The sequence below is a fragment of the Streptococcus toyakuensis genome (assembly GCF_024346585.1).
GTDB classification, from domain to species: domain Bacteria; phylum Bacillota; class Bacilli; order Lactobacillales; family Streptococcaceae; genus Streptococcus; species Streptococcus toyakuensis.
Genome location: NZ_AP024523.1, coordinates 654,741 through 712,411 on the forward strand (window position 1 = coordinate 654,741; position 57,671 = coordinate 712,411).

Genomic DNA, 57,671 nt, shown 5'->3' on the forward strand with positions numbered 1-57,671 from the left:
GGTGAATAAGTCTGAAAAAATTATTCTGGAATAAAAACTACATCTTGTTTTTCTATTCCAGAATGGTGGATAGAGAATGGATATTTAACAATACAAAATAGAGCCGAAAGCAGTGGTGAAAATCATTGCTTTCAATCGCTTTCTTTGTACTTTAGTGTTTAAATATGATATACTAAAGCTATGGAATTTATTAGAAAGGAATTTCACAACTTATATATGGAATTGTGCATAAAAATCTATAGAAATCTTATCTTGAAAATAGATAGATAAATCTGTAGAAGCCTATCCATATCGCAAACATAGGCTAGTAGACCTAGGCAGGGTCTACTTTGGAAAATATAGAATAGTGAGGAAAAATAAACATTATGAGACAAACAAATGTTAGAGGAAGCTTGTCCCTCCGTGGTTTTAGAAAATTGAGAACTGGTGCAATTGTTGCGACAGGTGTGATTCTACTGGGTCTGGGCTTTTTAGCTCCAACTGTGTCAGCCAGTGAACAAGATGGCGTCTGGGTAGCCAGAACAGTTGAGGAAGTGAAAGCTGACCTTCAAAAAGAAGGTGATTTATTTAAGTATGTCATTAAGTGGGGAGATACATTAAGTGTTATCAGCGAAGCAAGCAATATCCCTGTAGATGTACTCCAAGAAATGAATCAAGCTTCAGGCAAGAATTTATTCTTACCGCACAATGAATTGTACTTTACTGAAGCTGAAACGGTTTCAGATACAGTCACAAAACACAAGATTGTCATCAAAGAAAGCGGTGCAAGTGGCGAAGTTCGTACTTATGAAGTCTTGCTCAAGAAAGACCAAGAAACAAAAGCTGTTACCTTTGAATTAACAGATGTCACTGAGAAAGTTGAAAAAATGACTGTGAACTATAGCCCAGTCTATCAGCCTGTATCAGCACCAGTAGCGCCGAAAGCGGAAGAGCCAGTGACACCAGCAGAAGCAGGAACTTCAGAAGCAGGAACAACAGCAGAAGCAGGAACTTCAGAAGCAGGAACAACAGCAGAAGCAGGAACAACAGCAGAAGCAGGAACTTCAGAAGCAGGAACAACAGCAGAAGCAGGAACAACAGCAGAAGCAGAAACTTCAGAAGCAGGAACAACAGCAGAAGCAGGAACTTCAGAAGCAGGAACAACAGCAGAAGCAGGAACTTCAGAAGCAGGAACAACAGCAGAAGCAGGAACTTCAGAAGTAGGAACAACAGCAGAAGCAGAAACTTCAGAAGCAGAAACTTCAGAAGCAGGAACTTCAGAAGCAGAAACTTCAGAAGCAGGAACAACAGCAGAAGCAGGAACTTCAGAAGCAGGAACAACAGCAGAAGCAGGAACTTCAGAAGCAGGAACTTCAGAAGCAGGAACTTCAGAAGTAGGAACAACAGCAGAAGCAGGAACTTCAGAAGTAGGAACAACAGCAGAAGCAGAAACTTCAGAAGCAGAAACTTCAGAAGCAGGAACTTCAGAAGCAGGAACAACAGCAGAAGCAGAAACTTCAGAAGCAGGAACAACAGCAGAAGCAGGAACAACAGCAGAAGCAGGAACAACAGCAGAAGCAGAAACTTCAGAAGCAGGAACAACAGCAGAAGCAGGAACAACAGCAGAAGCAGAAACTTCAGAAGCAGGAACAACAGCAGAAGCAGGAACAACAGCAGAAGCAGGAACAACAGCAGAAGCAGGAACAACAGCAGAAGCAGGAACTTCAGAAGCAGAAACTTCAGAAGCAGGAACAACAGCAGAAGCAGGAACAACAGCAGAAGCAGGAACTTCAGAAGCAGGAACAACAGCAGAAGCAGGAACTTCAGAAGCAGGAACAACAGCAGAAGCAGGAACTTCAGAAGCAGGAACAACAGCAGAAGCAGGAACTTCAGAAGTAGGAACAACAGCAGAAGCAGAAACTTCAGAAGCAGAAACTTCAGAAGCAGGAACTTCAGAAGCAGAAACTTCAGAAGCAGGAACAACAGCAGAAGCAGGAACTTCAGAAGCAGGAACAACAGCAGAAGCAGGAACTTCAGAAGCAGGAACTTCAGAAGCAGGAACTTCAGAAGTAGGAACAACAGCAGAAGCAGGAACTTCAGAAGTAGGAACAACAGCAGAAGCAGAAACTTCAGAAGCAGAAACTTCAGAAGCAGGAACTTCAGAAGCAGGAACAACAGCAGAAGCAGAAACTTCAGAAGCAGGAACAACAGCAGAAGCAGGAACAACAGCAGAAGCAGGAACAACAGCAGAAGCAGAAACTTCAGAAGCAGGAACAACAGCAGAAGCAGGAACAACAGCAGAAGCAGAAACTTCAGAAGCAGGAACAACAGCAGAAGCAGGAACAACAGCAGAAGCAGGAACAACAGCAGAAGCAGGAACAACAGCAGAAGCAGGAACTTCAGAAGCAGAAACTTCAGAAGCAGGAACAACAGCAGAAGCAGGAACAACAGCAGAAGCAGGAACTTCAGAAGCAGGAACAACAGCAGAAGCAGGAAATTTGGAAGCTTTAGATTCGCATAAAGAGAATAAACTTTCGGAAATTAAGGGTAGTTCCTTATCAGCTGAAGATAAGAAAGCTGCTATAGAAAAAGTAAATAAATTTACCGAAAAAGCAATAAAAGAGTTAGAGAAAGCAAGTAGTTCTGAAGAACAAGCGAAAGTTGTCGATAAATATGAAGAAGATTTAAGAACTATTGATGTACCAAATGTTGAATATCCAAAAACTGATTTTAACAGACCTGTTGAAAGTCATACTGGAGGTACAACTATAGATGCAAACAGTACAGTTCCTAATAGCGCACTAACTTCTAGCAATCCATCTTCTCAGCCATCTTCATCACAAACACAACCTGCGGCAACGTCAGACAGTTCTGCAACTAGTAACTCAGGTTTCCGAAGTGCAGGAACTTACCAACCTCGAGTAACTCGTCGTCGTAGAAGTATTGAGGAACCTCAAAACACAGTCTCTATTTATTATAATTTTGATGGTATGAAAGATATTCCAGGATTCTTCGGTGACCCTGGTGAAAAAAATGATATTGAGATTCCAAAAGATGCTTCTGGGGAAAAAGTCAAATCACTGATTAAAGAAAAAATAGATGCCAAAAAATCAGAATTAGCTAAAAGAGGATATCAATTTTCGGAAGATATATTCGTTGAGTATACTCATCAAGATGCAACTCATTATGACTACGTAGTCACTTTCACTAAGCAAGCTACAGGAACTACAGGTTTTAGAATTGCACCAAAAGTTCAAGTAAGAGCTAAAAAAGTTGTAAAAAGAGATTTGTCTAATAAAACTAAATACATAAATGTCTACTATAATTTAACATCTCTTAAAGATATAGCTGGAGCATTAGGAGAATTAGGTGGCGAAAATGTGCTTACTTTCTCTGGAGAGACATCTAAAGAGGAATTAAAACGAGTTGTTGAAGAAAAAACAAAAGCCCAAATCGAGAAACTTAAAAAACAAGGCTTTACAGTTACGTCAAAAACAGACTTAGATCAAATCATTGAAGGTGGAGATAGCTATGACTATGTTGTAGAATTCACAAAAGAAGCCAAAACGCAACCAGTAGGAACTACAGGCTTTAGAAAAGCTCCATTAGTTCAAAGAAGGGCTAAGAGATCAACAGAAGCAAAAGAAACTGTGAATGTTAACATTTACTTCAACCTAAAAACTCTCCCAGGTATAGCTGGTGCATTGGATGTAGATGGAGAGACTACTATCAAACTTCCAAAAAATGCTAGTGAAGAAGAAGTAAAAGAAGCAATCAAAGCTAAAATTGCTAAGGTGGAAAATCGTGGATATAAAGTAAATGATTTCTACTTTGGGGCGAAAACAGAAAAAGGCTATGATTATGTTGTAGAGTTTACAAAATAAGCTAAGACACAATCAGTAAGGACTACAGCCTTAAAAAAAGTCCTACTAGTTCAAAAACCAAATAACTTTCATTCCACAGGGAGTGAAATGCAAGCAGAGAGAGCGATAGGCTCTCTTTGTTTTATCTAGTGGTCAGTTGCTTACAGACAAAAGGCCAGTAAGAGGCTATAATAAAAGTAGAGTAGGTAGTTATTCTAAGAAAAATAAAAAATAGAGAGCAGTTAAAGTATGAAAATTTTAATTGTAGAAGATGAAGAGATGATCCGTGAGGGGGTCAGTGATTATTTGACGGATTGTGGTTATGAAACCATTGAGGCAGCGGACGGTCAGGAAGCTCTCGAGCAATTTTCTAGCTATGAGGTAGCCTTGGTTTTACTGGATATCCAGATGCCCAAGCTCAACGGCCTAGAAGTCCTAGCTGAGATTCGTAAAACCAGCCAAGTCCCTGTCTTGATGTTAACAGCCTTTCAGGATGAGGAATACAAGATGAGTGCCTTTGCTTCGCTAGCAGATGGCTATCTGGAAAAGCCCTTCTCCCTCTCCCTCTTAAAAGTGAGGGTAGATGCGATTTTCAAGCGCTACTATGATACGGGGCGAATCTTCTCCTATAAGGATACCAAAGTGGATTTTGAAAGCTACAGTGCAAGCCTAGCAGGTGAGGAAGTAGCCATCAATGCTAAAGAGTTGGAAATTCTTGATTATTTGGTGAAAAATGAAGGACGGGCCTTGACTCGATCTCAGATAATCGATGCGGTCTGGAAAGCGACAGATGAGGTTCCCTTTGACCGTGTCATTGATGTCTATATCAAGGAATTGCGGAAAAAGCTAGATTTGGACTGCATCCTCACTGTGCGCAATGTTGGTTATAAATTGGAGCGAAAATGAAACGAACAGGTTTATTTACAAAGATATTTATCTACACCTTCTCGATTTTTAGTGTTCTGGTTATTTGCCTTCATTTAGCCATTTATTTTCTCTTTCCCTCGACTTATCTGAGCCATCGTCAGGAAACCATTGGCCAGAAAGCGACAGCTATTGCCCAGTCCCTAGAAGGTAAGGATAGGCAGAGCATCGAGCAAGTATTAGACTTGTATTCCCAGACTAGTGATATCAAGGGGGCCGTTAAGGGCGAGATGACCGAGGACAAGTTGGAGGTTAAGGACAGTCTTCCTTTGGATACAGACCGCCAAACCACCTCCCTCTTTATTGAGGAGCGCGAGGTGAAAACACAAGACGGTGGAAGCATGACTCTCCAGTTTCTGGCCTCCATGGATTTGCAAAAGGAAGCAGAGCAGATTAGTCTTCAATTTCTGCCCTATACCCTTTTGGCATCCTTTCTGATTTCCCTCTTGGTGGCCTATATCTATGCTCGGACTATCGTTGCTCCGATTTTGGAAATCAAGCGGGTGACTCGTAGAATGATGGAACTGGATGCTCAAGTACGATTGCGCGTGGATTCTAGGGACGAGATTGGTGATCTCAAGGAACAAATCAACAGCCTCTACCAGCATCTCTTGACTGTCATTGCGGACTTGCATGACAAGAATGAAGCTATTCTCCAGCTGGAAAAGATGAAGGTCGAATTTCTACGAGGGGCTTCTCATGAACTGAAAACACCGCTGGCTAGTTTAAAAATCCTGATCGAAAACATGAAAGAAAATGTCGGTCGTTATAAGGATAGAGACCACTATCTGGGAGTAGCCTTAGGAATTGTGGATGAGCTCAATCACCACGTTCTCCAGATACTTTCTCTCTCTTCTGTGCAGGAATTACGAGATGATAGGAAAACAATAGATCTCCTCCAGATGACGCAGACTCTAGTCAAAGATTATGTCTTGCTAGCCAAGGAGAGAGAACTTCAGATTGACAATAGTTTGAACCACCAGCAGGCTTATCTAAATCCATCTGTGATGAAGTTAATCCTATCTAATCTCATCAGCAATGCTATCAAGCATTCTGTTCCAGGTGGCTTGGTTCGCATTGGCGAAAGAGAAGGGGAACTTTTTATCGAGAATAGCTGTAGTCCTGAAGAACAAGAAAGACTGGCTCAGTCTTTTTCTGACAATGCTAGTCGCAAGGCTAAGGGGTCGGGGATGGGGCTCTTTGTTGTTAAAAGTTTATTAGAACATGAAAAATTACCTTACCGGTTCGAAATGCAAGAGAACCGCTTAACCTTCTTCATAGCTTTTCCAAAAGTTGCCCAAGACTAGGCAGAGAAAGGGTTTACATAGATGAAGCTAGAAGAAATTCAATCGAAACTGCGGGAAAAACTAGATTTTTTTGTCAAAAAGTGATAAAATGAACAATGTAAATGGGATGACCCATAAAAATATACAGGAGGCCTGATAAAATGGCAATCGTTTCAGCAGAAAAATTTGTCCAAGCAGCTCGTGACAACGGTTATGCAGTTGGTGGATTTAACACAAACAACCTTGAGTGGACTCAAGCTATCTTGCGCGCAGCAGAAGCTAAAAAAGCTCCAGTTTTGATCCAAACTTCAATGGGTGCTGCTAAATACATGGGTGGTTACAAAGTTGCTCGCAACTTGATCGCTAACCTTGTTGAATCAATGGGTATCACTGTACCAGTAGCTATCCACCTTGACCACGGTCACTACGAAGATGCACTTGAGTGTATCCGAGTTGGTTATACTTCAGTTATGTTTGATGGTTCACACCTTCCAGTTGAAGAAAACCTTGACAAAGCTCGTAAAGTTGTAGAATTTGCTCATGCAAATGGTGTATCAGTAGAAGCTGAAGTTGGTACTATCGGTGGTGAAGAAGACGGAATCATCGGTGATGGTGAATTGGCTCCAATCGAAGACGCTAAAGCAATGGTTGAAACAGGTATCGACTTCTTGGCAGCTGGTATCGGTAACATCCACGGTCCTTACCCAGAAAACTGGAAAGGTCTTCACCTTGATCACTTGCAAAAATTGACTGAAGCTGTTCCAGGATTCCCAATCGTATTGCATGGTGGTTCAGGTATTCCTGATGAGCAAATCCAAGAAGCTATCAAACTTGGTGTTGCGAAAGTTAACGTTAACACAGAATGCCAAATCGCATTCGCTAACGCAACTCGTAAATTTGCTCGTGACTACGAAGCAAACGAAGCAGAATACGACAAGAAAAAACTCTTCGACCCACGTAAATTCTTGGCTGACGGTGTAAAAGCTATCCAAGCATCAGTTGAAGAACGTATCGACGTATTCGGTTCAGAAGGTAAAGCTTAATCTAGCTGAACAATACAGATAAAACCTGCCCATTGGGTGGGTTTTTTGGCGTTTTAAGGAAACAATAAAACCATAATTTTTGATTAAAAGTATTATTTTAAGAGAAAAATTTTCAATTCCATAAACTTTAGGCAAACGCTTGCATTCTGGTTTTTATTGGACTATAATAGGTTGGTATAAAACCTTCTGTAGTAATAAAATGTAGAAGGTGTAGAAAGTAAGGATTTAGAATGTTTGTAGTCAAAAACACAATGTTGCTATTCCTTGCGCTAGGGAGAGATTTATGGCAATGATAGAAGTGGAACATCTTCATAAAAATTTTGTGAAGACAGTAAAAGAACCGGGGTTAAAGGGGGCTTTGCGCTCCTTTATTCATCCTGAAAAGCAGACCTTTGAAGCGGTCAAGGATTTGACCTTTGAGGTTCCAAAAGGACAAATTTTAGGCTTTATTGGGGCCAATGGTGCTGGGAAGTCGACAACCATTAAAATGCTGACAGGAATTTTGAAACCGACATCTGGTTTTTGTCGGATTAACGGCAAAATTCCGCAAGACAATCGCCAAGATTATGTCAAGGATATTGGAGTTGTCTTTGGACAACGTACCCAGCTATGGTGGGATTTGGCTCTGCAAGAGACCTACACGGTGTTAAAAGAGATTTACGATGTGCCGGATTCGCTCTTCCACAAGCGCATGGATTTTTTAAATGAAGTCTTGGATTTGAAGGACTTTATCAAGGATCCCGTGCGGACTCTTTCACTAGGGCAGCGCATGCGGGCGGACATTGCAGCTTCCTTGCTTCACAATCCCAAGGTTCTCTTTTTAGATGAGCCGACCATTGGTTTGGATGTTTCGGTCAAGGATAACATTCGTCGGGCCATTACCCAAATCAATCAGGAAGAAGAAACAACCATTCTTTTGACGACTCACGATCTGAGTGATATTGAGCAGCTCTGTAATCGGATTTTCATGATTGACAAGGGGCAGGAGATTTTTGATGGAACGGTGAGTCAGCTCAAGGAGACCTTTGGCAAGATGAAGACTCTATCCTTTGAATTGGTGCCAGGGCAAAGTCATCTCGCTTCTCACTATGAAGGCTTGCCTGATATGATTATTGATAGACAGGGGAATAGCCTCAACATTGAATTCGATAGTTCTCGCTACCAATCAGCTGATATTATTAAGCAAACCCTGTCTGATTTTGAAATCCGCGATTTGAAGATGGTGGATACGGATATCGAGGACATTATCCGTCGCTTCTACCGAAAGGAGCTCTAAGATGGTCAAATTGTGGAGACGTTATAAACCCTTTATCAATGCAGGTGTTCAGGAATTGATCACCTATCGAGTCAACTTTATTCTTTATCGGATTGGGGATGTCATGGGGGCTTTTGTGGCCTTTTATCTCTGGAAGGCAGTCTTTGATTCCTCCCAGGAGTCTTTGATTCAGGGCTTTAGTATGGCAGATATCACCCTCTACATCATCATGAGTTTTGTGACAAATCTTCTGACTAGGTCAGATTCGTCCTTTATGATCGGGGAGGAGGTCAAGGATGGTTCCATTATCATGCGATTGTTGAGACCAGTGCATTTTGCGGCCTCTTACCTTTTCACCGAGCTTGGATCCAAGTGGTTGATTTTTATCAGCGTTGGCCTTCCATTTTTAAGTGTCATTGTTTTAATGAAAATCATATCTGGTCAAGGCATTGTAGAGGTGTTGGGTTTAACTGTCCTTTATCTCTTTAGCTTAACGCTAGCTTACCTAATCAACTTTTTCTTTAATATCTGCTTTGGATTTTCTGCCTTTGTGTTTAAAAATCTATGGGGTTCCAATCTACTTAAGACTTCCATAGTGGCTTTTATGTCTGGAAGTTTGATTCCCTTGGCTTTCTTTCCAAAGGTTGTTGCAGATATTCTGTCCTTCTTGCCTTTCTCATCTTTGATCTACACTCCGGTCATGATCATTGTTGGGAAATACGATGCTAATCAGATGCTTCAGGCACTCCTTTTGCAGTTCTTCTGGCTCTTAGTGATGGTGGGCTTGTCTCAGTTGATTTGGAAACGAGTCCAGTCATTCATTACCATTCAGGGAGGTTAGTATGAAAAAATATCAACGCATGCATCTGATTTTTATCAGACAGTACATCAAACAAATTATGGAATACAAGGTGGATTTTGTAGTTGGTGTTCTGGGAGTTTTTTTAACTCAAGGTTTAAATCTCTTGTTTCTCAATGTCATCTTTCAACACATACCATCCCTAGAAGGTTGGACTTTTCAAGAGATTGCTTTTATCTATGGATTTTCCTTGATTCCCAAGGGGCTGGACCATCTCTTTTTTGATAATCTCTGGGCTCTGGGACAGCGTTTGGTGAGAAAAGGGGAGTTTGACAAGTATCTGACTCGTCCTATCAATCCTCTCTTTCACATCCTAGTTGAGACCTTTCAGATTGATGCCTTGGGCGAACTTTTGGTTGGTGGAATTTTATTGGGAACAACCATGAGCAGCATTGCTTGGACTCTTCCAAAATTCCTGCTTTTCCTAGTTTGTATTCCTTTTGCGACCTTGATTTATACTTCTCTTAAAATCGCGACAGCTAGTATCGCTTTTTGGACCAAACAGTCAGGCGCCATGATTTACATCTTCTATATGTTCAATGATTTTGCCAAGTACCCGATTTCGATTTACAATTCTCTTCTTCGGTGGTTAATCAGTTTTATTGTACCTTTTGCCTTTACGGCCTACTATCCTGCCAGCTATTTCTTGCAGGACAAGGGTGTAATCTTTAACATCGGAGGTTTGATGTTGATTTCCCTCGCTTTCTTTGCTATTTCCTTGAAACTATGGGACAGGGGCTTGGATTCTTACGAAAGTGCTGGGTCCTAAGATGAAGAAACTCAAAGCCTTGTCTCAAGACAGGCTTTTTCTAATAGAGATGAAAATTCCTTGACATCTATTCTCAGAGTGCTATACTGTAAGTGTAATAGCCGATTTAGCTCAGTTGGTAGAGCAAGGCACTCGTAAAGCCTAGGTCACAGGTTCGATCCCTGCAATCGGCAAAGTGAAGAAGTCTCATCAGGCTTCTTTTTCTTTTTAAAGAAAATCAGACCACTTAGACTGATATAGAGACCAGATAGGCAAAAGAACTTGTTCTTGAGAAACTCCTCTGCTATAATGATTGTTGTAAGGGACGTGAGTATTCATACTCTTCGAAAATCTCTTCAAACAAAGTCAGCTTCACCTTGCCGTTTATATGTGACTGACTTCGTCAGTCTTATCTGCAACCTCAAAACAGTGTTTTGAGCAGCCTACGGCTAGTTTCCTAGTTTGCTTTTTGATTTTCATTGAGTATTAGTTGCTAGAGCAAGGCACTCGTAAAGCCTAGGTCACAGGTGAACATATGACTGAAGATTTGAAAAAATAGATATGTATAAATAACCGTTAAGCCTTATTCTTAGCGGTTATTTATATTGTTTAATAGCGCTGATATTTCATCAATGATGTTTGACTTTGTGATTTTGGTAGTGGTTCAATTTGATTGCTACTATTTTTGATGGTATGAATGTGCTTATAATGTATCCCCGTTAAGTACGAAACTTTTGCATCATTTATTAACATGCGTTAAAAATAAAATTAACCAGCCTTAATTTTTCTTGACTTAAATTTTTAAAATGATATACTATTTTTATGGAGAGCTAACAATTATATATAAATGTACTACCCTATTTCCTAGATAATACTTAGTAAAACTTTTTATAACAAAGGCTAGCAAAGTTAAAGTTTTCTATCTATTGGAAGTTAAATAAATATGTAAGGAATTAAAATGAAAAAAAGTACAGTATTGTCATTAACCACAGCTGCAGTTATTTTAGCAGCCTATGCCCCTAATGAGGTAGTCTTAGCAGACACATCTAGCTCTGAAGATGCTTTAACTATCTCTGATACAGAAAAAGTAGTAGTAGATAAGGAAGCAGAAAATAAAGAAAAACATGAAAATATTCATAATGATATAGAAACTTCCAAGGATACTGAAGAGAAGAAAACAACGGTTATTGAGGAAAAAGAAGTTGTTAGTAAAGAATCTGTGATAGATAACAAAACTAGCAATGAAGAAGCAACAATCAAAGAAGATTCCAATCAATCCAAAGAAGATAAAGCGGACTCGTCTGCAAGTAAAGACCCAGAAAGTCCCAAAAAAGAGGATAAACTTGTCTATATTGCTGAATTTAAAGATAAAGAATCTGGAGAAAAAGCAATCAAGGAATTATCCAATCTTAAGGATACAAACGTTTTATATACCTATAATACGATTTTTAATGGTGTTTCAATAGAAACAACTCCAGATAATCTGGATAAAATTAAACTAATAGAAGGTATTTCATCGGTTGAACGGTCACAAAAACTCCAACCCATGATGAATCATGCCCGAAAGGAAATTGGAGTTGAGGAGGCTATCGATTACCTAAAGGCCATTAATGCTCAATTTGGGAAAAACTTTGATGGTAGAGGTATGGTCATTTCAAATATCGATACCGGGACAGATTATAGGCATAAGGCCATGAGGATTGATGATGATGCTAAAGACTCAATGAGATTTAAAAAAGAAGACTTAAAAGGTACTGATAAAAATTTCTGGTTGAGTGATAAGATTCCTCATGCTTTCAATTATTATAATGGTGGTAAAATAACTGTAGAAAAAGCTGATGATGGAAGTGATTATTTTGATCCACATGGAATGCATATTGCAGGGATTCTTGCGGGAAATGATACTGAAAAAGACATCAAGAACTTTAATGGAATAGATGGAATTGCTCCTAATGCACAGATATTCTCTTATAAAATGTACTCTGACGCAGGATCTGGCTTCGCAGGAGATGAAACAATGTTTCATGCTATTGAAGATTCGATCAAACACAATGTCGATGTTGTTTCGGTATCATCTGGCTTTACAGGAACAGGTCTTGTAGGTGAGAAATATTGGCAAGCTATTAGAGCATTAAGAAAAGCAGGCATTCCAATGGTTGTAGCTACGGGTAACTATGCGACTTCTGCTTCAAGTTCTTCTTGGGATTTAGTGGCAAATAATCATCTGAAAATGACCGACACTGGAAATGTAACGCGAACAGCAGCACATGAAGATGCGATAGCGGTTGCATCTGCTAAAAATCAAACAGTTGAGTTTGATAAAGTTAAGATTGGAGGAAAAAGTTTTAAATACAGAAATATAGGAGCCTTTTTCGATAAGAATAAAATCACAACAAATGAAGATGGTTCAAAAGCTCCTGATAAATTGAAATTTGTATATATAGGCAAAGGCCAAGACCAAGATTTGATAGGTTTGGATCTTAAGGGCAAAATTGCAGTAATGGATAGAATTTATACAAAGGATTTAAAAAATGCTTTTAAAAAAGCTACGGATAAGGGCGCACGCGCCATTATGGTTGTAAATACTGTCAATTACTACAATAGAGATAATTGGACAGAGCTTCCAGCTATGGGATATGAAGCGGATGAAGGGACTAAAAGTCAAGTATTTTCAATTTCAGGAGATGATGGTGTAAAGTTATGGAACATGATTAATCCTGATAAAAAAACTGAGGTTAAAAGAAATAGTAAGGAAGATTTCAAAGATAAATTGGAGCAATACTATCCAATTGATATGGCAAGCTATAATTCTAATAAACCGAATGTAGGTGACGAAAAAGAGATTGACTTTAAGTTTGCACCTGACACAGACAAAGAATTGTATAAAGAAGATGTCATCGTTCCAGCAGGATCCACATCTTGGGGACCAAGAATAGATTTACTTTTAAAACCCGATGTTTCAGCACCTGGTAAAAACATTAAATCTACTCTCAATGTCATTAATGGGAAATCAACTTATGGCTATATGTCAGGAACTAGTATGGCAACTCCAATCGTAGCAGCTTCTACTGTTTTGATTAGACCGAAGTTAAAGGAAATGCTTGAAAGACCTGTATTGAAAAATCTTGAGGGAGATGACAAAATAGATCTTACAAGTCTTACAAAAATTGCTCTACAAAATACTGCGCGACCGATGATGGATGCAACGTCTTGGAAAGAAAAAAGCCAATACTTTGCATCACCTAGACAACAGGGAGCAGGGCTAATTAATGTTGCCAATGCTTTGAGAAATGAAGTTGTAGCGACTTTCAAAAACAAGGATTCTAAAGGTTTGGTAAACTCTTATGGTTCTATTTCTCTTAAAGAAATAAAAGGAGAAGAAAAATATTTTACAGTTAAGCTTCACAATACATCAGACAGACCTTTAACCTTTAAAGTTTCAGCATCAGCGATAACTACAGATTCTCTAACTGACAGATTAAAACTGGATGAAACATATAAAGATGAAAAATCTCCAGATGGGAAGCAAATTGTTCCAGAAATCCATCCAGAAAAAATCAAAGGAGCAAATATCACATTTGAGCATGATACTTTCACTATAGGCGCAAATTCTAGCTTTGATTTGAATGCGGTTATAAATGTTGGAGAGGCTAAAAACAAAAATAAATTTGTAGAATCATTTATTCATTTTGAGTCAGTGGAAGAAATGGAAGCTCTAAGCTCTAACGGGAAGAAAATAAACTTCCAACCTTCTTTGTCGATGCCTCTAATGGGATTTGCTGGGAATTGGAACCACGAACCAATCCTTGATAAATGGGCTTGGGAAGAAGGATCAAAATCAAAAACAATGGGAGGTTATGATGATGATGGTAAACCGAAAATTCCAGGAACCTTAAATAAGGGAATTGGTGGAGAACATGGTATAGATAAATTTAATCCAGCAGGAGTTATACAAAATAGAAAAGATAAAAATAGAACATCCCTAGATCAAAATCCAGAATTATTTGCTTTCAATAACGAAGGGCTAAATGCATCATCAAGTGGTTCTAATATTGCTAACATTTATCCTTTAGATTCAAATGGAAATCCTCAAAAGGCTCAACTTGAAAGAGGATTAACACCTTCTCCACTTGTATTAAGAAGTGCAGAAGAAGGATTAATTTCAATAGTAAATACAAATAAAGAGGGAGAAAATCAAAGAGACTTAAAAGTCATTTCGAGAGAACACTTTATTAGAGGAATTTTAAATTCTAAAAGCAATGATGCAAAGGGAATCAAATCCTCTAAACTAAAAGTTTGGGGTGACTTGAAGTGGGATGGACTCATCTATAATCCTAGAGGTAGAGAAGAAAATGCACCAGAAAGTAAGGATAATCAAGATCCTGCTACTAAGATAAGAGGTCAATTTGAACCGATTGCGGAAGGTCAATATTTCTATAAATTTAAATATAGATTAACCAAGGATTACCCATGGCAGGTTTCTTATATTCCTGTAAAAATTGATAACACAGCCCCTAAGATTGTTTCGGTTGATTTTTCAAATCCTGAAAAAATTAAGCTGATCACAAAGGATACTTATCACAAGGTAAAAGACCAATACAAGAATGAAACCCTATTTGCGAGAGATCAAAAAGAACATCCTGAAAAATTTGACGAGATTGCAAACGAAGTTTGGTATGCTGGCGCCGCTCTTGTTAATGAAGATGGAGAGGTTGAGAAAAATCTTGAAGTAACTTATGCAGGTGAGGGTCAAGGAAGAAACAGAAAACTTGGCAAAGACGGAAATACTATTTATGAAATTAATGGTGCAGGAGATTTAAGAGGAAAAATCATTGAAGTCATTGCATTAGATGGCTCTAGTAATTTCACAAAGATTCATAGAATTAAATTTGCTGATCATGCTGATGAAAAGGGGATGATTTCTTATTACCTAGTAGATCCTGACAAAGATGCTTCTAAATATGAAAAACTTGGTGAAATTTCTGAAGATAAACTCAAAAATGCAAAGAGCTCAGAGGAAAATACCAATAATAATCAAGCTAAGGATGAAGATTCAAAACCAGATGAAGAAAGTTCAGTTGAGGGAGAAGCTAGCCTTGAAATAAATAAAACTATTTCAACAATTAGAAACTTTGAAAATAAAGACCTAAAGAAACTCATTAAAAAGAAATATAGGGAAGAAGAGGACTTTGTAAATGGTGGTACAAGAACAGTAGAACTTGATTATCGATATGACGATAAAGGAAATATAGCTGCCTATGACGATGGTAGCGCCTTAGAATATGAAACTGAAAAACTTGACGAAATCAAATCAAAAATTTATGGTGTTCTAAGCCCGTCTAAAGATGGACACTTTGAAATTCTTGGAAAGATACGTAATGTGTCTAAAAATGCCAAGGTATATTATGGAAATACCTATAAATATATAGAAATCAAAGCGACCAAGTATGATTCCAATTCAAAAACGATGACATTTGATTTATACGCTAATATTAATGATATTGTGGATGGATTAGCTTTTGCAGGAGATATGAGATTCTTTGTTACAGATGATGGTCAGAGAAAAGCTGAAACGAAGATTAGAATGCCTGAAAAAAATAGGGAAACTAAGACAGAATATCCCTATGCATCAAGTTATGGGAATATAATAGAATTAGGGGAAGGAGATCTTTCAAAGAACAAACCAAATAATTTAACTGAAATGGAATCTGGTAAAATCTATTCTGATTCAGAAAAACAACAATATCTATTAAAGGATAATATCATTCTGAGAAAAGGCTATGCACTAAAAGTGACTACCTATAATCCTGGAAAAACGGATATGTTAGAAGGAAATGGAGTCTATAGCAAGGAAGATATAGCAAAAATACAAAATTCCAATCCTAATCTAAGAGCCCTTTCAGAAAAAATAATTTATGCTGACAGTAGAAATGTTGAAGATGGAAGAAGTACTCAAGCTGTATTAATGTCGGCTTTGGACGGCTTTAACATTGTAAGGTATCAAGTGTTTACATTTAAAATGAACGATAAAGGGGAGGCAATCGATAAAGACGGAAATCTTGTAACAGATCCGTCTAAACTTGTATTATTTGGTAAGGATGGTAAAGAGTACACTGGAGAGGATAAGTCCAATGTAGAAGCTATAAAAGAAGATGGCTCTACGTTATTTATTGATGCAAAACCAGTAAATCTTTCAATGGACAAGAACTACTTTAATCCATCTAAATTTAATAAAATTTATGTACGAAATCCAGAGTTTTATTTAAGAGGTAAGATTTCTGATAAGGGTGGTTTTAACTGGGAATTGAGAGTTAATGAATCTGTTGTAGATAATTATTTAATCTACGGAGATTTACACATTGATAACACTAGAGATTTTAACGTTAAGCTTAATGTTAAAGACGGTGACATCATGGACTGGGGGATGAAAGATTATAAAGCAAACGGATTTCCAGATAAGGTAACAGATATGGATGGAAATGTTTATCTTCAAACTGGCTATAGCGATTTGAATGCGAAAGCGGTTGGAGTACACTATCAATTTTTATATGATAATGTTAAACCAGAAGTAAACATTGATCCCAAGGGAAATACAAGTATCGAATATGCTGATGGAAAATCTGTAGTCTTTAACATCAATGATAAAAGAGATAATGGATTCAATGGTGAGATTCAAGACAAACATATTTATGTAAATGGAAAAGAATATAAATCATTTGATGATATTAAACAACTAACAGATAAGACACTAAATATTAAGATTCTTGTAAAAGATTTCGCAAGAAATACAACCGTAAAAGAATTCATTTTAAACAAAGATACGGGAGAGGTAAGAGAACTAAAACCTCATAGGGTAACTGTGACCATTCAAAATGGAAAAGAAATGAGTTCAACGATAGTGTCGGAAGAAGATTTCATTTTACCTGTCTATGAGGGTGAATTAGAAAAAGGCTATCAATTTGATGGTTGGGAAATTTCTGGTTTCGAAGGGAAAAAAGACGTTGGCTATGTTCTTAATCTATCAAAAGATACCCTTATAAAACCTGTATTCAAGAAAATAGAGGAGAAAAAGGAGGAGGAAAATAAACCTACTTTTGATGTATCCAAAAAGAAAGATAACCCACAGGCAAATTCTAGTCAATTAGATGAAAGTCACAGAAAAGAAGACTTACAAAGAGAAAATCATTCACACAAATTTGATTCAACCAAAGATGTCAAAACTACAGTTCCTGTACAAGTAAATTATAGTCAATTAGATGAAAGTCAAAGATCTGATTCAACTAAGGATGTTACAGCTACAGTTCCTGATGAAAATGATAAAAACTTTGAAAATAAGAAGGAAGTTTATCTTAATGAACCAGAGAACATAGCTAATAAACATACCAATATTGATAGTAAATCAATTACTAACAATGATAGGTTGCCAAAAACCGGAACAGTTAGAGAAGGTTTTACACCATTCATTGCTGGAATAATGTTTACCGTAGGTGCATTTCTTGGATTGAAGAAAAAAGATCAAGATTAAGACTAAAGCTATAGATGAAAAAATGGTTTGTGTACTGAGATAGTATGATGATGAAACAGTTTTGTAAAAATAGCTATTTATAACTTAATTATTTAGTTTACTTTACTATTGGTACTCTTTTTGGATTTATTAATGAACTTAGTTTTGATAACTAATGAATTGATTGAAAGGGTTAGTATTGACAATATTGATTAGCAAATAGAGTCTATCAAAATTTAAAGTCTAATAGAGGTGATGAGACAATTTCAAGGAATTAAGTAGCGTTTGGTTGCTTAATTCCTTTTTATTTGGAAGGAAGTTTTTCACCTATTTCCTTATTTTATGGCTATTATTGAACCACTTAGACCGAGATTGAGACCAGATAGGCAAAAGAACTTGTTCTTGAAACTGACCTCTGCTATAATGATTGGTGTAAGGGACGTGAGGTATCAATATCAGATAACTCAAGTTCCTAAAAACGAAATTGGAGATAAAGAAATGAAAAAATTATTAGGAATTGTATTTTTAATAGCAGCAGCGACAGTAGTGTATTTTGGTTCTGTTGGCTGGCCAAGTTTGGATGTCAACCTATGGTCCCTGATTCCGGTAGGATTGTTCCTCTTTTTCACACTAGAGAATCTTTTGAAAAAAGACTACAAGGCTAGTCTGATGTGTTTGATTATTGCCTTTATCATCGCAAATGCAATTTTGGACCTTTTGCCAATTTCAAGTAGCTTGGTAATTGGAGCAGGTGTACTGGCTTGTGTAGGTATTGGTTACCTCTTTCCTGATAAAGAAGGAAAATAAGAATTATTGAAAAAGATATAAAGAAAAACACTTCAATCACTGTAGTTTAGTTTGATTGAGGTGTTTTCGATTTATTTTTTTTATTTCTGGGCCATCAATTCAACAATCATCTCGATATACATGGCAAGGGTTAATAAGAATCCTGCACGCCAGAAGAATTTGATGAATTTAGGATAGTAAAAGCTACGTTTTTTCAAAAGGAAGAAAAAAACGAGAATAATGGCTAGGAGTGAGAGGGCTAGGCCCAGTCTAGGGAGGAAATTATGGGTAAAGGTTTTAGCTGTAATCAAGTAATACTCAAATACCAAGACTGGAAAAGCCAAATCCGCAAAGTTTCGTCCTAGTTTTTTTAATCTAAAAAGTTTGGTTATGATAATGCAGACTACGAGAGTCAGTATCAATAATAAAATAGATGCTAATTTCATTAAAATCATACCCATATTGTATCATAAAAAATCGCTAAAGGAAACGAGAAACAGAGGAATTTATAGGAAAGTCAGGCTTTTGAGATTGTGGGTGTTTTTTGTTATAATGAAAGTTATGAAATCTTATAATACTTTGAATGATTATTATCGAAAACTCTTTGGAGAAAAGACCTTTAAAGTCCCTATTGACGCGGGATTTGACTGTCCCAATCGTGATGGAACTGTGGCTCATGGAGGCTGTACTTTTTGTACGGTTTCAGGTTCTGGAGATGCTATCGTAGCACCGGATGCGCCTATCCGTGAGCAATTTTATAAGGAAATTGACTTTATGCACCGTAAGTGGCCGGATGTTCAGAAGTATCTGGTTTATTTTCAAAATTTTACCAACACCCATGAAAAGGTGGAAGTCATCCGAGAGCGCTATGAGCAGGCTATTAATGAGCCAGGTGTGGTAGGAATCAACATAGGAACGCGCCCTGACTGTTTACCAGACGAAACTATTGAATATTTGGCTGAGTTATCGGAGCGCATGCATGTGACGGTAGAGTTAGGCTTGCAGACCACTTATGAAACAACTTCTGATTTGATTAACCGTGCCCACTCTTATGAGTTGTACGTGGAGACGGTCCAGCGTTTGAGAAAGTATCCCAAGATTGAGATTGTTTCCCACTTGATTAACGGACTTCCTGGTGAAACCCATGAGATGATGATTGAAAATGTCCGCCGCTGTGTCACGGACAACGATATTCAAGGAATTAAGCTGCACTTGCTTCATCTGATGACTAATACGCGTATGCAACGAGATTACCACGAGGGACGTTTACAATTGATGAGCCAGGACGAATATGTCAAGGTCATCTGTGACCAACTGGAAATCATTCCCAAGCATATTGTCATCCATCGAATCACAGGAGATGCACCTAGAGATATGCTGATTGGGCCTATGTGGAGCCTCAATAAATGGGAAGTTCTCAACAGCATTGAGATGGAGATGCGACGTCGTGGAAGCGTTCAAGGATGCAAGGCTGTAAAACAGGAGTTTTGATATGAAAAGACCACTCGAGATGGCACATGAGTTTTTGGCTGAGGTAGTGACAAAAGAGGATATCGTAGTGGATGCGACCATGGGAAATGGTCATGACACTCTTTTTCTAGCCAAGCTAGCCAAGAAAGTCTATGCCTTTGATATTCAGGAGCAAGCCTTGGAAAAGACTCAGGAGCGTTTGGACCATGCTGGAATGACAAATGCCCAGTTAATCTTGCAAGGTCATGAGACACTGGACCAGTTTGTGACAGAAGCAAAAGCAGGGATTTTTAATCTGGGCTATTTGCCATCAGCTGATAAGTCTGTCATCACCCAACCTCAGACAACGATTGAAGCATTAGAAAAGCTGTGTCATTTGCTTGTCAAAGGTGGACGGATTGCTATCATGATCTACTATGGTCATGAAGGAGGCGACCTCGAGAGGGATGCTGTCTTGGATTTTGTCAGCCAGTTGAACCAACAAGAGTACACAGCTGCTATTTACCGAACTTTAAACCAAGTTAACAACCCACCATTTTTAGTAATTATTGAAAAATTAGAGAGATATAGACATGGATAAACAATACCTACGTGAAAAGCTGGATGCCATGCGCCAGAATTTTGTTGAATCAACCCACCACGAACGAGCAGTAGGTGTGTTAGACCAAGCGCATATGAGCAAAAAAATGCTTAAAATCAAGAAAAAATTAGTTGCTCTTGAAATGGAACGGTGCCAGAGAAAAATTGAGCACAAGGATTGTTCCAAGATTGACCAAAAAATCAGAGAGCAGAAGGAGATATTTGAATTCTGTTGTAAAAAAGATTAAGGAGGTCGTGCGTGGAATTACTGATTTACCTCATCCTATTTTTACTGGTCTTGATTGTCTCGAGTACAACCAATAAGCTCCTGCCCTTTTTGCCTCTCCCTTTGGTGCAGATTCTTTTGGGAATCGTGATTGGTCTTTTTTTACCCAATACCGACTTTCACCTCAATACGGAGTTGTTTTTGGCACTGGTTATTGGGCCCTTGCTTTTTCGAGAGTCGGAAGAAGCGGACATTACAGCTATTTTAAAACACTGGCGAATCATTATTTATCTCATATTTCCAGTGATTTTTATCTCGACCCTGAGTTTGGGTGGCTTGGCCCATCTTCTTTGGCTCAGTCTTCCCTTGGCAGCTTGCTTGGCTGTTGGGGCAGCCCTTGGGCCTACGGATTTGGTAGCTTTTGCCTCTCTTTCGGAGAGGTTTAGCTTTCCAAAGCGCGTGTCCAATATTCTTAAGGGCGAAGGACTCTTGAATGATGCTTCTGGTTTGGTGGCTTTTCAGGTAGCTTTGACAGCTTGGACAACTGGAGCTTTTTCCCTTGGGCAAGCAAGTAGTTCGCTCATCTTTTCAATTCTAGGCGGTTTTTTGATTGGCTTTTTAACAGCCATGACTAATCGCTTTCTCCATACTTTCTTGCTAAGTGTGCGCGCAACGGATATTGCCAGCGAACTTTTATTAGAATTGAGTTTGCCTCTGGTGACCTTCTTTCTAGCAGAAGAGGTACACGTTTCAGGGATTATCGCCGTTGTGGTTGCTGGGATTTTAAAGGCAAGCCGTTTTAAGAAAATTACGCTCCTCGAAGCCCAAGTGGATACGGTGACCGAGACGGTCTGGCACACAGTGAACTTTATGCTCAACGGTTCTGTCTTTGTGATTTTAGGGATGGAGCTGGAAATGATAGCAGAGCCTATCTTGACCAATCCAATCTATAATCCCTTACTGTTATTGGGATCTCTTGTTGCCCTTACCTTTGTCCTCTTTGCCATTCGTTTTGTCATGATTTATGGCTATTATGCCTATAGGACCCGACGTCTCAAGAAAAAGCTAAATAAGTATATGAAGGATATGCTTCTCTTGACCTTCTCAGGTGTTAAGGGAACGGTGTCGATTGCTACGATCCTTCTGATACCAAGTAATCTAGAGCAGGAGTATCCTCTCTTACTTTTCCTTGTTGCAGGTGTGACGCTTGTAAGCTTTTTAACAGGTCTCGTGGTCTTGCCTCATTTTTCTGATGAACAGGAAGAAAGCAAGGATTATCTCATGCATATCGCCATTTTGAATGAGGTTACTTCGGAGTTAGAAAAAGAACTTGAAACTCATAAGAATAAGCTTCCTCTCTATGCGGCTATTGACAATTATCATGGACGTATTGAAAATCTTATCCTGAGTCAAGAAAATAAGGGGGCTCAAGAAGACTGGGCTGCTTTGAAACTCTTGATTCTTAGTATTGAAAGTGATGGATTGGAACAGGCCTATGAAGAGGGGAACATTAGCAATCGTGCTTACCGAGTTTACCAACGTTATCTGAAAAATATAGAACGAGGCATCAATCGTAAATTTGCATCACGATTGACCTATTATTTCCTTGTTTCTTTGCGAATTTTACGTTTTCTCCTTCATGAAGTTTTTACTCTCGGAAAGACCTTCCGTAGCTGGAAGGACAAGGAGCAAAGCCGTCTCCGTGCTCTTGATTATGACCAAATTGCAGAGCTCTATCTTGCCAATACAGAGATGATTATTGAAAGTTTGGAAAACCTGAAGGGAGTCTATAGACGCTCTTTGATTAGTTTTATGCAGGAGTCTCGTCTTCGTGAAACAGCTATTATCAGCAGTGGTGCCTTTGTCGAACGGGTTATTAATCGTGTCAAACCCAACAATATTGATGAAATGCTGAGAGGATATTATCTGGAGCGTAAGTTGATTTTCGAATACGAAGAAAAACGATTGATTACGACCAAGTATGCCAAGAAGTTACGACAAAATGTCAATAACTTAGAGAACTATTCTCTGAAGGAAGCTGCCAATACCCTGCCTTATGATATGGTGGAATTGGTAAGAAGAAATTAGTTAATACTCTTCGAAAATCTCTTCAAACCACGTCAGCGTCGCCTTGGATTATATATGTGACTGACTTCGTCAGTTTCATCTACAACCTCAAAGCAGTGCTTTGAGCAACCTACGGCTAGTTTCCTAGTTTGCTCTTTGATTTTCATTGAGTATAAGATTATAAGTGAAGGAGTGTGACATGAAAAAGTGGTGGAAAGAGCTGATAGATAAGCCTCTATTAAAAGCCTTTTTGTATTATTATCAAGCATCAGATAGTGAGTTGACCAGTGTCGCGGTAGCCTACTATTGGTTGATTTCGATTTTTCCCCTGCTTTTGGTGGTGGTCAATATCCTCCCCTATTTTCAGATTCCTGTGGGAGAATTTCTGGGCTTTATGAAAGACGTCCTGCCCCCAAGCCTCTATGAAGGTGTGGAAAAAATAGCTAGAGAAGTCTTGACGCAACCTTCAACAGGTTTGTTGAGTTTTTCTGTCTTGTCGGCGCTATGGAGTTTTTCAAAATCTATGAATTTCTTGCAAAAAGCTTTTAACAAGGCTTATGGCGTCGAAAAGAGTCGTGGACTTATTTCCCATCAGATGGTGAGTCTCCTGGTCAGTTTTGGTTTGCAGCTCCTCTTTGCGTTTGTCTTGTTTTTGAGCTTATTTGGGCAGATGATTTTGGATTTACTTGCTCATTATTGGACAAAAGATGGCATTATCTATCAGGCTTTACAAGGTTTGGCAGGTCCTCTGACTTACGCCCTCCTCTTTGCTATCTTGGTCATGCTTTATTATTTTCTTCCCAATCTATCTAACAGGAAAATTAGCTATACCCTACCAGGTAGTGCCTTTGTTCTCTTAGTGATTTTAGTTCTACTAACTCTGTTTTCTAGTTATCTCAATTACTATGTCCATCATTTAGTGGATGTCCGAATTTTAGGTTCCGTTCTTCTTGTTGTTATGATGTTTTGGTTTATCTTGATTGCTAAAATTGTTATCCTAGGCGCGGTGATCAATGCCAGTGTTCAGAGTTTGAAAGATCCGAGCTTTAATAAAGATTAACTATTTATCTATTACAAAAGCGCATACTATCAAGGTTTTAGTGCCTGATAATATGCGCTTTTTGATTGTGAAAATTAGTAGATAAACATGGCATCGCCAAAACTAAAGAAGCGGTAGTGTTCTTGGATGGCATGGTGGTAGGCATCTAAGACTAATTCGCGGCCTGCAAAGGCAGAAACCAACATGACCAGAGTTGATTTTGGCAGGTGGAAGTTGGTTGAGAAGGCATCTACAACCTTCCATTCATAGCCAGGTTTGATAAAGATATTGGTCCAGCCAGAATCTGCTTGGATTTGCCCATCAAACTTGGAACCAATAGTCTCCAAGGTGCGAATAGAAGTGGTTCCGACAGCGATGACACGACCTCCATTTTCTTTAACCGAGCGAAGGGTGGCAGCTGCTTCCTCAGAAAGTTGGTAGAATTCTGAGTGCATTTCGTGTTCGTCCAGATTGTCAACTGAAACAGGTCTAAAGGTTCCGAGTCCGACATGAAGAGTCAGATAGACTAGATGAACACCCTTAGCTTGGATTTCTGCCAGCAATTCTTTAGTGAAGTGTAGTCCAGCAGTCGGTGCAGCAGCAGAGCCACTTTCCTTGGCGTAAACAGTTTGATAGCGTTCGCGGTCATCCAATTTTTCGTGAATATAAGGTGGTAATGGCATTTCTCCCAGACTTTCCAAGACCTCCAGGAAAATTCCTTGGTATTCAAAGCGGACAATGCGGCCTCCGTGAGTCAATTCTTCCGTAACGACAGCGCTGAGGCGACCATCACCAAAGCTGACACGAGTACCGACCTTGAGGCGTTTGGCAGGTTTAGCCAGAACTTCCCACTCATCGCCAGCAGTGTTTTTGAGTAGGAGTAGTTCCACATGACCTCCAGTTTCTTCCTTTTGACCATAGAGTCGGGCAGGGAGAACGCGGGTGTCGTTCATGACAAGGGCATCACCAGGTTCCAGCATATCAATAATAGAGTGGAAGTGTTTGTCCTGCATTTCTCCCGTCTCACGGTTGACGATGAGGAGTTTAGAGGCATCTCGTTTTTCAAGGGGTGTTTGGGCAATCAATTCCTCGGGCAAGTGGAAATCAAAATCAGCTGTATTCATATATCTGTTCATTCTTTCTAAGTTCTAATCCTATCCATTATAACATGTTTCAAGTGTGGGCGCTCTTTTTTTAGAAATTAAATCGTTTTCACTTGACAAAAATTGGTCTATACCATATAATAAATATAGATAGAAATGGAGGATGAAAAGATGAAAGTCATTAAAGTTGAAAACCAAATCGAAGGTGGAAAAGTTGCTTTTGAGATTTTGAAGGAAAAATTGGACAACGGCGCTCAAACTCTAGGACTTGCGACAGGAAGCAGTCCACTTGAATTTTACAAGGATATTGTTGAGAGTGACCTTGATTTTTCAAATCTAACCAGTGTCAACCTTGATGAGTATGTAGGCCTTGATGGCGACAATCCTCAGTCTTATCGTCACTTCATGCAAGAAAACTTGTTCAACCAAAAACCATTTAAAGAAAGTTTCTTGCCTCGTGGGGTTAAGGATCATGCTGAAGCGGAAGTTAAACGCTACAACCAAATTTTGGCTGACCATCCAGTTGACCTGCAAATCTTGGGAATCGGTCGCAATGGACATATCGGATTTAATGAACCTGGTACTCCATTTGACAGTCAAACACATCTAGTAGAACTTGATCAGTCTACTATCGAAGCCAATGCGCGCTTCTTTGACAAGATTGAAGACGTTCCAACCCAAGCTATTTCAATGGGGATTAAAAACATTTTGGATGCCAAGTCTATTATTCTTTTTGCTTATGGTGAATCAAAAGCAGAAGCCATTGCTGGAACAGTGTCTGGCCCAGTTACTGAGTCTCTACCAGCAAGTAGCTTGCAAAACCACCCTGATGTGACCATCATTGCGGATGCTGAAGCGCTCAGCTTACTTGAAAAATAAAAAGCAATGTTCTATTGAACGCTTTCAACTCTTGTATAAATGTAAGAAAAAATGGTAAATTCCCAAACTAAGTTCCACCGCTAATCCAAGTGGAAGTTAGTCTGATAAAAATCCTAAAAACCAGTGGAAATCCGTGTCAGGGTAAGTTCTACTGGTTTTAATCATGCTTGATTTTATAGATTTTGTAGCCGAAAGGAATCGAAAAAAGAGCGCACAAAATCCCCTTATCTGAAAGCGTTTCAGATTAAGTTCCGCTATGGTGGAAGTTACCTCTCGTATATAATCAATCTTTTTAAGAGTTTTTAATACTCAAATGATATAAAGATTGATATAATAGGTTATAAAATTATAAAATCGTTCTAGGCTTCTTACTTTCTGAAAGATATAAGGAGGTCGCTTCTTATTTTTAAAAATCTTAGAGTACAATATGCTTTTGAGATATTTTGAATAAGATAAAAAGAAAGGTAACAATGAAACAATTTAAATTTAATGAGCGTCAACGTTTCTCCATTCGCAAATTTTCAATGGGTGCTGCATCTGTCTTATTAGGGTCAGTCTTTTTTGCGGTTAGTTCAGTTGAAGATGTACAAGCGGCTGAACAAAGTCAAAATGTAGTGGGTGTGAATGAGAATAAACAAACTCCTGATCCTGTTATATTGAGTAACTCATCTACTACAGGTGTGTCTACTGAAGAAACTAATACTTCAGTTTCTGCTACAAATGTTGAGAATAAACCAGAGGGAGATGTGGTAGGAAGCTCAAAAGAAACTCTAAATAAAACAGCCTTAACAAAATTAATTGAAGATATTGATGGGAAATTTACGAACGGGAAATATGCTTCTAAAACAGAAGATAGTGTGAATCAATTAAAAACAGCCTTAGATGAAGCTAGATCTGTATTAAACAATGCAAAAACACAAGAAGAGTTAACTAGGGCCTACAATAAGCTTGTTACAGCAACTACACAGCTAAAGATAAAACCAGAAGAGAAAAAAGAAGCAGCAGCAGTTGATACGACAAATGGAAAAGCTACTGTGGGTATTAAAGCAACAAATACTGAAAAAGCCACAGAATCAAATTCTATTCCAAACTCAGGTTCTAAAGATGAACGTAATGGAAAAGCATTAGATACCAATAATCCATTCCGTACAGATGCATCTACAACTACAACAGATACAGATTCTGCTGCGAATCAAACTTATACAGCTCCAGCTGAGAATGCGGATTTAGGAACTTTAGTGGAGAAACTAAAAGGGTTAGACTCTACAGTTGAAAATAACACAAAACTTTCACAAAATATGGATAGTTTAGGTGATAGTAAGGAAGTAGCAAAAGGTGCTGTAAAAGAAATTGATGAATTCGGAGGCTGGAAAGCAGTAGATGGTGGTAAATTTGCCATTGCTAGAAAAACTGAAGAAGATGTGTATCCTCTTGAAACAATCAATTCAACACTTAATGATACAGTTTGGTTGCAAGAACAAGCATTGGATAGAAGAACAGAGTACACTTTACTACTTTCAAAGAGTATAACTAGAAAAAATCGAAATGAAGCAGCTTGGGATAGTAGTGCATATCAACCAACTAGAGTAGCTAGTGGAGTTACCAAGAATGTTGCTGGATATAACGGGATTGAAAAAACATTTACAGCTTATTCAACTTTATATGGTTCAGATGTAGTAGTTAAGTTTAAACCTGGTTATCTTGGAGATAGTGATGGTTTTAAAGCTAACTATAAAGTTCAAGTCTATAGTATTACAGGAAATCAAGAGAAATTAGTATATGAAACAACTTTTGATCCTTCAAAAGATGCAAATGATGCCCAAAAAATTGTTACAAAAGCAACGGATGGAAAAAATAACTCTAAAATTCAAATTTCTAATACACCAAATAGCACTACAATAGATAGTGGAGTAGATCATACTCGACGTGTAGATTTTATTGGAAAAAGTGCAGCAGAAAAGTTAATGGCAAAACCTGGAAATAAACCAAATGGAGCGGCTGGGACATTTACTAGTAAGCCTATTGCATTACCTAAAGGTGCAGATCATTATAAAGTTAGAATTTCTTTAGCAAATCAAAATCGTACCGGTATGAGTTATCAAGCATGGGATGAAAAATATTCATTACCTGTTACGGGAATAGATTTTTCGATTGCTCAAGATACAAGTAATGTAGCGAAAAATCTTTTACAAAGAATTTACAATAAGTTAAAAGCAACTGAATCGGCAGATACAGATGGAAAGACAAATGAAACAAAAGCTGCGTATTTAGCAGAATTAGAAAAAGTTAAGACACTTGTAACGAGTACGGATGTTAAGAAGACAGCAGAATATAAAGAAGCTTTAGAGTCAACTTTATCGAAACAATTGGCATTAAGAGTTGATAAAACAGAGTTAAGAAATTCAAAAGAAGCGTTAAGTACCTTAGTAACAGCAACAGATCCAACACCTGGAAAAACAGCAGATAGTGCTACTGCTTATAATGCAGCAAAACAAGAAGCGATTAAAGCTATTGAAGCAGCAAAAACAGTTATTGATAATGAAAATGCAACTGTAGCAGAGGTTAGAGATACTTTAGAAACAGTTAATGCCAAACAAAAAGCTTTACAACGAGCCGAAGATGGATTAATCGAAGCAGCCACAGCAGACGAAAAAGCTAAATTAAAAGCAGATTCTGAAGCATTGAAAAAAGCAGATACAAGAGGTAAAACACCAAATAGTATTGATGAATACAATAAAGAGTTTAAAAAGTTTGAACAAGATTTTAATTCTATAAAAACAGAAGTATCTAATATTATAGCTAAAGGGAATAATGCAACTAAAGCAGAGGTTGATACGGCATTAAGCAAGGTAGCTGAAATAAAAACAAAATTAGATACAGCTGCAGGATTGTTAGTTGATAAAGGAAACAAAACAGAGTTAGAAAAAGTAGTAAGAGAAGAATCTGCTGTTAAAGGAAACTTTAAATATTATAATACAGACAAAACGAAAAGGGATGCATATGATTCAGCGATTACGAAGGGAAATATTGTAATAAAAGATCCAAATGCGACGCAAGCCCAAGTAAATGCCGCCTTAAGAGCGATCACAGAAGCTAAAGCAGCATTAAATGGAACTGAGACAAATAAAGACGAACTTCAAACACTAGTAAATGAAGCAGCCAATAAAGCTACAAACGCGAAATACTACAATGCAGAGCAAGGTAAAAAAGATGCATACGACCAAGCGATTACAAAAGCACAAGAAGTCTTGAACAAAGCGAATGTAACGCAAGCTGAAATTAACGCAGAAAAAGTCAAAGTAGAAACAGCGAAGAACGCATTAGATGGAACTGAGACAAATAAAGACGAACTTCAAACACTAGTAAATGAAGCAGCCAATAAAGCTACAAACGCGAAATACTACAATGCAGAGCAAGGTAAAAAAGATGCATACGACCAAGCGATTACAAAAGCACAAGAAGTCTTGAACAAAGCGAATGTAACGCAAGCTGAAATTAACGCAGAAAAAGTCAAAGTAGAAACAGCGAAGAACGCATTAGATGGAACTGAGACAAATAAAGACGAACTTCAAACACTAGTAAATGAAGCAGCCAATAAAGCTACAAACGCGAAATACTACAATGCAGAGCAAGGTAAAAAAGATGCATACGACCAAGCGATTACAAAAGCACAAGAAGTCTTGAACAAAGCGAATGTAACGCAAGCTGAAATTAACGCAGAAAAAGTCAAAGTAGAAACAGCGAAGAACGCATTAGATGGAACTGAGACAAATAAAGACGAACTTCAAACACTAGTAAATGAAGCAGCCAATAAAGCTACAAACGCGAAATACTACAATGCAGAGCAAGGTAAAAAAGATGCATACGACCAAGCGATTACAAAAGCACAAGAAGTCTTGAACAAAGCGAATGTAACGCAAGCTGAAATTAACGCAGAAAAAGTCAAAGTAGAAACAGCGAAGAACGCATTAGATGGAACTGAGACAAATAAAGACGAACTTCAAACACTAGTAAATGAAGCAGCCAATAAAGCTACAAACGCGAAATACTACAATGCAGAGCAAGGTAAAAAAGATGCATACGACCAAGCGATTACAAAAGCACAAGAAGTCTTGAACAAAGCGAATGTAACGCAAGCTGAAATTAACGCAGAAAAAGTCAAAGTAGAAACAGCGAAGAACGCATTAGATGGAACTGAGACAAATAAAGACGAACTTCAAACACTAGTAAATGAAGCAGCCAATAAAGCTACAAACGCGAAATACTACAATGCAGAGCAAGGTAAAAAAGATGCATACGACCAAGCGATTACAAAAGCACAAGAAGTCTTGAACAAAGCGAATGTAACGCAAGCTGAAATTAACGCAGAAAAAGTCAAAGTAGAAACAGCGAAGAACGCATTAGATGGAACTGAGACAAATAAAGACGAACTTCAAACACTAGTAAATGAAGCAGCCAATAAAGCTACAAACGCGAAATACTACAATGCAGAGCAAGGTAAAAAAGATGCATACGACCAAGCGATTACAAAAGCACAAGAAGTCTTGAACAAAGCGAATGTAACGCAAGCTGAAATTAACGCAGAAAAAGTCAAAGTAGAAACAGCGAAGAACGCATTAGATGGAACTGAGACAAATAAAGACGAACTTCAAACACTAGTAAATGAAGCAGCCAATAAAGCTACAAACGCGAAATACTACAATGCAGAGCAAGGTAAAAAAGATGCATACGACCAAGCGATTACAAAAGCACAAGAAGTCTTGAACAAAGCGAATGTAACGCAAGCTGAAATTAACGCAGAAAAAGTCAAAGTAGAAACAGCGAAGAACGCATTAGATGGAACTGAGACAAATAAAGATGAACTTCAAACACTAGTAAATGAAGCAGCCAATAAAGCTACAAACGCGAAATACTACAATGCAGAGCAAGGTAAAAAAGATGCATACGACCAAGCGATTACAAAAGCACAAGAAGTCTTGAACAAAGCGAATGTAACGCAAGCTGAAATTGACGGAGAAAAAGATAAAGTCGAAACAGCGAAGAACGCATTAGACGGAGCAGCGACAGACAAAGCACAACTAACGAATAATAATGACGTATTAAATGAGTTAATCTCAGAAGATCCAACAAACGGGAAAACTAAAGCAACAATTGACGAATATAAAAAAGTAAAAGAAGAATCAGAAAAACTTTTAAAAGAAATAAAAAAAGTTATCGATAATAAAAATGCTTCACAAATTGAAGTTAACAAAGCTTTAGAAATTGTGGTTAAGGCAAAAGATTCTTTAGAAAATGCGAAAAAATCATTGTTAGATGCTGTAGAAGCTAGAGAAGTAGTTGAAACGATAGCAAATGAAAAAATTGCTAGCATTAAAGCAGATAAAAAACTTTCTGTTCAAGAAAAAGAAAAAGCAATTGACAGAGTTGACAGATTAAAGGAAAAAGCATTAGAGGAAATCGATAAGTCTAAAAAACAAACAGAAATCGATAAAGCTTTACGTACATTCCTATACCAAATAGATCAAGATTCATTAGTTTATGAACGACCATCTTTTGACCTTGAAGCATTCATCCAATCATCTATTACTGGAGTAGTAACAGTTGAACGTGGAAAAGCGATTCGTCAAGCTGATGTCATTGCTAAACTAAACTTACCAGAGAATGTTACGGTCATTAGCATAGATTTACCGGATACAAATACATTAGGAGACAAGTTTGCTAAAGTAACTTTAAGATTAGCAGATGGAAAAGAAATAACTGTAAAAGTACCGGTTAGAGTTGTTGCTTCACAAAGTGGGGAGTCTAAACCAGAAACTTCTCTTCCAGATTATGGTAGAAATAACGGATCAACTAACACTGCTGCAAAAGTGGATAAAGCGAAGTTAGAAGGCGCTATTCGTCAATTAGATGAACTAATCATCCGAGAATCAGCTAAACTTGATGCAGAAACTGCAAAAGAAGCGAATGCATTATCAGCAGATGCTAAGAAAGTATTTGCTAATGCAGACGCAAGTCAAGCAGAAGTGGATGCAATGATTAAACGTATCGAAGACTTCATGGCGAAAGTTGCTCTATCAACTGATCATACAAGCCCAGCTAAGGATCAAGCTGCTCAAACACCAGCTGTAGCTCCAGCTACAACTCAAGCATCAGCAAATGCTAGTCAAACAGCATCAGCACAAGCAAATACACGTACAGTGGCTAAAGAATTGCCAAACACAGGTACAGTAGATTCTGTAGTATCTATGGTAGTAGCGGTCGCAAGTGCATTACTTGGTCTTGGCCTTGCAGGCCGTCGTCGTAAAGAAGACGAAGAAGCTTAATTGGTAGATTGTTTGATAAACATCAGATGATAATACTCAATGAAAATCAAATAGCAAACTAGGAAGCTAGCCACAGGCTACTCAAAACAGTGTTTTGAGGTTACAGATAGAACTGACGAAGTCAGTAACATATACCTACGGCAAGGCGAAGCTGACGTGGTTTGAAGAGATTTTCGAAGAGTATAAGTCCGATTTTCAAAGCTTAAACAAGTACCTCTCATAAGAATTCTCCTAGTAGGAAGGCGCTACAACCAAAGAAATCCTCTGATATCTTCTTTTAGACATATGATCTATCCCTTTAATGAGTGACCATATTCTCGATAAAAATAAGTACTGAATCCTGTTTCATCAATATAAACAGGTGCTAAGCGCTTTCAACTCTTGTATAAATGGCAGAAAAAATCAAAATTAAATCGCATTTTTGCTTGACAATTATTCCTTTTACGTGTAGAATAAAATAGATATTGAACTTGAAGGGAGTGAAAAAAATGTCTAAAACAGTAGTACGTAAGAATGAATCTCTTGACGACGCACTTCGTCGTTTCAAACGTGCGGTTACTAAAGCTGGTACTCTTCAAGAAACACGCAAACGTGAATTCTATGAAAAACCTTCTGTAAAACGTAAACGTAAATCAGAAGCAGCTCGTAAACGTAAAAAATTCTAATTAGAAATGAAAGGCTAGAGAAATCTAGTCCTTTTTCTTTTAAATAAATACTCCAAAGCCTGCAAAAATCTCAAATATCCTCTTACAATTTGATATAATAGTAAAAAGAACTCGATTGAAGGAGGAAATGATGTCGGTTTTAGTAAAAGAAGTGATTGAAAAGCTCAGACTAGACATTGTCTATGGCGAACCAGAATTGCTTGAAAAGGAAATCAATATAGCAGATATTACGCGACCTGGTCTTGAAATGACAGGCTACTTTGACTACTATACGCCAGAGCGGATTCAACTTTTGGGAATGAAGGAGTGGTCTTATCTGATCAGCATGCCTTCTAATAGCCGTTATGAAGTTTTGAAAAAAATGTTTCTACCTGAGACACCTGCGGTCATTGTTGCCCGTGGTTTGGTGGTTCCTGAGGAGATGTTAAAGGCTGCTAGAGAATGTAAGATTGCTATTTTAACCAGCCGTACGGCAACCAGTCGTTTATCTGGAGAGTTATCTAGTTATCTGGATTCTCGTTTGGCAGAACGGACTAGTGTGCACGGTGTCTTGATGGATATCTATGGGATGGGTGTATTGATTCAGGGAGATAGTGGAATCGGTAAGAGTGAGACAGGTCTGGAGCTTGTCAAACGTGGTCACCGTTTGGTAGCTGATGACCGGGTCGATATCTTTGCCAAGGACGAGATTACTCTCTGGGGTGAACCAGCTGAAATTTTGAAACACTTGATTGAAATTCGTGGGGTTGGGATTATTGATGTCATGAGCCTCTACGGTGCCAGTGCTGTCAAGGATTCTTCACAGGTTCAGCTTGCTGTCTATTTGGAAAATTACGATACGCATAAGACCTTTGATCGTCTGGGAAACAATGCAGAGGAACTTGAAATTTCTGGCGTAGCCATTCCTCGTATTCGTATTCCAGTTAAAACAGGTCGTAATATCTCTGTCGTGATTGAGGCTGCTGCCATGAATTATCGTGCAAAGGAAATGGGCTTTGATGCGACTCGTTTGTTCGAAGAACGCTTGACAAATCTCATCGCTCGAAATGAGGTGCAAAATGCTTGATCCAATTGCTATTCAACTAGGACCCCTAGCCATTCGTTGGTATGCCTTGTGTATTGTGACAGGCTTAATTCTTGCGGTTTATTTGACCATGAAAGAAGCGCCTAGAAAGAAGATCATACCAGACGATATTTTAGATTTTATCTTAGTAGCCTTTCCCTTGGCTATTTTAGGAGCTCGTCTCTACTATGTCATTTTCCGTTTTGATTACTATAGTCAGAATGTAGGAGAAATTTTTGCCATTTGGAATGGTGGTTTGGCCATTTACGGTGGTTTGATAACTGGGGCTCTTGTTCTGTATATTTTTGCTGATCGTAAACTCATCAATACTTGGGATTTCCTAGATATTGCAGCGCCTAGCGTTATGATTGCCCAAAGTTTGGGTCGCTGGGGCAATTTCTTTAACCAAGAAGCTTATGGTGCAGCAGTGGATAATCTGAATTATCTACCTGCCTTTATCCGTGACCAGATGTATATTGAGGGGAGCTACCGTCAACCGACTTTCCTTTATGAGTCTCTATGGAATCTGCTTGGCTTTGCCTTGATTTTGATATTCAGAAGAAAATGGAAGAGTCTCAGACGAGGTCATATCACTGCTTTCTACTTGATTTGGTATGGTTTCGGTCGTATGGTTATTGAAGGTATGCGAACAGATAGTCTCATGTTCTTTGGCCTTCGGGTATCGCAATGGCTATCAGTTGTCCTTATCGGACTGGGTATTTTTATCATTCTTTACCAAAATCGAAAGAAGGCCCCTTACTATATTACGGAGGAGGAAAACTAAATGTTAGAAGTCGCATATATTCTTGTAGCCCTTGCTTTGATTGTCTTTTTGGTCTATCTAATCATTACTGTACAAAAGCTTGGCCGTGTTATCGATGAAACAGAGAAGACGATTAAAACCTTGACTTCAGATGTGGATGTGACCTTGCATCATACCAATGAATTGCTGGCTAAGGTCAATGTCTTGGCAGATGATATCAATGTCAAGGTGGCAACGATTGATCCACTCTTTAGTGCTGTTGCAGATTTATCTCTATCTGTTTCAGATCTTAATGACCATGCGCGTGTCTTGAGCAAGAAAGCTTCCTCAGCTGGTTCAAAAACACTCAAGACTGGTGCAAGTTTGTCAGCTCTTCGTCTTGCAAGTAAATTTTTAAAAAAGTAAAAAAGGAGAATTCTTATGGGTAAACTATCCTCAATCCTTTTAGGAACCGTTTCAGGTGCAGCTCTTGCCTTGTTTTTAACAAGCGACAAGGGCAAACAAGTTTGCAGTCAGGCTCAAGATTTTCTAGATGATTTGAGAGAAGATCCGGAGTATGCCAAGGAGCAGGTCTGTGAAAAACTGACAGAAGTCAAGGAGCAGGCTACAGATTTTGTTCTTAAAACTAAAGAACAGGTTGAGTCAGGTGAAATCACTGTGGACAGTGTCCTTGCTCAAGCCAAATCATGTGCTCGTCAAGCGACAGAAGCATCAAAAGATCGCTTCAATAATCTCAAGGAGCAATGGCAAGAAAAGGCCGAAACTCTTGATGAATCAGAAGAGATTGTTATTGACATAACAGAAGAATAAACCATCACCATCTCTGGACGGACTATGTATCTGGGGATGGTGATTTTTTTCTCCTAGCCTGTCTTTGTGGTATAATAAGTACTATGCAGAAAAAACCGACGTCAGCCTATGTGCACATCCCATTTTGTACCCAGATTTGTTATTATTGTGACTTTTCAAAAGTTTTTATCAAGAATCAGCCGGTAGATAGTTATTTGGAACATCTGTTAGAAGAGTTTCAATCTTATGATATTCAAAAGTTGAGAACCCTCTATATCGGTGGTGGCACACCGACAGCTTTGTCAGCTTCTCAACTGGAGGTGTTATTGAAGGGCTTGATTAAAAACTTGGACTTGTCTGTCTTAGAGGAGTTGACCATTGAAGCTAATCCAGGCGACTTGGATGCAGACAAGATAGCTGTTTTGAAAAACTCGGCTGTCAATCGTGTTTCGCTAGGTGTGCAGACCTTTGATGATAAGATGCTGAAAAAGATTGGGCGCAGTCATTTGGAGAAGGATATTTATGAAAATATCGATCGTCTGAAACTGGCTGGTTTTGACAATATCTCCATCGATTTGATCTATGCACTGCCTGGTCAGACCATGGAGCAAGTTAAGGAAAATGTGGCTAAGGCCATTGGACTTGATATTCCCCATATGAGTTTGTATAGCTTGATTTTAGAAAACCATACGGTTTTTATGAACCGTATGCGACGAGGGAAATTGCCTCTGCCTAAGGAGGAACTGGAAGCTGAGATGTTTGAGTACATCATCGCAGAGCTAGAGCGAGCTGGTTTTGAACATTATGAGATTTCCAATTTCTCCAAACCCGGTTTTGAAAGTCGCCACAATCTCATGTACTGGGACAATGCTGAATACTATGGCATCGGTGCTGGGGCATCTGGTTATGTCAACGGAGTGCGCTATAAAAATCATGGTCCGATTCGTCATTATCTCAGTGCAGTTGAGGAAGGCAATGCTCGTATTACAGAAGAGCACCTGAGTCAAAAGGAGCAAATGGAAGAAGAAATGTTCCTAGGTCTCCGCAAGAAATCAGGGGTCTCTATGGCGCGATTTGAAGAAAAATTTGGACGGTCTTTCGATGGACTTTATGGAGAAATCGTCAGAGATTTGGTTCAACAAGGTCTCATGCAAATAGACGGTGATCGCGTGCGCATGACAAAAAGAGGTCTCTTTTTAGGAGACACCATAGCAGAACGATTTATTTTGGAGTAGAATGATGGGCTTAATTTATCAAATGAACATGAAAATTCCTTTTGATATGGCTGATATGAACGGTCATATCAAGCTTCCAGATGTGATTTTGCTATCCTTGCAAGTTTCAGGGATGCAGTCTATTGAGTTGGGAGTTAGTGATAAGACTATTTTGGAAGACTATAATCTGGTCTGGATTATCACAGAATACGAAATTGAGGTGGTTCGTTTGCCTCGTTTTGCGGAAGAAATCACCATTGAAACGGAAGCTTTGAGCTACAATCGACTTTTTTGCTACCGTCGCTTTACCATTTATGATGAAGCGGGACAGGACCTTATCCACATGATGGCGACCTTTGTTCTGATGGACCGAGATAGTCGAAAAGTTCATGCTGTCGAACCTGAGATTGTAGCTCCTTACCAGTCTGATTTTGATAAAAAGCTTATCCGCGGTCCAAAGTATGCAAATCTAGAAGAGCCAATCAGCAAGGATTACCATGTTCGTTTTTACGACTTGGATATGAATGGTCATGTCAATAACAGTAAGTATCTGGACTGGATTTTTGAGGTCATGGGAGCGGACTTTTTGACCCAATATATTCCCAAGAAAATCAACCTCAAGTATGTCAAGGAAGTTCGACCAGGTGGGGTGATTACATCGGCTGTTGAACGGACTGGACTGGAAAGCAAACATGAGATTACAAGCGACGGGGCTACCAATGCCCAAGCTATCATCACTTGGCAAGAAATGAAGAAGGATTAGAGAAAAATATGAAATATAAAGGCTATTTAATTGATTTAGACGGAACCATTTATAAGGGGAAAGATCGAATCCCAGCAGGAGAAGCTTTTGTCCATGAATTGCAAAAGCGGGATATCCCCTATCTTTTTGTGACCAACAATACAACTCGCACTCCAGAGAGTGTTCAGGAGATGTTGGCTCAGAATTTTAATATTGATACGCCTCTATCGACTGTCTACACAGCGACTTTGGCGACTATCGACTATATGAATGACTTGGATCTTGAAAAGACCGTCTATGTCATCGGAGAAGCCGGGCTCAAGGAAGCCATCAAGGCGGCTGGTTATGTGGAAGACAAGGAAAATCCTGCCTATGTGGTAGTAGGTCTGGACTGGCAAGTTGACTATGAAAAATTTGCGACAGCAACTCTAGCTATTCAAAAGGGTGCTCACTTTATCGGAACCAATCCTGACCTCAACATCCCGACAGAACGCGGTCTTTTGCCTGGTGCGGGTTCACTGATTACCCTTCTTGAAGTGGCAACACGAGTGAAGCCTGTTTATATAGGGAAACCAAATGCCATCATTATGGACAAGGCGGTTGAGCACTTAGGTTTGGAACGTGAAGAATTAATCATGGTTGGGGACAATTACTTGACTGATATTCGAGCTGGGATTGATAATGGCATTCCAACGCTCTTGGTGACGACAGGTTTTACCAAGGCAGAAGAAGTAGCAGACCTACCAATCGCACCGACTCATGTGGTTTCTAGCCTTGCGGAGTGGAACTTTGATGAAAACTAAACTGACCTTTTGGAGCTCTATGCTCTTTTTCCTCTCCCTCTCAATCCTTTTGACCATTTATTTGGCTTGGATTTTTTATCCTTTGGAGATTGAGTGGCTGAACTTGACGGATCGAGTTTATCTAAAACCAGAAACTATTCAGTACAACTTTCATATTTTGATGAATTACCTGACCAATCCTTTTAGTCAGGTCTTGCAGATGCCAGATTTTCGTTCGTCAGCAGCTGGTCTGCACCACTTTGCGGTGGTCAAGAATCTCTTTCACTTGGTGCAGCTAGTAGCTCTAGTGACACTACCAAGCTTCTATTTCTTTGCCAATAAGATTGTGAAAAAAGGCTTCTTGTCTCTCTTTTGTAAAAGTCTCCTAGCTCTAGTAGTTTTGCCTTTGCTGATTGGTCTTGGGGGAGTGTTGATTGGTTTTGACCAATTCTTTACTCTGTTCCATCAAATTCTCTTTGTGGGAGATGATACCTGGCTTTTTGATCCAGCCAAGGATCCAGTGATTCTGATTTTGCCAGAGACCTTCTTCCTTCATGCCTTCCTTCTCTTTTTTGCCCTCTATGAAAGCTTCTTTGTTTTTCTGTACCTGAAAAGTCGTAGGAAATAATACTAAAGATGTTCTTATTTTGAGTAAATAAGTTAGGTGTGTGATTCGAAACTATTGTCAAGAGTGAATTAACTAAATCTACCTTACCTCAATCGTTCGCAAACAGTCTATTTTTCTTGAAAAAATAGGCTTTTTTTCTAAAAATCTCTAGTCAAGCGCTTTATTTTTTTGTATAATAGAATTAGCAAAGTATAGATAAGAAGAGAAAAGCATGATTACACTATTTCTATCACCGAGCTGTACTTCATGTCGTAAGGCAAAGGCCTGGTTAGAAAAACATAAGGTGCCCTTTGAGGAACACAATATTATGACCAGTCCCTTAACAAGAAAAGAATTGCAACACATTCTTTCCTTGACCGAAAATGGTACTGATGACATCATTTCAACTCGTTCAAAAATTTTTCAAAAATTAGATATTGATGTAGAAAGTATTTCGGTATCGGAATTGCTTCATTTGATTGAGCAGTATCCAAGTCTTTTGCGTCGTCCAATTATTATTGATGCTAAACGCATGCAGATTGGTTTTAATGAAGATGAGATTCGTGCTTTTCTCCCTCGTAGTTATCGTAAGCAAGAACTAAAAGAAGCAAGAATGAGAGCTGGTATTAGTTAATGAACAAACAGTATAGTTACCCACTAGATTTGTCGTGGAGCACTGAAGAACTTGCTTCAGTGCTTTCTTTTTTTAATGATGTTGAAGCTGCCTATGAGGGCAAGGTAGAGGCTAAAAAGTTACTGGACTCCTATAAGGGATTCAAGGCGGTCGTGCCAAGCAAGAGCGAAGAGAAACGTTTGGGGCGAGAATTTGAAACGGTCAGTGGCTATTCGCTTTACCGAGCAGTACAGGCTGCCAAGGAAAAAGGGGAAGGAAAGATTTCTCTTGGAAAGTAAGTTTGAATTTGCCAAAGAGCTTGTCAAGAAAGCAGGCCAGTACATCCTTGACCACATGCAGGAAGACTTGTGTGTTGAGATCAAGTCCTCTCCAACAGATTTGGTGACCAGACTGGACAAGGAAGTTCAGGAGCTATTGGTTGGTGAGATTTTGTCTCGTTATCCTGAGGATAAGATTTGTGCTGAGGAGGGCTGTTTGCGTGCTTCGGTTCAAGAGGGCAAGGTTTGGGTTATTGATCCCATTGATGGGACCAATAATTTTGTCGCCCAGCAGGAAGATTTTGCTGTTATGATGGCTTATTTTGAAAATGGTCAGGGGCAGTTTGGACTGATTTATGATGTGGTCAAAGGGGATTGTTATCACGGTGGTGGTACCTTTCCAGTTTATCTAAATAATAAGCCCCTAGCTCCCTTTAAAGCAAAACCCCTTGGAGATTTTCTCATTGCAGGAAATAGTGGTATGCTAGAAACCAATGAATGGGGACTGGCTGATTTGAGTCGAGCCGTACTAGGTGTACGTGTCTATGGGAGTGCGGCCATTAGTTTTGCCAAGATTTTATCAGGGCGTTTGTTGACCTATGTCACTTATCTGCAACCATGGGATTATGCTGCGGCTAGTATTTTAGGGGAAAGTCTGGGCTATGAGGTTGTGACTCTTTCTGGTGAAGCTCCTGATTTTCAAACCAGACAACCGGTCATGATGCTACCTCTTGAGATGCAGGAGGAAATTCAGTCCTATATTTACGAAAGGAAAAGAACTTAAATGCAATTTCCAGAAGGATTTGTTGAAAAATATGAAGAGATACTAGGAGATGAGGCAAGAGATTTTCTTGCCTCTTTTGAGGAGGAAGCGGTTTCGGCCTTTCGGGTCAATCCCTTAAAAGAAGAGCAACTTTCCTTTTCTGATGCCATTCCTCAAACCCCTTGGGGACACTATGGGAAGGTTTCAGGTAAATCGCCTGAGCATGCTACAGGTTTAGTATATTCGCAAGAACCCGCTGCTCAAATGGTGGCTCAGGTAGCCCAGCCTAGTCCTGGAATGAAGGTTTTGGATTTGGCCGCTGCACCGGGTGGTAAATCAACTCAATTAGCAGCCTATCTAGCAGGGGAAGGGCTTCTTGTTTCCAATGAAATTTCAAGCAAACGGGCTAAGATTTTAGTAGAAAACATGGAGCGCTTTGGAGCGACAAATGTCGTGGTGACCAATGAATCTGCTGACCGTTTGTCCAAGGTCTTTAAAGGCTATTTTGACCTCATTGTCCTAGATGCCCCTTGCTCAGGGGAAGGGATGTTCCGTAAGCAACCAGATGCTATGGACTATTGGAGCCTTGATTATCCGAGCCAATGTGCTAGCTTGCAAAGAGAAATTCTAGAGGATGCGGTAACCATGCTAGCTGAAGGTGGTCGTCTGGTTTATTCGACCTGTACCTGGGCACCCGAGGAAAACGAAGAGATCGTCAATTGGTTGCTGGAAGAGTATGATTTTGACTTGTTACCAGTTGATCATATCAATGGAATGGTAGCTGGTATTGACCTGCCAGAAACGGCTCGTATGTACCCACATCATTTTAAGGGAGAGGGGCAGTTTGTAGCTCATCTACAGTTTAAGGGTGACAATCCAGCTCCTAAATTTAAGGCAAGTAAGAGCAATCTCAGCCGAGAACAAGTTGTCTTGTGGCAGGAATTTGCCCAAAACCACTTGATAGTTAATCTACCGGGTATCTTGCAGACTTTTGGTGACCAACTCTATCTCCTGCCAGAACTTTTGCCAGATTTAGGGAAACTCAAGATTGCTCGGAATGGCCTGCATCTGGGCACTTTTAAGAAGAAACGCTTTGAGCCTAGTTTTGCTCTTGGTCTAGCCTTGAAACCGAGTCAGGTCAAGCAGTCGGTTGAAATTGACCAAGAATCGTTTGTAAAGTATGCCGCTGGAGAAACTGTTCAGCTGGCGGAAAGTCTGCCAAATGGTTGGTACCAAGTTTTGGTTCAAGGCAATGGTTTGGGCTTTGCTAAGGTGACTGGAAATGTTTTGAAAAATTATTTTCCAAAAGGCCTCAGATTCAAGTGAAAATGCTAGTCAAAGTAGCTTGTCTATGTTATAGTGGAAGTATGAATTTTTTTCAAATTGTCTTTCATTTTAAGTCAAAATTGGTGGAGACGGCAAGTGAGCAAATTTCTAGTAAAATTAAGCTATCAACTTCAGTTTGCTCTCAATTTTAAAAAAGAAAAACATAAAAAAATAGTTGAAAAAATTCACAGCATTCACCATTATTTTCAAGGAGAAAAACAGTGAAAAAAAGGAAAAAACTCGCTTTATCCCTTGCAGCTCTTTTGCTGGCAGGTTCTTTGGCGGGATGTGCTAGCTGGATTGATCGTGGAGAATCCATGACAGCTGTTGGCTCAACGGCTCTTCAGCCCTTGGTCGAAGCAGCAGCAGATGAATTTGGCTCTATGCACGTTGGAAAAACAGTCAACATCCAAGGTGGAGGATCTGGTACAGGTCTGTCTCAGGTTCAGTCTGGAGCCGTTGATGTAGGAAATTCAGACGTATTTGCCGAGGAAAAAGACGGTATCAACGCCTCCGCTCTAGTGGACCACAAGGTTGCCGTAGCGGGCTTGGCAGTGATTGTGAACAAGGAAGTTGATGTTGAAAATCTGACAACTGAACAACTCCGTAGCATCTTCACAGGTAAAGTAACCAACTGGAAAGAAGTCGGTGGGAAAGACCTAGCCATTTCCATTATCAACCGCGCGGCAAGTTCTGGTTCTCGTGCAACCTTTGATAGTGTTATCATGGATGGTCAATCTGCCGTGCAGAGTCAAGAACAGGATTCAAATGGGATGGTCAAAAACATTGTTTCCCAGACCCCAGGAGCCATTTCTTACCTAGCCTTTGCCTATGTGGATGACTCAGTTAAACGCATGAAATTGAACGGCTATGAGCCGATTGCAGAAAATGTTACAAGCAATAACTGGCCTTTGTGGTCTTATGAACACATGTACACCCTAGGTCAACCAAATGAATTGGTGGCAGAATTTCTCAACTTTGTCCTCTCAGATGAAGCGCAAAGTGGAATCGTTAAGGGGATGGGCTATATTTCTGTCAAGGAAATGAAGGTTGAAAAAGATGCTGTAGGAACGGTGACAGCACTAGAAGGGAGTCACTAATGAATCAAGAAGAATTAGCTAAAAAATTACTTTCTCCCTCAAAGAACTCTCGTCTAGAGAAACTAGGAAAAGGCTTGACCTTTGCCTGCCTGTCTTTGATTGTCATCATTGTGGCTATGATTTTGATTTTCGTAGCCCAAAAAGGTTTGTCGACCTTCTTTGTAAATGGGGTTAATATCTTTGATTTCCTCTTTGGACAAACTTGGAATCCTTCAGGTAAACAATTTGGTGCGCTTCCAATGATTTTGGGTTCCTTTATTGTCACAATCCTATCAGCCCTTATCGCAACTCCTTTTGCCATTGGTGCGGCAGTCTTTATGACTGAAGTCTCACCAAAAGGTGCTAGAATCTTGCAACCAGCTATTGAATTGCTGGTCGGAATTCCTTCCGTCGTGTATGGATTTATCGGTTTGCAGGTCGTAGTTCCTTTTGTCCGTAGTATCTTTGGTGGAACTGGTTTTGGGATTTTGTCAGGGATTTTCGTTCTCTTTGTCATGATTTTACCGACGGTAACCTTTATGACAACGGACAGCTTGCGTGCGGTGCCTCGTCACTACCGCGAAGCTAGTTTGGCTATGGGGGCCACTCGCTGGCAAACCATCTGGCGCGTGACCTTGAAGGCAGCGCGTTCAGGGATTTTCACCGCAGTAGTCTTTGGGATGGCGCGTGCCTTTGGAGAGGCTCTGGCCATTCAGATGGTGGTCGGAAACTCAGCCGTCGTCCCAACTTCATTGACAACACCTGCTGCAACCTTGACCTCTGTTTTGACCATGGGTATCGGAAATACCGTTATGGGAACAGTTGACAATAACGTTCTCTGGTCCTTGGCCTTAGTCTTGCTCTTGATGAGTTTGGCCTTCAACAGTGTGATTAAATTGATTACGAAAGAAAGAGGAAAGAAAAACTATGCACGCTAAGAAATTAGATAAAATTGCAACAGCTGTCCTCTACTCAATTGCAGGAATTATCGTTGCCATCTTGGCATCCTTGATTCTTTATATCTTGGTTCGTGGTTTGCCCCACATATCTTGGTCTTTCTTGACTGGCAAATCATCTTCTTACCAAGCAGGCGGAGGGATTGGAATTCAGCTCTATAATTCCTTCTTCCTTCTGGTTATTACCTTGATTATCTCTGTTCCCTTGTCTATGGGGGCTGGGATTTTCCTAGCTGAATATGCCAAAAAAGGTCCGGTGACAAACTTTGTCAGAACCTGTATTGAAATCTTGTCTTCACTGCCATCTGTGGTTGTAGGTCTCTTTGGATACTTAATCTTTGTAGTTCAGTTTGAGTATGGATTTTCAATCATTTCAGGTGCCTTGGCCTTGACAGTCTTTAACTTGCCTCAGATGACTCGTAATGTCGAGGACAGTTTGAAACACGTTCACCATACGCAACGTGAAGCTGGTTTAGCCCTTGGAATTTCTCGTTGGGAGACAGTTGTCCATGTGGTCATTCCAGAAGCTCTTCCAGGTATTGTGACTGGGGTCGTCTTGGCCTCTGGTCGTATCTTTGGTGAGGCGGCTGCTCTTATCTATACAGCAGGGCAATCCGCTCCAGCCCTTGACTGGTCTAATTGGAATATTCTCAGTGTGACTAGCCCAATCTCTATCTTCCGTCAAGCAGAAACCTTGGCTGTCCACATTTGGAAAGTCAATAGTGAAGGTACTATTCCTGATGGAACTATTGTATCAGCAGGTTCTGCAGCCGTGCTCCTCATCTTTATCCTCATCTTTAACTTTGGAGCACGTAAACTCGGAAGCTACTTACACAAGAAATTAACCGCTGCCTAAAGGAGAAGCCATGTCAAATTATAATTGGGATGAAAAGCATATCATCACCTTTCCTGAAGAGAAAGTGGCCCTCTCTACTAAGGATTTACATGTTTACTACGGTAAAAATGAATCCATCAAGGGCATCGATATGCAATTTGAAAAAAATAAAATTACAGCCTTAATTGGCCCTTCTGGTTCAGGTAAATCAACCTACCTTCGCAGTCTCAATCGAATGAATGATACCATTGATATTGCCAAGGTGACAGGGCAAATACTCTACCAAGGGATTGATGTCAACCGCCCAGAAATCAATGTCTATGAGATGCGAAAGCACATTGGAATGGTCTTCCAACGCCCAAATCCCTTTGCCAAGTCTATCTACCGCAATATCACTTTTGCCCATGAACGTGCAGGGGTTAAGGACAAGCAAGTCTTGGATGAAATTGTGGAAACTTCTCTTCGTCAAGCTGCCCTTTGGGATCAGGTCAAAGACGATTTGCACAAGTCAGCCTTGACCTTATCAGGTGGTCAGCAACAGCGTCTCTGTATCGCTCGTGCTATTTCCGTGAAACCAGATATTCTCTTGATGGATGAACCAGCGTCAGCTTTGGATCCGATTGCGACAGCCCAGTTGGAAGAAACCATGTTGGAGTTGAAAAAAGACTTTACCATCATCATCGTGACCCACAGTATGCAGCAGGCTGCGCGTGCTAGTGACTACACAGGATTTTTCTACTTGGGTGATTTGATCGAGTACGATAAGACCTCTAATATTTTCCAAAATGCTAAACTACAGTCAACCAATGACTATGTAACAGGACACTTTGGATAGAAAGGAAACAGTATGACAGAAGCGATTTTACAGGTGTCAGACCTGTCCGTTTACTACAATCAAAAGAAGGCCTTGAATAGTGTTTCCCTATCTTTCCAACCTAAGGAAATTACAGCCTTGATTGGTCCATCTGGATCAGGGAAATCAACCCTCCTCAAGGCTATCAACCGCATGGGAGATCTCAATCCAGAGGTGACCACAACTGGTTCAGTGGTTTACAACGGCCACAATATCTACAGTCCACGTACAGATACAGTTGAATTGCGGAAGGAAATCGGTATGGTTTTCCAACAACCAAACCCCTTTCCTATGTCTATCTACGAAAATGTTGTTTACGGACTTCGTATCAATGGAGTGAAGGATAAGCAGGTTCTGGATGAAGCGGTAGAAAAAGCCCTACAACGAGCTTCTATCTGGGATGAGGTCAAGGATTGCCTGCATGATTCAGCTATCGGGCTTTCAGGTGGACAACAACAACGTGTCTGTGTTGCCCGTGTCTTGGCAACTAGTCCTAAAATCATTCTCTTGGATGAACCGACTTCAGCCTTGGACCCTATTTCGGCTGGTAAGATTGAGGAAACCTTGTATGGTCTAAAAGATAAATACACCATGCTCTTGGTTACGCGTTCCATGCAACAAGCCTCTCGTATCTCTGACAAGACAGGATTTTTCCTAGATGGAGATTTGATTGAGTTTAACGATACCAAGAAGATGTTCCTCAACCCACAACACAAGGAAACAGAAGATTATATTTCAGGAAAATTTGGATAAGGAGATAAATGATGTTACGTTCTCAATTTGAAGAAGATTTAGAGAAATTACACAACCAGTTCTACGCAATGGGACAAGAAGTGCTATCCCAAATCAATCGTACAGTGCGTGCCTTTGTTACTCATGACCGAGATTTGGCCAAAGAAGTCATCGAAGACGATGCAGAAGTAAACGAATACGAAGTGAAATTGGAGAAGAAATCATTTGAAATGATTGCCCTTCAACAACCCGTTTCTCAGGACTTGCGTACTGTTTTGACAGTCTTGAAGGCTGTATCTGACTTGGAACGTATGGGGGACCATGCTGTTTCTATTGCTAAAGCAGCAATTCGTATGAAGGGGGAGCAACGCATCCCAGCTGTTGAAGAAGAAATTAAGAGAATGGGTCGCGATGTCAAGAACTTCGTTGAAGCAGCCCTTGAACTCTATCTCAATGGTTCAGTGGATCAGGCCTATGAAGTAGCAGCTATGGATGAAAAAATCAACCATTACTTTGATAGCATTCGTGACTTGGCTACAGAAGAAATCAAGAAAAATCCAGATGCCATCGTTACAGGTCGTGATTACTTCCAAGTGATTGCCTTCTTGGAACGTATTGGAGACTATGCTAAAAATATCTGTGAATGGGTTGTTTACTTTGAAACAGGTAAGATTGTCGAACTATAAAACAGGTTCATTCTGTATAAAAAGGAGCTCGAAATCAACTGACAGCTCCTTTTCTTGAATGAAAAAAATATTTTTAAGATAAAAATTCAAAAAACACTTGACAAGCAACTTGGATAGCGTTATAATTATACAAAATTAACAGAGAGGTTGTTTATTTATGAAATCAAAAAAATGGATATTTGTTTTATGTAGCTTTCTTGCAAGTTTCTTCTTAGTGGCTTGCCAGTCGGATTCTAACGGTTCTCAGTCAGCTGTTGAGGCCATTAAGCAAAAGGGGAAATTAGTTGTGGCGACTAGTCCTGACTATGCACCTTTTGAATTCCAATCCTTAGTTGACGGGAAAAATCAGGTAGTCGGTGCGGATATTGATATGGCCCAAGCTATCGCTGATGAACTTGGGGTGAAGTTGGAAATTTCAAGCATGAGTTTTGACAATGTCTTGACCAGTCTTCAAACTGGTAAGGCTGACCTAGCAGTTGCGGGAATTAGCGCTACTGATGAGAGAAAAGAAGTCTTTGATTTTTCAATCCCTTACTATGAAAACAAGATTAGTTTTTTGGTTCGTAAGTCCGATGTAGAAAAATACAAGGATTTAACTAGCCTTGAAAGTGCTAATATTGCGGCCCAAAAAGGAACTGTTCCAGAATCAATGGTCAAGGAACAATTGCCAAAAGCTCAATTAACTTCCCTAACCAATATGGGTGAAGCAGTCAATGAATTACAGGCTGGAAAAGTAGATGCTGTTCACATGGATGAGCCTGTTGCGCTTAGTTATGCTGCTAAAAATGCCGATCTAGCTGTCGCAACTGTCAGCTTGAAGATGAAGGACGGCGAAGCCAATGCAGTTGCCCTTAGAAAAAATAGTGCTGATTTGAAAGAAGTGGTGGACAAGGTTATCCAAAAACTCAAGGATGACGGTACCTACCAAAAATATCTTGAAAAAGCAGCAAGCCTAACAGAAGTTGAAGAATAATACTCAATGAAAATCAAAGAGCGAACTAGGAAGCTAGCCGCAGGTTGCTCAAAGCACTGCTTTGAGGTTGTGGATAGAACTGACGAAGTCAGTAACCATATCTACGGTAAGGCGACGCTGACGTGGTTTGAAGAGATTTTCGAAGAGTATAAGAAAAAAGCAGAGTTGGAAGTCAGTCCAATTCTGCTTTTAAATAGTTTAAAACCTTTTCCAGATTGTCTAGGGACACCTTGGCAAATTGATAAGGACAGGCATCCAAGTAAGCCTTCTCAAAGAAGTCTAAACCCAGTTGACTGTGCTTGAGACTGGCGATTTTAGGATACTGGCTCAGGTCTAGTAATAAACCATCGTGTAGGGGATAATGAGGAAGGGGACAAGGTGTTTTGGTTAAACTTTTCTCGAGTTGTTTTTGGTAGTCTTCTTGATTGGACAAGCGAGCTAGACGGTTTTTCTCAAACAGTTGACTGTCAATATAGAGTGACAGGGCCTTTTGCATGATGAGGTTGCTGTCGTAGTCTAGGATATTTTTGTAGGCTACAAAGGATTCTTTGATAGTATTTGGCAGAATGAGTGCCGTAATTCGCAGGGCTGGAAAGAGGCTGGTTGAGAAGGACTTGATGTAAATGACCCGCTCCTCTGTATCTAGATAGTGGAAGGTCTGGCCCTTTTTAGAGTCCAAATCCCCCAGATAGTCGTCCTCTACGATATAGACACCATACTTGGTAGCTAAGTCAAGAATAGCTCGTTTGTCCTGCTCAGAATAGGAATGCCCCAGAGGATAGTGAAAACGAGGAATGGTGTAGAAAAACTTAATCTTTCCTGTTTTGAAGTGACCTTCCAGCTCCTCCAAGTCAATCCCATCAATGCTTCGTTCAATCGTTTGATAGTCTAAGCCCTGAGCAATCAAGAGGCGATTCATCCGATGATAGGTCGGCTGTTCTACCAAGATTTCCTTGGCTTGGCTAGGGAAGGAAATTTGAGAGAGAATAAAAAGGGCTTGTTGGGTTCCAGAAGTCAGTACCAGTTGGTCAGCCTTGCAGTAGAGGGCTTGGTCAAAGAGGAGTTTATGAATGGACTGTCTTAGGTCTTCTAATCCTTCTTGGTTGTCATAGTAGTTGAAGAGGTAGTTTTCCCGGCCAACCAAGGTTTCATTGACACAGAGTCGGAAATCGTCATAGGCGCTGGCGTGTTCGTCCGTAACCTCAATTTCTAGGTCTTGATGTTGCCCTTGTTCTAGGACATAGTAGCCACTCTGGGGCTTGGCATAGAGGTATTGCTCGTGCCGTAATTCCAGCAGGGCTCGTTGAATAGTGTCCTTGCTACAGTGAAAGTCAAGGCTCAGTTGACGGATAGAAGGCAGACGACTTCCCGTCGGAAATCGTCCAGACTCGATACCGTTTTTCAGATAGGAAACAACCTCTTGGTACTTGCTTTGTTTCTTCATTCCAAACCTCCCTTGATTTTGTTACATTGTACCCTTTTTTTCCCTTCTTGGCAATGTCTAAAGTGTTTCTCTCGTTCACATCTAGGGGCAAATGTGGTATACTCCCATTTTTAACACTTTTTTAAATCAAAGAGCAATCAAATGCGGATGTGACAGTTTTTCGGAACTTTTTTTCTCTTTAAAACAAAATGTGTATTTTTATCTGGGGTTGATTTGTTTTAAAAAGTTTTCATGCTAATTTTCCCTTATTACTTGCACATATTTTTAGCAAAATACTTGAAACCGTTTTCTTGTTGTGATATAATAGAATTGAAAAATAAAAGTATACGAATAACTTGTTAGAAAGGAGGTTTAAATCAGAAAATCAAGTTATTTTATCAGTAATATATATTTGTGACTTGAAAGGAGTGTTTTTTATGAAATTTAAAAAAATTGTAACTTCAGCTCTTGTTGTATTATCACTATTTTCTATTATGTCTCCTTCTATAGCTTCTGTTAGAGTATTTGCTGATGATGTAACTACCACGGAAGTTTCTGAAATTAGTACTCAAGAACAAAAACAAATCGATGATGTAGCCAATGTTCTTGAACAAATGTTTAGAAATGGAGTTAATGAAAAAAATTTTACTGAATATGTTTATAAAAACTTTTCTCAAAAAGATATTGCTTTTGCGGAAAATGAATTAGAAACTAATATTAATAATCCCTATGACAGAGTCCCTTGGGATGAGATGGGAGGATGTATAGCAGGAAAAATACGAGATGAATTTTTTGCTATGATCAATGTTTCGCTAATTGTTAAGTATGCGCAGAAGAAGGCTTGGTCAGAATTAGCTAAAGTGGTACTAAGATTTGTTAAAGCTAATGGACTTAAAACAAATATTTATATCATTGCTGGTCAATTGGCTATTTGGGCAGTTCAGTGCGGTATGGAATAATGCGTGATAAAAAATTTCTTATTAAAGATGCGATTATTAGCTTTTTGATTGGATTTGTATATGCGTATTTAGTGTTACAAAAATTTATCCTTTGGAAAATCCTTTTGTTTGCATTTATTTTTGCAATTATTAATACAATATTTATGTTTACTAGGAACAAAAAATAAATAATGATTTAGTTAAATAAAAAGCGACCCCTAGGGAAGTGTGTTCCTTAGGGGTTGTTGTGCTAGTTCAAGTTTTGTTTCTGTCAAAATCTCAGACTACCCGTTGGAAAACGTCCAGACTCGATACCGTTTTTCAGATAGGAAACAACCTCTTGGTACTTGCTTTGTTTCTTCATTCCAGATCTCCCTTGATTTTGTTACATTGTACCCTTTTTTTCCCTTCTTGGCAATGTCTAAAGTGTTTCTCTCGTTCACATCTAGGGGCAAATGTGGTATACTTAGGAGTAAGATTTATAGAATAATACTCTTCGAAAATCTCTTCAAACCACGTCAGCTTCGCCTTGCCGTAGATATGGTTACTGACTTCGTCAGTTCTATCCACAACCTCAAAACAGTGTTTTGAGCTGACTTCGTCAGTTCTATCCACAACCTCAAAACAGTGTTTTGAGCTGACTTCGTCAGTTCTATCCACAACCTCAAAACAGTGTTTTGAGCTGACTTCGTCAGTCTTATCTACAACCTCAAAGCAGTGCTTTGAGCAATCTGCGGCTCGCTTACTAGTTTGCTCTTCGATTTTCATTGAGTATAACAGATAAGAAAGTGAATGGATAAGAACGTGCAGGAACCAGTGAAATTATTTCAATACAATACCCTCGGAGCCTTGATGGCTGGCCTTTATGGTGGTACCATGACAGTGGGAGAATTGCTAGAGCATGGTGATCTTGGTTTGGGAACCTTGGATTCCATTGATGGAGAATTGATTGTCTTGGATGGCAAGGCCTATCAGGCTAAAGGATCAGGAGAGCAACCAGAGATTGTGGAAGTGTCACCAGATGCCCTTATTCCTTATGCAGCAGTAGTACCGCATCAGGCAGAGGTCATTTTCCGCCAGCGCTTTGAGATGACAGACAAGGAATTGGAAGAACGAATTGAGTCTTATTATGATGGGGAAAATCTTTTCCGCTCTATCAAGATTCGGGGGGAATTTTCGCATATGCATGTGCGTATGATTCCTAAGTCAACACCAGATACCAAGTTTGCTGAGGTCGCAACCCATCAACCGGAATATAGTCGTGACAATGTGGCGGGAACCATTGTTGGTTTCTGGACGCCTGAGATTTTTCATGGAGTCAGTGTGGCAGGCTATCATCTACACTTCATCTCAGATGACTTGACCTTCGGTGGGCATGTCATGGACTTTGTCATCAAGGAAGGCATTATCGAGGTGGGAGCAGTTGACCAGTTGGACCAACGTTTCCCAGTCCAAGACCGTCAATACTTGTTTGCTAAGTTCAATGTTGACGAGATGAAAAAAGATATTGAAAAGGCAGAATAGGAGAAGAAAATGACCATTCATATCATTATTACTATGTTGCTGTTGCTGGCTTTCTTGATAGGGAGCATTTGGTATGCCAGAAAGAAATACCATATCAATCTAGCTGTCTTGGGCTTGGGTGCTGTTGCTTTCTTTGTCTCTTCACAGATTTTGGAAAAACTGGTGCATATCTTGGTTTTACATCCTCAAAAAGACGGTAGTATTTCCCTCTTGCAAGACCATCCGCTTGTCTATATCATCTATGGTCTAGCCATGGCAGCCCTTTTTGAGGAAACTGCTCGTCTTGTTTTCTTCAAATGGTTGGAGAAAAAGAGAAGTTTGGACAAGGCAGACGCCTTGGCTTATGGGTTAGGTCATGGTGGTTTGGAATTGATTTTCCTGGGCCTTACTAGTTTGATTAATCTCTACATTGTTCTCTCAGCAGTTCAAACTCAGAATCCACAGGTCCTGAAATTGCTGTCTGAAAATATGTTGAAAACCATTCAGTCGCTGTCTGTCTGGCAGATTTATTTGCTTGGTTTTGAACGGATTTTGGCTTTAGGATTCCAATTGCTGTTGACGGTTTGGGTTTACCAAGCTGTTCGCCAGAAGAAATGGACATATCTCCTAGCGGCTTATGGACTCCATGCCTTCTTTGACCTGGCACCATCTCTAGCCCAAGTTGGCTGGTTGACAAGTCCAGTCTTGGTTGAAGTTGTCCTAGCACTTGAACTTGTTCTGGTTGCTTATGGAACCAAGGCAATCTTTTGTAAAAAATCATAAGAAAGAGAGGGGAACCTCTTTTTTTGTGCAAAAAGCAAACAAGGTCTTTTTATGGTCGTCAAATGGTCTTAAAAATGGTATAATGGAATGAATTTTGAAAAAGGAAGAGTGACATGTCAGTAAAAGAAAAAATGCTTGAAATCTTAGAAGGGATTGATATCCGTTTTAAGGAACCCTTGCATAGCTATAGTTATACAAAAGTAGGTGGAGAGGCTGATTATTTGGTCTTTCCACGAAATCGTTTTGAGTTGGCTCGCGTTGTTAAATTTGCTAATCAAGAAAATATCCCTTGGATGGTTCTTGGAAATGCCAGCAACATCATCGTTCGTGATGGAGGAATTCGTGGATTTGTCATCTTGTGTGACAAGCTCAATAATGTTTCCGTTGATGGTTATACTATTGAAGCAGAAGCTGGGGCAAATTTGATTGAAACAACTCGCATTGCCCTTCGTCATAGCTTGACTGGTTTTGAGTTTGCTTGTGGCATTCCAGGGAGCGTCGGTGGTGCTGTCTTTATGAATGCGGGTGCCTATGGTGGTGAGATTGCCCACATCTTGCAGTCTTGTAAGGTCTTGACCAAGGATGGAGAAATCGAGACTCTATCTGCCAAGGACTTGGCTTTTGGTTACCGCCAATCAGCCATTCAGGAGTCTGGTGCAGTTGTCTTGTCAGCTAAATTTGCCCTTGCTCCAGAAAGTCATCAGGTTATCAAGCAAGAAATGGATCGTTTGACGCATCTACGTGAACTCAAGCAACCTTTAGAATATCCATCTTGTGGTTCGGTCTTTAAGCGTCCAGTAGGGCATTTTGCAGGTCAATTAATTTCAGAAGCTGGCTTGAAAGGCTATCGTATCGGTGGCGTAGAAGTGTCAGAAAAACACGCAGGATTTATGATCAATGTTGCTGACGGAACGGCTAAAGACTACGAGGACTTGATTGAGTCTGTTATCGAAAAAGTCAAGGAACACTCTGGCGTTACTCTTGAGAGGGAAGTCCGTATTTTAGGAGAAAGCAAGTAGGAAGCTGTAGTTGAAAAGCTGCTGCTATGTCATGGAAAGGGGGTGAAAGCCTATCGTTAGTGCAGAAGAATGTAGGCAGTTCAATCTCCTACACGAGGTAGTGGCGGCCTGACAGAGCCCTGATCTGTTAATCTATGAAAAAGAAGGAATAAATGACAATTGAAAAAACCAATTATTGAATTCAAAAACGTCTCTAAAGTTTTTGAAGACAGCAACACCAAGGTTCTCAAAGACATCAACTTTGAGTTGGAGGAGGGGAAATTTTATACCCTTCTAGGCGCATCTGGTTCAGGGAAATCAACCATCCTAAACATCATTGCAGGGTTACTAGATGCGACGACAGGAGATATTTTACTGGACGGTGTCCGCATCAATGATATCCCAACCAACAAGCGAGACGTCCATACTGTCTTCCAATCCTATGCCTTGTTTCCACATATGAATGTGTTTGAAAATGTTGCCTTTCCACTTCGCTTGCGTAAGATCGACAAGAAAGAAATCGAGCAACGTGTTGCTGAAGTTCTCAAGATGGTTCAGTTGGAAGGTTACGAAAAACGTTCTATCCGTAAACTTTCTGGAGGACAACGTCAGCGTGTGGCTATTGCCCGTGCCATCATCAACCAACCCCGTGTGGTTTTGTTGGACGAGCCTTTGTCAGCGCTGGACTTGAAATTAAGAACAGACATGCAGTATGAACTGCGTGAACTACAACAACGATTGGGTATTACCTTTGTCTTTGTCACTCACGATCAGGAAGAAGCCCTGGCCGTGAGTGACTGGATTTTTGTCATGAATGATGGCGAGATTGTCCAGTCTGGAACACCAGTAGATATCTACGATGAGCCGATTAACCACTTTGTTGCCACCTTTATCGGTGAGTCAAATATCTTGCCAGGAACCATGATTGAGGACTACTTAGTTGAGTTTAACGGCAAACGCTTTGAAGCGGTCGATGGCGGGATGAAGCCAAATGAGCCTGTTGAGGTTGTTATTCGTCCAGAGGACTTGCGCATTACTCTTCCTGAAGAAGGCAAGCTCCAAGTTAAGGTCGATACCCAGCTTTTCCGTGGGGTTCACTATGAAATTATCGCCTATGACGAACTTGGAAATGAATGGATGATCCACTCGACTCGTAAGGCCATTGTTGGTGAGGAAATCGGTCTGGACTTTGAACCAGAAGACATCCACATCATGCGTCTCAATGAAACCGAAGAAGAGTTCGATGCTCGTATTGAGGAGTACGTAGAAATCGAAGAGAAAGAAGCAGGTCTGATCAATGCAATCGAGGAGGAAAGAGATGAAGAAAACAAGCTCTAAACTCTTTGTAGTGCCCTACATGCTTTGGATTGCACTCTTTGTCCTGGCACCCTTGGTCTTGATTTTCGGTCAATCCTTTTTCAATATTGAAGGACAATTCAGTTTAGAAAACTATAAATCTTACTTTGCTTCACAAAACTTGACCTACCTCAAAATGAGCTTTAACTCCGTGCTTTATGCAGGGATTGTGACACTGGTGACGCTTCTTATCAGCTATCCAACAGCCCTCTTTTTGACCCGTCTCAAGCACCGTCAACTCTGGCTCATGCTGATTATCTTGCCTACTTGGATTAATTTGCTCCTTAAGGCCTATGCCTTTATCGGAATTTTTGGTCAAAATGGCTCTATTAACCAATTTTTGGAATTCATCGGAATCGGTTCACAGCAGTTGCTCTTTACCGATTTCTCCTTTATCTTTGTTGCAAGCTACATCGAGCTTCCTTTTATGATTTTGCCGATTTTCAATGTCTTGGACGATATGGATAACAATCTCATCAATGCCAGCTATGACCTAGGTGCGACCAAGTGGGAGACTTTCCGTCATGTCATCTTCCCTCTGTCTATGAACGGCGTGCGAAGTGGAGTTCAGTCGGTCTTTATTCCAAGCTTGAGTCTCTTCATGCTGACTCGTTTGATTGGTGGGAACCGCGTTATCACCTTGGGGACAGCCATTGAGCAGAACTTCCTGACAAATGACAACTACGGTATGGGTTCAACCATCGGTGTAATTCTCATCTTGACCATGTTCATCACCATGTGGGTGACCAAGGAAAGGAGAGAACGATGAAAAAATTTGCCAACCTTTATCTGGGACTGGTCTTTCTTGTCCTCTACCTGCCGATTTTTTACTTGATTGGCTACGCCTTTAATGCAGGAAACGACATGAACAGCTTTACAGGCTTTAGCCTGAGCCATTTTAAAACCATGTTTGGCGATGGTCGTCTTATGTTGATTGTGACTCAGACCTTTTTCTTGGCCTTTCTGTCAGCCTTGATAGCGACCATTATCGGGACTTTTGGAGCTATTTATATCTACCAGTCTCGTAAGAAATACCAAGAAGCCTTTCTATCACTCAATAATATCCTCATGGTTGCTCCTGATGTTATGATTGGTGCCAGCTTCTTGATTCTCTTTACCCAACTCAAGTTTTCACTTGGCTTTTTGACCGTTCTATCTAGTCACGTAGCCTTCTCCATTCCTATCGTGGTCTTGATGGTCTTGCCTCGACTCAAGGAAATGAACGGTGACATGATTCATGCGGCCTATGACCTTGGTGCCAGTCAATTTCAGATGTTCAAGGAAATCATGCTTCCTTATCTGACTCCGTCTATCATTGCAGGTTATTTTATGGCCTTCACCTATTCGCTAGATGACTTTGCTGTGACCTTCTTCGTAACGGGAAATGGCTTTTCAACCCTATCAGTCGAGATTTACTCTCGTGCTCGCAAGGGGATTTCGCTAGAAATCAATGCCCTTTCTGCCCTTGTCTTTCTCTTTAGTATTATCCTAGTGGTTGGTTATTACTTTATCTCACGTGAGAAGGAGGAGCAAGCATGAAAAAACTCTATTCATTTTTAGCAGGAATTGTAGCCATTATCCTCGTCTTATGGGGAATTGCGACTCATCTCGATAGTAAAATCAATAGCCGAGATAGTCAAAAACTGGTCATTTACAACTGGGGGGACTATATCGATCCTGAACTCTTGGAGCAATTTACAGAAGAAACAGGAATCCAAGTCCAGTACGAGACCTTTGACTCCAACGAAGCCATGTATACCAAGATCAAGCAGGGTGGAACGACCTACGATATTGCCATCCCTAGTGAATACATGATTAACAAGATGAAGGACGAAGATCTCTTGGTACCGCTTGACTATTCAAAACTTGAAGGTCTTGAAAATATCGGACCAGAGTTCCTCAACCAGTCCTTTGACCCAGGCAATAAATTCTCCATTCCTTACTTCTGGGGAACCTTGGGAATTGTCTACAATGAAACCATGGTCGATGAGGCGCCTGAGCATTGGGATGACCTCTGGAAGCCAGAGTATAAGAACTCTATCATGCTCTTTGATGGGGCACGTGAGGTACTGGGACTAGGACTCAATTCGCTAGACTACAGCCTCAACTCCAAGGATACCCAGCAGTTAGAAGAGACAGTAGACAAACTCTACAAGCTGACTCCAAATATCAAGGCTATTGTGGCCAACGAGATGAAGGGTTACATGATTCAGAATAACGCTGCTATCGGTGTGACCTTCTCTGGTGAAGCCAGCCAAATGCTGGAGAAAAATGAAAACCTCCGCTATGTGGTTCCGACCGAGGCCAGCAATCTTTGGTTTGACAATATGGTCATTCCCAAAACAGTCAAAAACCAAGATGCAGCCTATGCCTTTATCAACTTTATGTTGAAACCCGAAAATGCTCTTAAAAATGCAGAGTATGTCGGCTATTCAACACCAAACCTACCAGCTAAGGAATTGCTCCCAGAGGAGAAAAAAGAAGACAAAGCCTTCTATCCAGATGCTGAAACCATGAAACACCTGGAAGTTTATGAGAAATTTGACCATAAATGGACAGGCAAATATAGCGACCTCTTCCTACAGTTTAAAATGTATCGGAAGTAGAGTTAGCAGTCACGAAACGAATCAGTCAAGCTGGTTCGTTTTTTAATATAAGTCAGTTTTTATAGCCATATCTTTTTCTATTTTAGTTGCTGTGTTTAGTAATATGAAAATTGAGGATAAAAATAGTGATAAGTGAAATAACGGCGCATTTGTTTCAAGATTTTTTTATTTGTTGAATTCTATCTCCTTCATTAAAATTTTTTAAATTGACTACTAGCTACATACGCTTTTACCTCCTTTTATGCTATAATATTCTCAATAGAATCTTTAATCTTCAAATAAATATTCCTTATGGAATAATTCCGTTTTATACTGTTTAGAATATTTAAGAGGATACAATGTTTAATAATGATTCTTTTGGAGATCGTCTTAAGAAACTGAGAAAGATCAAGAAGTTAACTCAGGTACAAAT

The 57,671-nt window shown here is 39.7% G+C and carries 49 protein-coding genes, 1 tRNA gene and 1 pseudogene (1 of these 51 only partly in view); 46 read left to right on the forward strand and 5 right to left on the reverse strand.

From position 1 onward, the window contains the following. The 11 genes from vex3 to STYK_RS03530 form a co-directional block, all read left to right on the forward strand. Nucleotides 1–9, forward strand: the final stretch of a protein-coding gene (gene vex3, locus STYK_RS03480; RefSeq protein ID WP_050390140.1) for an ABC transporter permease subunit Vex3. The gene continues 1,371 nt to the left of window position 1, outside the view; 9 of the gene's 1,380 nt are visible here — the last part of the coding sequence; its start codon lies beyond the left edge, outside the window; it ends in the stop codon at nucleotides 7–9. Between the two features lie 356 nt (nucleotides 10–365). Beyond that, nucleotides 366–3,863 carry a hypothetical protein gene (locus STYK_RS03485; protein ID WP_261805247.1) on the forward strand — a complete coding sequence of 1,166 codons (3,498 nt, stop codon included), beginning with the start codon at nucleotides 366–368 and terminating at the stop codon, nucleotides 3,861–3,863. 228 nt (nucleotides 3,864–4,091) lie between these two features. Then, complete coding sequence (vncR, locus tag STYK_RS03490) at nucleotides 4,092–4,748, forward strand: response regulator transcription factor VncR (RefSeq protein WP_261805248.1); 657 nt, start codon at nucleotides 4,092–4,094, stop codon at nucleotides 4,746–4,748. Next, nucleotides 4,745–6,073 (forward strand): sensor histidine kinase VncS, encoded by a 1,329-nt coding sequence (vncS, locus tag STYK_RS03495; RefSeq protein WP_261805249.1) that lies wholly within the window; start codon nucleotides 4,745–4,747, stop codon nucleotides 6,071–6,073. The genes vncR and vncS overlap by 4 nt, the downstream gene beginning before the upstream one ends. A gap of 140 nt (nucleotides 6,074–6,213) precedes the next feature. Then, nucleotides 6,214–7,095: a class II fructose-bisphosphate aldolase gene (locus STYK_RS03500; protein WP_004255734.1), complete on the forward strand. Its 882-nt coding sequence runs from the start codon at nucleotides 6,214–6,216 to the stop codon at nucleotides 7,093–7,095. Between the two features lie 283 nt (nucleotides 7,096–7,378). Continuing rightward, nucleotides 7,379–8,371, forward strand: a complete 993-nt coding sequence (locus STYK_RS03505; RefSeq protein WP_261805250.1) for an ABC transporter ATP-binding protein — start codon at nucleotides 7,379–7,381, stop codon at nucleotides 8,369–8,371. A 1-nt stretch (nucleotide 8,372) separates the two neighbouring features. Further along, the gene (locus tag STYK_RS03510) at nucleotides 8,373–9,191 is read left to right on the forward strand and encodes an ABC transporter permease (RefSeq protein ID WP_173283037.1); all 819 of its coding nucleotides are present in this window, start codon (nucleotides 8,373–8,375) and stop codon (nucleotides 9,189–9,191) included. 1 nt (nucleotide 9,192) lies between these two features. Next, nucleotides 9,193–9,978 carry an ABC transporter permease gene (locus STYK_RS03515; RefSeq protein WP_173235024.1) on the forward strand — a complete coding sequence of 262 codons (786 nt, stop codon included), beginning with the start codon at nucleotides 9,193–9,195 and terminating at the stop codon, nucleotides 9,976–9,978. A 100-nt stretch (nucleotides 9,979–10,078) separates the two neighbouring features. Then, nucleotides 10,079–10,151 (forward strand) — tRNA-Thr (locus tag STYK_RS03520). Nucleotides 10,152–10,915: 764 nt separating this feature from the next. Beyond that, a complete protein-coding gene (locus STYK_RS03525; protein WP_261805251.1) occupies nucleotides 10,916–17,482 on the forward strand; it encodes a S8 family serine peptidase in 6,567 nt (2,188 codons plus the stop codon). Between the two features lie 477 nt (nucleotides 17,483–17,959). Beyond that, nucleotides 17,960–18,268 (forward strand): hypothetical protein, encoded by a 309-nt coding sequence (locus STYK_RS03530; RefSeq protein ID WP_261805252.1) that lies wholly within the window; start codon nucleotides 17,960–17,962, stop codon nucleotides 18,266–18,268. An 80-nt stretch (nucleotides 18,269–18,348) separates the two neighbouring features. On the opposite strand, the gene STYK_RS03535 is transcribed toward STYK_RS03530, so the two are convergent. Beyond that, complete coding sequence (locus STYK_RS03535) at nucleotides 18,349–18,708, reverse strand: DUF3397 family protein (protein ID WP_084954360.1); 360 nt, start codon at nucleotides 18,706–18,708, stop codon at nucleotides 18,349–18,351. A 91-nt stretch (nucleotides 18,709–18,799) separates the two neighbouring features. Between STYK_RS03535 and mnmL the strand changes: the two genes are divergently transcribed. The 5 genes from mnmL (at nucleotide 18,800) to STYK_RS03560 (ending at nucleotide 23,649) form a co-directional block, all read left to right on the forward strand. Next, nucleotides 18,800–19,738, forward strand: a complete 939-nt coding sequence (mnmL, locus tag STYK_RS03540; RefSeq protein ID WP_261805253.1) for a tRNA modification radical SAM protein MnmL/YtqA — start codon at nucleotides 18,800–18,802, stop codon at nucleotides 19,736–19,738. A gap of 1 nt (nucleotide 19,739) precedes the next feature. After that, nucleotides 19,740–20,297 (forward strand): tRNA 5-(aminomethyl)-2-thiouridylate-methyltransferase MnmM, encoded by a 558-nt coding sequence (mnmM, locus tag STYK_RS03545; protein WP_261121319.1) that lies wholly within the window; start codon nucleotides 19,740–19,742, stop codon nucleotides 20,295–20,297. Further along, nucleotides 20,290–20,544, forward strand: a complete 255-nt coding sequence (locus tag STYK_RS03550) for a hypothetical protein (RefSeq protein ID WP_143952349.1) — start codon at nucleotides 20,290–20,292, stop codon at nucleotides 20,542–20,544. Before mnmM ends, STYK_RS03550 begins: the two co-directional genes overlap by 8 nt. A gap of 11 nt (nucleotides 20,545–20,555) precedes the next feature. Next, nucleotides 20,556–22,610, forward strand: coding sequence for a cation:proton antiporter (locus STYK_RS03555; RefSeq protein ID WP_261805254.1), 2,055 nt, complete (start codon nucleotides 20,556–20,558; stop codon nucleotides 22,608–22,610). Nucleotides 22,611–22,788: 178 nt separating this feature from the next. Continuing rightward, on the forward strand, nucleotides 22,789–23,649 hold the full coding sequence (locus STYK_RS03560; protein ID WP_173226515.1) for a YihY/virulence factor BrkB family protein: 861 nt from the start codon (nucleotides 22,789–22,791) through the stop codon (nucleotides 23,647–23,649). 74 nt (nucleotides 23,650–23,723) lie between these two features. On the opposite strand, the gene queA is transcribed toward STYK_RS03560, so the two are convergent. Further along, a complete protein-coding gene (gene queA, locus STYK_RS03565) occupies nucleotides 23,724–24,752 on the reverse strand; it encodes a tRNA preQ1(34) S-adenosylmethionine ribosyltransferase-isomerase QueA (protein ID WP_001090137.1) in 1,029 nt (342 codons plus the stop codon). 150 nt (nucleotides 24,753–24,902) lie between these two features. Between queA and STYK_RS03570 the strand changes: the two genes are divergently transcribed. Continuing rightward, entirely contained in the window at nucleotides 24,903–25,610 is a 708-nt protein-coding gene (locus STYK_RS03570; RefSeq protein ID WP_261805255.1) for a glucosamine-6-phosphate deaminase, read from the forward strand. A 470-nt stretch (nucleotides 25,611–26,080) separates the two neighbouring features. Next, entirely contained in the window at nucleotides 26,081–31,933 is a 5,853-nt protein-coding gene (locus tag STYK_RS03575) for a YSIRK-type signal peptide-containing protein (protein ID WP_261805256.1), read from the forward strand. A gap of 249 nt (nucleotides 31,934–32,182) precedes the next feature. Here the strand turns inward: STYK_RS03575 and STYK_RS10275 are convergent. Continuing rightward, nucleotides 32,183–32,301 (reverse strand): annotated as a pseudogene (locus STYK_RS10275) (IS630 family transposase); the annotation flags it as partial. A gap of 120 nt (nucleotides 32,302–32,421) precedes the next feature. Between STYK_RS10275 and rpsU the strand changes: the two are divergent. The 20 genes from rpsU to STYK_RS03680 all read left to right on the forward strand — a co-directional run bounded on the left by rpsU (nucleotide 32,422) and on the right by STYK_RS03680 (nucleotide 47,652). Then, a complete protein-coding gene (rpsU, locus tag STYK_RS03585) occupies nucleotides 32,422–32,598 on the forward strand; it encodes a 30S ribosomal protein S21 (RefSeq protein ID WP_000048054.1) in 177 nt (58 codons plus the stop codon). A 130-nt stretch (nucleotides 32,599–32,728) separates the two neighbouring features. Continuing rightward, nucleotides 32,729–33,664, forward strand: coding sequence for an HPr(Ser) kinase/phosphatase (gene hprK / locus STYK_RS03590; protein WP_173228973.1), 936 nt, complete (start codon nucleotides 32,729–32,731; stop codon nucleotides 33,662–33,664). After that, the gene (lgt, locus tag STYK_RS03595; protein ID WP_261805257.1) at nucleotides 33,657–34,445 is read left to right on the forward strand and encodes a prolipoprotein diacylglyceryl transferase; all 789 of its coding nucleotides are present in this window, start codon (nucleotides 33,657–33,659) and stop codon (nucleotides 34,443–34,445) included. The genes hprK and lgt overlap by 8 nt, the downstream gene beginning before the upstream one ends. After that, entirely contained in the window at nucleotides 34,446–34,829 is a 384-nt protein-coding gene (locus STYK_RS03600) for a DUF948 domain-containing protein (protein ID WP_050242113.1), read from the forward strand. Between the two features lie 15 nt (nucleotides 34,830–34,844). Continuing rightward, on the forward strand, nucleotides 34,845–35,234 hold the full coding sequence (locus STYK_RS03605; RefSeq protein WP_000517381.1) for a YtxH domain-containing protein: 390 nt from the start codon (nucleotides 34,845–34,847) through the stop codon (nucleotides 35,232–35,234). An 83-nt stretch (nucleotides 35,235–35,317) separates the two neighbouring features. After that, entirely contained in the window at nucleotides 35,318–36,448 is a 1,131-nt protein-coding gene (gene hemW, locus STYK_RS03610) for a radical SAM family heme chaperone HemW (protein ID WP_261805258.1), read from the forward strand. Nucleotides 36,449–36,452: 4 nt separating this feature from the next. Continuing rightward, on the forward strand, nucleotides 36,453–37,190 hold the full coding sequence (locus STYK_RS03615; RefSeq protein WP_261023697.1) for an acyl-[acyl-carrier-protein] thioesterase: 738 nt from the start codon (nucleotides 36,453–36,455) through the stop codon (nucleotides 37,188–37,190). 8 nt (nucleotides 37,191–37,198) lie between these two features. After that, the gene (locus STYK_RS03620) at nucleotides 37,199–37,972 is read left to right on the forward strand and encodes a TIGR01457 family HAD-type hydrolase (RefSeq protein WP_261023696.1); all 774 of its coding nucleotides are present in this window, start codon (nucleotides 37,199–37,201) and stop codon (nucleotides 37,970–37,972) included. Next, nucleotides 37,962–38,579 carry a TIGR01906 family membrane protein gene (locus STYK_RS03625; protein ID WP_261023695.1) on the forward strand — a complete coding sequence of 206 codons (618 nt, stop codon included), beginning with the start codon at nucleotides 37,962–37,964 and terminating at the stop codon, nucleotides 38,577–38,579. Before STYK_RS03620 ends, STYK_RS03625 begins: the two co-directional genes overlap by 11 nt. A gap of 211 nt (nucleotides 38,580–38,790) precedes the next feature. Next, nucleotides 38,791–39,192, forward strand: coding sequence for a Spx/MgsR family RNA polymerase-binding regulatory protein (locus STYK_RS03630; RefSeq protein ID WP_000631254.1), 402 nt, complete (start codon nucleotides 38,791–38,793; stop codon nucleotides 39,190–39,192). Further along, the gene (locus tag STYK_RS03635) at nucleotides 39,192–39,470 is read left to right on the forward strand and encodes a UPF0223 family protein (protein WP_001041974.1); all 279 of its coding nucleotides are present in this window, start codon (nucleotides 39,192–39,194) and stop codon (nucleotides 39,468–39,470) included. Before STYK_RS03630 ends, STYK_RS03635 begins: the two co-directional genes overlap by 1 nt. Continuing rightward, entirely contained in the window at nucleotides 39,460–40,233 is a 774-nt protein-coding gene (locus tag STYK_RS03640; protein ID WP_173233339.1) for an inositol monophosphatase family protein, read from the forward strand. Before STYK_RS03635 ends, STYK_RS03640 begins: the two co-directional genes overlap by 11 nt. Then, the gene (locus tag STYK_RS03645) at nucleotides 40,234–41,538 is read left to right on the forward strand and encodes an RsmF rRNA methyltransferase first C-terminal domain-containing protein (RefSeq protein ID WP_261805259.1); all 1,305 of its coding nucleotides are present in this window, start codon (nucleotides 40,234–40,236) and stop codon (nucleotides 41,536–41,538) included. 221 nt (nucleotides 41,539–41,759) lie between these two features. Continuing rightward, nucleotides 41,760–42,638 (forward strand): phosphate ABC transporter substrate-binding protein PstS family protein, encoded by an 879-nt coding sequence (locus tag STYK_RS03650; protein ID WP_261023692.1) that lies wholly within the window; start codon nucleotides 41,760–41,762, stop codon nucleotides 42,636–42,638. Beyond that, nucleotides 42,638–43,555 carry a phosphate ABC transporter permease subunit PstC gene (pstC, locus tag STYK_RS03655; protein ID WP_001070902.1) on the forward strand — a complete coding sequence of 306 codons (918 nt, stop codon included), beginning with the start codon at nucleotides 42,638–42,640 and terminating at the stop codon, nucleotides 43,553–43,555. Before STYK_RS03650 ends, pstC begins: the two co-directional genes overlap by 1 nt. Then, complete coding sequence (pstA, locus tag STYK_RS03660; protein ID WP_000543046.1) at nucleotides 43,545–44,429, forward strand: phosphate ABC transporter permease PstA; 885 nt, start codon at nucleotides 43,545–43,547, stop codon at nucleotides 44,427–44,429. Before pstC ends, pstA begins: the two co-directional genes overlap by 11 nt. 10 nt (nucleotides 44,430–44,439) lie before the next feature. Next, a complete protein-coding gene (gene pstB, locus STYK_RS03665) occupies nucleotides 44,440–45,243 on the forward strand; it encodes a phosphate ABC transporter ATP-binding protein PstB (RefSeq protein WP_261805260.1) in 804 nt (267 codons plus the stop codon). Nucleotides 45,244–45,255: 12 nt separating this feature from the next. After that, nucleotides 45,256–46,014 (forward strand): phosphate ABC transporter ATP-binding protein PstB, encoded by a 759-nt coding sequence (pstB, locus tag STYK_RS03670; RefSeq protein ID WP_261805261.1) that lies wholly within the window; start codon nucleotides 45,256–45,258, stop codon nucleotides 46,012–46,014. A gap of 11 nt (nucleotides 46,015–46,025) precedes the next feature. Then, on the forward strand, nucleotides 46,026–46,679 hold the full coding sequence (phoU, locus tag STYK_RS03675; protein ID WP_000946458.1) for a phosphate signaling complex protein PhoU: 654 nt from the start codon (nucleotides 46,026–46,028) through the stop codon (nucleotides 46,677–46,679). A 157-nt stretch (nucleotides 46,680–46,836) separates the two neighbouring features. Continuing rightward, entirely contained in the window at nucleotides 46,837–47,652 is an 816-nt protein-coding gene (locus STYK_RS03680) for an ABC transporter substrate-binding protein (protein ID WP_261229206.1), read from the forward strand. A gap of 172 nt (nucleotides 47,653–47,824) precedes the next feature. On the opposite strand, the gene STYK_RS03685 is transcribed toward STYK_RS03680, so the two are convergent. Then, a complete protein-coding gene (locus tag STYK_RS03685; RefSeq protein WP_261805262.1) occupies nucleotides 47,825–49,096 on the reverse strand; it encodes an aminotransferase-like domain-containing protein in 1,272 nt (423 codons plus the stop codon). Between the two features lie 416 nt (nucleotides 49,097–49,512). Here STYK_RS03685 and STYK_RS03690 point away from each other — a divergent pair, with 416 nt between their 5' ends. After that, nucleotides 49,513–50,034: a streptococcin A-M57 gene (locus STYK_RS03690; RefSeq protein ID WP_156011808.1), complete on the forward strand. Its 522-nt coding sequence runs from the start codon at nucleotides 49,513–49,515 to the stop codon at nucleotides 50,032–50,034. Nucleotides 50,035–50,373: 339 nt separating this feature from the next. On the opposite strand, the gene STYK_RS03695 is transcribed toward STYK_RS03690, so the two are convergent. Further along, nucleotides 50,374–50,781 (reverse strand): hypothetical protein, encoded by a 408-nt coding sequence (locus STYK_RS03695; protein WP_261805263.1) that lies wholly within the window; start codon nucleotides 50,779–50,781, stop codon nucleotides 50,374–50,376. A 24-nt stretch (nucleotides 50,782–50,805) separates the two neighbouring features. On the opposite strand from STYK_RS03695, the gene budA reads away from it, so the two are divergent. The 7 genes from budA to STYK_RS03730 all read left to right on the forward strand — a co-directional run bounded on the left by budA (nucleotide 50,806) and on the right by STYK_RS03730 (nucleotide 57,259). Then, entirely contained in the window at nucleotides 50,806–51,537 is a 732-nt protein-coding gene (gene budA, locus STYK_RS03700; protein WP_000360314.1) for an acetolactate decarboxylase, read from the forward strand. A gap of 9 nt (nucleotides 51,538–51,546) precedes the next feature. Beyond that, a complete protein-coding gene (locus STYK_RS03705) occupies nucleotides 51,547–52,299 on the forward strand; it encodes a YhfC family intramembrane metalloprotease (protein WP_261102313.1) in 753 nt (250 codons plus the stop codon). 113 nt (nucleotides 52,300–52,412) lie between these two features. Beyond that, on the forward strand, nucleotides 52,413–53,318 hold the full coding sequence (murB, locus tag STYK_RS03710) for a UDP-N-acetylmuramate dehydrogenase (RefSeq protein ID WP_125454689.1): 906 nt from the start codon (nucleotides 52,413–52,415) through the stop codon (nucleotides 53,316–53,318). A 159-nt stretch (nucleotides 53,319–53,477) separates the two neighbouring features. After that, a complete protein-coding gene (locus tag STYK_RS03715) occupies nucleotides 53,478–54,635 on the forward strand; it encodes an ABC transporter ATP-binding protein (protein WP_261805264.1) in 1,158 nt (385 codons plus the stop codon). After that, nucleotides 54,616–55,422 (forward strand): ABC transporter permease, encoded by an 807-nt coding sequence (locus STYK_RS03720; protein ID WP_000753805.1) that lies wholly within the window; start codon nucleotides 54,616–54,618, stop codon nucleotides 55,420–55,422. Before STYK_RS03715 ends, STYK_RS03720 begins: the two co-directional genes overlap by 20 nt. After that, nucleotides 55,419–56,192 (forward strand): ABC transporter permease, encoded by a 774-nt coding sequence (locus tag STYK_RS03725; RefSeq protein WP_000712740.1) that lies wholly within the window; start codon nucleotides 55,419–55,421, stop codon nucleotides 56,190–56,192. The genes STYK_RS03720 and STYK_RS03725 overlap by 4 nt, the downstream gene beginning before the upstream one ends. Continuing rightward, nucleotides 56,189–57,259, forward strand: a complete 1,071-nt coding sequence (locus STYK_RS03730; protein ID WP_261805265.1) for an ABC transporter substrate-binding protein — start codon at nucleotides 56,189–56,191, stop codon at nucleotides 57,257–57,259. The genes STYK_RS03725 and STYK_RS03730 overlap by 4 nt, the downstream gene beginning before the upstream one ends. The last annotated feature ends 412 nt before the right edge of the window (nucleotides 57,260–57,671 follow it).

What these genes read in the sequence shown, in the direction of transcription:
- STYK_RS03500 (WP_004255734.1), top strand. Translation starts at nt 6,214, where the DNA reads ATGGCAATCGTTTCAGCAGAAAAATTTGTCCAAGCAGCTCGTGACAAC.
- STYK_RS03620 (WP_261023696.1), top strand. Translation starts at nt 37,199, where the DNA reads ATGAAATATAAAGGCTATTTAATTGATTTAGACGGAACCATTTATAAG.
- murB (WP_125454689.1), top strand. Translation starts at nt 52,413, where the DNA reads ATGTCAGTAAAAGAAAAAATGCTTGAAATCTTAGAAGGGATTGATATC.
- queA (WP_001090137.1), bottom strand. Translation starts at nt 24,752, where the DNA reads ATGAATACAGCTGATTTTGATTTCCACTTGCCCGAGGAATTGATTGCC.
- STYK_RS03530 (WP_261805252.1), top strand. Translation starts at nt 17,960, where the DNA reads ATGAAAAAATTATTAGGAATTGTATTTTTAATAGCAGCAGCGACAGTA.
- STYK_RS03550 (WP_143952349.1), top strand. Translation starts at nt 20,290, where the DNA reads ATGGATAAACAATACCTACGTGAAAAGCTGGATGCCATGCGCCAGAAT.
- STYK_RS03575 (WP_261805256.1), top strand. Translation starts at nt 26,081, where the DNA reads ATGAAACAATTTAAATTTAATGAGCGTCAACGTTTCTCCATTCGCAAA.
- phoU (WP_000946458.1), top strand. Translation starts at nt 46,026, where the DNA reads ATGTTACGTTCTCAATTTGAAGAAGATTTAGAGAAATTACACAACCAG.
- STYK_RS03525 (WP_261805251.1), top strand. Translation starts at nt 10,916, where the DNA reads ATGAAAAAAAGTACAGTATTGTCATTAACCACAGCTGCAGTTATTTTA.
- STYK_RS03705 (WP_261102313.1), top strand. Translation starts at nt 51,547, where the DNA reads ATGACCATTCATATCATTATTACTATGTTGCTGTTGCTGGCTTTCTTG.
- hprK (WP_173228973.1), top strand. Translation starts at nt 32,729, where the DNA reads ATGTCGGTTTTAGTAAAAGAAGTGATTGAAAAGCTCAGACTAGACATT.
- STYK_RS03515 (WP_173235024.1), top strand. Translation starts at nt 9,193, where the DNA reads ATGAAAAAATATCAACGCATGCATCTGATTTTTATCAGACAGTACATC.
- mnmM (WP_261121319.1), top strand. Translation starts at nt 19,740, where the DNA reads ATGAAAAGACCACTCGAGATGGCACATGAGTTTTTGGCTGAGGTAGTG.
- pstB (WP_261805261.1), top strand. Translation starts at nt 45,256, where the DNA reads ATGACAGAAGCGATTTTACAGGTGTCAGACCTGTCCGTTTACTACAAT.
- pstC (WP_001070902.1), top strand. Translation starts at nt 42,638, where the DNA reads ATGAATCAAGAAGAATTAGCTAAAAAATTACTTTCTCCCTCAAAGAAC.
- STYK_RS03695 (WP_261805263.1), bottom strand. Translation starts at nt 50,781, where the DNA reads ATGAAAATCGAAGAGCAAACTAGTAAGCGAGCCGCAGATTGCTCAAAG.
- vncR (WP_261805248.1), top strand. Translation starts at nt 4,092, where the DNA reads ATGAAAATTTTAATTGTAGAAGATGAAGAGATGATCCGTGAGGGGGTC.
- STYK_RS03690 (WP_156011808.1), top strand. Translation starts at nt 49,513, where the DNA reads ATGAAATTTAAAAAAATTGTAACTTCAGCTCTTGTTGTATTATCACTA.
- STYK_RS03645 (WP_261805259.1), top strand. Translation starts at nt 40,234, where the DNA reads ATGCAATTTCCAGAAGGATTTGTTGAAAAATATGAAGAGATACTAGGA.
- rpsU (WP_000048054.1), top strand. Translation starts at nt 32,422, where the DNA reads ATGTCTAAAACAGTAGTACGTAAGAATGAATCTCTTGACGACGCACTT.
- STYK_RS03680 (WP_261229206.1), top strand. Translation starts at nt 46,837, where the DNA reads ATGAAATCAAAAAAATGGATATTTGTTTTATGTAGCTTTCTTGCAAGT.
- STYK_RS03605 (WP_000517381.1), top strand. Translation starts at nt 34,845, where the DNA reads ATGGGTAAACTATCCTCAATCCTTTTAGGAACCGTTTCAGGTGCAGCT.
- pstB (WP_261805260.1), top strand. Translation starts at nt 44,440, where the DNA reads ATGTCAAATTATAATTGGGATGAAAAGCATATCATCACCTTTCCTGAA.
- STYK_RS03510 (WP_173283037.1), top strand. Translation starts at nt 8,373, where the DNA reads ATGGTCAAATTGTGGAGACGTTATAAACCCTTTATCAATGCAGGTGTT.
- vncS (WP_261805249.1), top strand. Translation starts at nt 4,745, where the DNA reads ATGAAACGAACAGGTTTATTTACAAAGATATTTATCTACACCTTCTCG.
- STYK_RS03560 (WP_173226515.1), top strand. Translation starts at nt 22,789, where the DNA reads ATGAAAAAGTGGTGGAAAGAGCTGATAGATAAGCCTCTATTAAAAGCC.
- STYK_RS03625 (WP_261023695.1), top strand. Translation starts at nt 37,962, where the DNA reads ATGAAAACTAAACTGACCTTTTGGAGCTCTATGCTCTTTTTCCTCTCC.
- STYK_RS03720 (WP_000753805.1), top strand. Translation starts at nt 54,616, where the DNA reads ATGAAGAAAACAAGCTCTAAACTCTTTGTAGTGCCCTACATGCTTTGG.
- pstA (WP_000543046.1), top strand. Translation starts at nt 43,545, where the DNA reads ATGCACGCTAAGAAATTAGATAAAATTGCAACAGCTGTCCTCTACTCA.
- STYK_RS03570 (WP_261805255.1), top strand. Translation starts at nt 24,903, where the DNA reads ATGAAAGTCATTAAAGTTGAAAACCAAATCGAAGGTGGAAAAGTTGCT.
- STYK_RS03615 (WP_261023697.1), top strand. Translation starts at nt 36,453, where the DNA reads ATGGGCTTAATTTATCAAATGAACATGAAAATTCCTTTTGATATGGCT.
- STYK_RS03635 (WP_001041974.1), top strand. Translation starts at nt 39,192, where the DNA reads ATGAACAAACAGTATAGTTACCCACTAGATTTGTCGTGGAGCACTGAA.
- STYK_RS03685 (WP_261805262.1), bottom strand. Translation starts at nt 49,096, where the DNA reads ATGAAGAAACAAAGCAAGTACCAAGAGGTTGTTTCCTATCTGAAAAAC.
- lgt (WP_261805257.1), top strand. Translation starts at nt 33,657, where the DNA reads ATGCTTGATCCAATTGCTATTCAACTAGGACCCCTAGCCATTCGTTGG.
- STYK_RS03600 (WP_050242113.1), top strand. Translation starts at nt 34,446, where the DNA reads ATGTTAGAAGTCGCATATATTCTTGTAGCCCTTGCTTTGATTGTCTTT.
- STYK_RS03630 (WP_000631254.1), top strand. Translation starts at nt 38,791, where the DNA reads ATGATTACACTATTTCTATCACCGAGCTGTACTTCATGTCGTAAGGCA.
- STYK_RS03485 (WP_261805247.1), top strand. Translation starts at nt 366, where the DNA reads ATGAGACAAACAAATGTTAGAGGAAGCTTGTCCCTCCGTGGTTTTAGA.
- mnmL (WP_261805253.1), top strand. Translation starts at nt 18,800, where the DNA reads ATGAAAGTTATGAAATCTTATAATACTTTGAATGATTATTATCGAAAA.
- STYK_RS03725 (WP_000712740.1), top strand. Translation starts at nt 55,419, where the DNA reads ATGAAAAAATTTGCCAACCTTTATCTGGGACTGGTCTTTCTTGTCCTC.
- STYK_RS03730 (WP_261805265.1), top strand. Translation starts at nt 56,189, where the DNA reads ATGAAAAAACTCTATTCATTTTTAGCAGGAATTGTAGCCATTATCCTC.
- budA (WP_000360314.1), top strand. Translation starts at nt 50,806, where the DNA reads ATGGATAAGAACGTGCAGGAACCAGTGAAATTATTTCAATACAATACC.
- STYK_RS03535 (WP_084954360.1), bottom strand. Translation starts at nt 18,708, where the DNA reads ATGGGTATGATTTTAATGAAATTAGCATCTATTTTATTATTGATACTG.
- STYK_RS03505 (WP_261805250.1), top strand. Translation starts at nt 7,379, where the DNA reads ATGGCAATGATAGAAGTGGAACATCTTCATAAAAATTTTGTGAAGACA.
- hemW (WP_261805258.1), top strand. Translation starts at nt 35,318, where the DNA reads ATGCAGAAAAAACCGACGTCAGCCTATGTGCACATCCCATTTTGTACC.